Source organism: Parafrankia elaeagni (assembly GCF_000374165.1).
GTDB classification, from domain to species: Bacteria; Actinomycetota; Actinomycetes; order Frankiales; family Frankiaceae; genus Parafrankia; species Parafrankia elaeagni.
The window spans coordinates 57,672-108,254 of the sequence record NZ_KB893721.1; the positions used below are offsets into that span (position 1 = coordinate 57,672).

General features: G+C 71.5%; 41 protein-coding genes and 4 pseudogenes (1 of these 45 cut by a window edge). 22 read left to right on the plus strand and 23 right to left on the minus strand.

Going from position 1 to position 50,583, the window contains the following annotated elements:
* Positions 1-1,273, minus strand: the 5' portion of a protein-coding gene (locus B207_RS0113960; RefSeq protein ID WP_018637167.1) for a class I adenylate-forming enzyme family protein. Its footprint begins 236 nt before the window's first position; the window shows 1,273 of its 1,509 coding nt (coding positions 1-1,273); it begins with the start codon at positions 1,271-1,273; its stop codon lies beyond the left edge, outside the window.
* Between the two features lie 361 nt (positions 1,274-1,634).
* On the opposite strand from B207_RS0113960, the gene B207_RS0113965 reads away from it, so the two are divergent.
* From B207_RS0113965 to B207_RS0113975, 3 genes are read left to right on the plus strand one after another with little or no spacing between them, the layout of a single operon-like run.
* Positions 1,635-2,861 (plus strand): ABC transporter substrate-binding protein, encoded by a 1,227-nt coding sequence (locus B207_RS0113965; RefSeq protein ID WP_018637168.1) that lies wholly within the window; start codon positions 1,635-1,637, stop codon positions 2,859-2,861.
* A 36-nt stretch (positions 2,862-2,897) separates the two neighbouring features.
* Positions 2,898-4,115 carry a cytochrome P450 gene (locus B207_RS0113970; RefSeq protein ID WP_018637169.1) on the plus strand — a complete coding sequence of 406 codons (1,218 nt, stop codon included), beginning with the start codon at positions 2,898-2,900 and terminating at the stop codon, positions 4,113-4,115.
* A gap of 18 nt (positions 4,116-4,133) precedes the next feature.
* Positions 4,134-5,246, plus strand: coding sequence for a phosphotransferase (locus B207_RS0113975; RefSeq protein ID WP_018637170.1), 1,113 nt, complete (start codon positions 4,134-4,136; stop codon positions 5,244-5,246).
* Positions 5,247-5,276: 30 nt separating this feature from the next.
* Here the strand turns inward: B207_RS0113975 and B207_RS0113980 are convergent, their stop codons facing one another.
* From B207_RS0113980 to B207_RS0113990, 3 genes are read right to left on the minus strand one after another with little or no spacing between them, the layout of a single operon-like run.
* Positions 5,277-6,443, minus strand: coding sequence for an acyl-CoA dehydrogenase family protein (locus tag B207_RS0113980; RefSeq protein ID WP_018637171.1), 1,167 nt, complete (start codon positions 6,441-6,443; stop codon positions 5,277-5,279).
* A gap of 5 nt (positions 6,444-6,448) precedes the next feature.
* Positions 6,449-7,561: an acyl-CoA dehydrogenase gene (locus B207_RS0113985; RefSeq protein ID WP_018637172.1), complete on the minus strand. Its 1,113-nt coding sequence runs from the start codon at positions 7,559-7,561 to the stop codon at positions 6,449-6,451.
* A 9-nt stretch (positions 7,562-7,570) separates the two neighbouring features.
* Entirely contained in the window at positions 7,571-8,755 is a 1,185-nt protein-coding gene (locus B207_RS0113990) for an amidohydrolase family protein (RefSeq protein ID WP_018637173.1), read from the minus strand.
* A 317-nt stretch (positions 8,756-9,072) separates the two neighbouring features.
* Here B207_RS0113990 and B207_RS33870 point away from each other — a divergent pair, with 317 nt between their 5' ends.
* Positions 9,073-9,666: a hypothetical protein gene (locus B207_RS33870; protein WP_035740632.1), complete on the plus strand. Its 594-nt coding sequence runs from the start codon at positions 9,073-9,075 to the stop codon at positions 9,664-9,666.
* A gap of 49 nt (positions 9,667-9,715) precedes the next feature.
* Here B207_RS33870 and B207_RS0114000 read toward each other — a convergent pair whose 3' ends face one another.
* On the minus strand, positions 9,716-10,219 hold the full coding sequence (locus B207_RS0114000; RefSeq protein WP_084692141.1) for a CGNR zinc finger domain-containing protein: 504 nt from the start codon (positions 10,217-10,219) through the stop codon (positions 9,716-9,718).
* A gap of 84 nt (positions 10,220-10,303) precedes the next feature.
* Between B207_RS0114000 and B207_RS0114005 the strand changes: the two genes are divergently transcribed.
* Both B207_RS0114005 and B207_RS33875 read left to right on the plus strand, forming a co-directional pair.
* Positions 10,304-11,131 carry an iron-containing redox enzyme family protein gene (locus tag B207_RS0114005; RefSeq protein WP_018637176.1) on the plus strand — a complete coding sequence of 276 codons (828 nt, stop codon included), beginning with the start codon at positions 10,304-10,306 and terminating at the stop codon, positions 11,129-11,131.
* Positions 11,088-12,089, plus strand: coding sequence for an EamA family transporter (locus B207_RS33875; protein ID WP_018637177.1), 1,002 nt, complete (start codon positions 11,088-11,090; stop codon positions 12,087-12,089). Before B207_RS0114005 ends, B207_RS33875 begins: the two co-directional genes overlap by 44 nt.
* 44 nt (positions 12,090-12,133) lie before the next feature.
* Here B207_RS33875 and B207_RS0114015 read toward each other — a convergent pair whose 3' ends face one another.
* The 3 genes from B207_RS0114015 to B207_RS0114025 are packed head-to-tail and all read right to left on the minus strand — an operon-like array spanning position 12,134 to position 16,239.
* Positions 12,134-13,588: an aldehyde dehydrogenase gene (locus tag B207_RS0114015; RefSeq protein WP_026311044.1), complete on the minus strand. Its 1,455-nt coding sequence runs from the start codon at positions 13,586-13,588 to the stop codon at positions 12,134-12,136.
* Positions 13,589-13,593: 5 nt separating this feature from the next.
* Positions 13,594-15,135: an AMP-binding protein gene (locus tag B207_RS0114020; protein ID WP_018637179.1), complete on the minus strand. Its 1,542-nt coding sequence runs from the start codon at positions 15,133-15,135 to the stop codon at positions 13,594-13,596.
* A 3-nt stretch (positions 15,136-15,138) separates the two neighbouring features.
* Positions 15,139-16,239: an NAD(P)-dependent alcohol dehydrogenase gene (locus B207_RS0114025; RefSeq protein WP_018637180.1), complete on the minus strand. Its 1,101-nt coding sequence runs from the start codon at positions 16,237-16,239 to the stop codon at positions 15,139-15,141.
* Between the two features lie 332 nt (positions 16,240-16,571).
* On the opposite strand from B207_RS0114025, the gene B207_RS0114030 reads away from it, so the two are divergent.
* A complete protein-coding gene (locus tag B207_RS0114030) occupies positions 16,572-17,771 on the plus strand; it encodes an acyl-CoA dehydrogenase family protein (protein ID WP_018637181.1) in 1,200 nt (399 codons plus the stop codon).
* Complete coding sequence (locus B207_RS0114035) at positions 17,768-19,015, plus strand: acyl-CoA dehydrogenase family protein (RefSeq protein WP_018637182.1); 1,248 nt, start codon at positions 17,768-17,770, stop codon at positions 19,013-19,015. Before B207_RS0114030 ends, B207_RS0114035 begins: the two co-directional genes overlap by 4 nt.
* A gap of 1,200 nt (positions 19,016-20,215) precedes the next feature.
* Here B207_RS0114035 and B207_RS0114045 read toward each other — a convergent pair.
* The 6 genes and pseudogenes from B207_RS0114045 to B207_RS0114070 all read right to left on the minus strand — a co-directional run bounded on the left by B207_RS0114045 (position 20,216) and on the right by B207_RS0114070 (position 27,190).
* The gene (locus B207_RS0114045) at positions 20,216-21,301 is read right to left on the minus strand and encodes a TIGR03857 family LLM class F420-dependent oxidoreductase (RefSeq protein WP_018637184.1); all 1,086 of its coding nucleotides are present in this window, start codon (positions 21,299-21,301) and stop codon (positions 20,216-20,218) included.
* Positions 21,302-21,313: 12 nt separating this feature from the next.
* The gene (locus B207_RS0114050) at positions 21,314-22,144 is read right to left on the minus strand and encodes an amidohydrolase family protein (RefSeq protein WP_018637185.1); all 831 of its coding nucleotides are present in this window, start codon (positions 22,142-22,144) and stop codon (positions 21,314-21,316) included.
* Positions 22,144-23,804: pseudogene (locus B207_RS42570) on the minus strand (class I adenylate-forming enzyme family protein). Before B207_RS42570 ends, B207_RS0114050 begins: the two are co-directional and overlap by 1 nt.
* A gap of 88 nt (positions 23,805-23,892) precedes the next feature.
* Positions 23,893-25,563, minus strand: a complete 1,671-nt coding sequence (locus B207_RS0114060; RefSeq protein ID WP_018637186.1) for a class I adenylate-forming enzyme family protein — start codon at positions 25,561-25,563, stop codon at positions 23,893-23,895.
* On the minus strand, positions 25,560-26,336 hold the full coding sequence (locus tag B207_RS0114065; protein WP_018637187.1) for a hotdog family protein: 777 nt from the start codon (positions 26,334-26,336) through the stop codon (positions 25,560-25,562). Before B207_RS0114065 ends, B207_RS0114060 begins: the two co-directional genes overlap by 4 nt.
* The gene (locus B207_RS0114070; RefSeq protein WP_018637188.1) at positions 26,333-27,190 is read right to left on the minus strand and encodes an enoyl-CoA hydratase/isomerase family protein; all 858 of its coding nucleotides are present in this window, start codon (positions 27,188-27,190) and stop codon (positions 26,333-26,335) included. Before B207_RS0114070 ends, B207_RS0114065 begins: the two co-directional genes overlap by 4 nt.
* Before the next feature lie 426 nt (positions 27,191-27,616).
* On the opposite strand from B207_RS0114070, the gene B207_RS0114075 reads away from it, so the two are divergent.
* The 3 genes and pseudogenes from B207_RS0114075 to B207_RS42840 form a co-directional block, all read left to right on the plus strand.
* The gene (locus B207_RS0114075; protein WP_018637189.1) at positions 27,617-28,378 is read left to right on the plus strand and encodes an SDR family NAD(P)-dependent oxidoreductase; all 762 of its coding nucleotides are present in this window, start codon (positions 27,617-27,619) and stop codon (positions 28,376-28,378) included.
* A gap of 7 nt (positions 28,379-28,385) precedes the next feature.
* Positions 28,386-29,135, plus strand: a complete 750-nt coding sequence (locus tag B207_RS0114080) for an enoyl-CoA hydratase-related protein (RefSeq protein WP_018637191.1) — start codon at positions 28,386-28,388, stop codon at positions 29,133-29,135.
* A gap of 236 nt (positions 29,136-29,371) precedes the next feature.
* Positions 29,372-29,704: pseudogene (locus B207_RS42840) on the plus strand (carotenoid biosynthesis protein); the annotation flags it as partial.
* 59 nt (positions 29,705-29,763) lie between these two features.
* Here B207_RS42840 and B207_RS42845 read toward each other — a convergent pair.
* Positions 29,764-30,228 (minus strand): annotated as a pseudogene (locus B207_RS42845) (flavin-containing monooxygenase); the annotation flags it as partial.
* Positions 30,229-30,390: 162 nt separating this feature from the next.
* On the minus strand, positions 30,391-31,563 hold the full coding sequence (locus B207_RS0114095; protein WP_018637193.1) for a thiolase family protein: 1,173 nt from the start codon (positions 31,561-31,563) through the stop codon (positions 30,391-30,393).
* Positions 31,564-31,681: 118 nt separating this feature from the next.
* Here B207_RS0114095 and B207_RS0114100 point away from each other — a divergent pair, with 118 nt between their 5' ends.
* Positions 31,682-32,458, plus strand: coding sequence for a FadR/GntR family transcriptional regulator (locus B207_RS0114100; RefSeq protein WP_018637194.1), 777 nt, complete (start codon positions 31,682-31,684; stop codon positions 32,456-32,458).
* 102 nt (positions 32,459-32,560) lie between these two features.
* Here the strand turns inward: B207_RS0114100 and B207_RS0114105 are convergent, their stop codons facing one another.
* On the minus strand, positions 32,561-33,415 hold the full coding sequence (locus B207_RS0114105) for an enoyl-CoA hydratase (protein WP_018637195.1): 855 nt from the start codon (positions 33,413-33,415) through the stop codon (positions 32,561-32,563).
* A 316-nt stretch (positions 33,416-33,731) separates the two neighbouring features.
* On the opposite strand from B207_RS0114105, the gene B207_RS0114110 reads away from it, so the two are divergent.
* The 4 genes from B207_RS0114110 to B207_RS0114125 are packed head-to-tail and all read left to right on the plus strand — an operon-like array spanning position 33,732 to position 38,401.
* Positions 33,732-34,940 (plus strand): amidohydrolase family protein, encoded by a 1,209-nt coding sequence (locus B207_RS0114110; RefSeq protein ID WP_018637196.1) that lies wholly within the window; start codon positions 33,732-33,734, stop codon positions 34,938-34,940.
* 52 nt (positions 34,941-34,992) lie between these two features.
* The gene (locus B207_RS0114115) at positions 34,993-36,012 is read left to right on the plus strand and encodes an acyl-CoA dehydrogenase (RefSeq protein WP_018637197.1); all 1,020 of its coding nucleotides are present in this window, start codon (positions 34,993-34,995) and stop codon (positions 36,010-36,012) included.
* A gap of 59 nt (positions 36,013-36,071) precedes the next feature.
* Positions 36,072-36,875, plus strand: coding sequence for an enoyl-CoA hydratase/isomerase family protein (locus B207_RS0114120; protein WP_018637198.1), 804 nt, complete (start codon positions 36,072-36,074; stop codon positions 36,873-36,875).
* The gene (locus B207_RS0114125) at positions 36,872-38,401 is read left to right on the plus strand and encodes a class I adenylate-forming enzyme family protein (RefSeq protein ID WP_018637199.1); all 1,530 of its coding nucleotides are present in this window, start codon (positions 36,872-36,874) and stop codon (positions 38,399-38,401) included. Before B207_RS0114120 ends, B207_RS0114125 begins: the two co-directional genes overlap by 4 nt.
* Positions 38,402-38,453: 52 nt before the next feature.
* Here B207_RS0114125 and B207_RS0114130 read toward each other — a convergent pair whose 3' ends face one another.
* Positions 38,454-39,287 (minus strand): RNA-guided endonuclease InsQ/TnpB family protein, encoded by an 834-nt coding sequence (locus tag B207_RS0114130; protein WP_026311047.1) that lies wholly within the window; start codon positions 39,285-39,287, stop codon positions 38,454-38,456.
* The gene (gene tnpA / locus B207_RS0114135; RefSeq protein ID WP_018637201.1) at positions 39,284-39,703 is read right to left on the minus strand and encodes an IS200/IS605 family transposase; all 420 of its coding nucleotides are present in this window, start codon (positions 39,701-39,703) and stop codon (positions 39,284-39,286) included. Before tnpA ends, B207_RS0114130 begins: the two co-directional genes overlap by 4 nt.
* A 95-nt stretch (positions 39,704-39,798) precedes the next feature.
* On the opposite strand from tnpA, the gene B207_RS0114140 reads away from it, so the two are divergent.
* Both B207_RS0114140 and B207_RS38315 read left to right on the plus strand, forming a co-directional pair.
* On the plus strand, positions 39,799-40,989 hold the full coding sequence (locus B207_RS0114140; protein ID WP_018637202.1) for an acyl-CoA dehydrogenase family protein: 1,191 nt from the start codon (positions 39,799-39,801) through the stop codon (positions 40,987-40,989).
* A 46-nt stretch (positions 40,990-41,035) separates the two neighbouring features.
* Positions 41,036-41,182, plus strand: coding sequence for an SDR family oxidoreductase (locus tag B207_RS38315; protein WP_018637203.1), 147 nt, complete (start codon positions 41,036-41,038; stop codon positions 41,180-41,182).
* A gap of 63 nt (positions 41,183-41,245) precedes the next feature.
* Here B207_RS38315 and B207_RS0114150 read toward each other — a convergent pair whose 3' ends face one another.
* Positions 41,246-42,046: an enoyl-CoA hydratase/isomerase family protein gene (locus B207_RS0114150; protein ID WP_018637204.1), complete on the minus strand. Its 801-nt coding sequence runs from the start codon at positions 42,044-42,046 to the stop codon at positions 41,246-41,248.
* Positions 42,047-42,239: 193 nt separating this feature from the next.
* Here B207_RS0114150 and B207_RS0114155 point away from each other — a divergent pair, with 193 nt between their 5' ends.
* Positions 42,240-43,121 carry an enoyl-CoA hydratase/isomerase family protein gene (locus B207_RS0114155; RefSeq protein WP_018637205.1) on the plus strand — a complete coding sequence of 294 codons (882 nt, stop codon included), beginning with the start codon at positions 42,240-42,242 and terminating at the stop codon, positions 43,119-43,121.
* A 137-nt stretch (positions 43,122-43,258) separates the two neighbouring features.
* Here the strand turns inward: B207_RS0114155 and B207_RS0114160 are convergent, their stop codons facing one another.
* Positions 43,259-44,629, minus strand: a complete 1,371-nt coding sequence (locus B207_RS0114160; RefSeq protein WP_026311048.1) for an alpha/beta fold hydrolase — start codon at positions 44,627-44,629, stop codon at positions 43,259-43,261.
* A 215-nt stretch (positions 44,630-44,844) separates the two neighbouring features.
* Between B207_RS0114160 and B207_RS0114165 the strand changes: the two genes are divergently transcribed.
* Both B207_RS0114165 and B207_RS0114170 read left to right on the plus strand, forming a co-directional pair.
* Positions 44,845-45,195 carry a hypothetical protein gene (locus B207_RS0114165; RefSeq protein WP_018637207.1) on the plus strand — a complete coding sequence of 117 codons (351 nt, stop codon included), beginning with the start codon at positions 44,845-44,847 and terminating at the stop codon, positions 45,193-45,195.
* Positions 45,196-45,218: 23 nt separating this feature from the next.
* Positions 45,219-46,742: an MFS transporter gene (locus B207_RS0114170; RefSeq protein ID WP_018637208.1), complete on the plus strand. Its 1,524-nt coding sequence runs from the start codon at positions 45,219-45,221 to the stop codon at positions 46,740-46,742.
* Between the two features lie 284 nt (positions 46,743-47,026).
* On the opposite strand, the gene B207_RS0114175 is transcribed toward B207_RS0114170, so the two are convergent.
* Positions 47,027-48,286, minus strand: coding sequence for an ABC transporter substrate-binding protein (locus B207_RS0114175; RefSeq protein WP_018637209.1), 1,260 nt, complete (start codon positions 48,284-48,286; stop codon positions 47,027-47,029).
* A 975-nt stretch (positions 48,287-49,261) separates the two neighbouring features.
* Here B207_RS0114175 and B207_RS38325 point away from each other — a divergent pair.
* Positions 49,262-49,510: pseudogene (locus B207_RS38325) on the plus strand (response regulator); the annotation flags it as partial.
* A gap of 4 nt (positions 49,511-49,514) precedes the next feature.
* On the opposite strand, the gene B207_RS36915 reads toward B207_RS38325, so the two are convergent.
* On the minus strand, positions 49,515-50,327 hold the full coding sequence (locus B207_RS36915) for a transposase family protein (RefSeq protein ID WP_018635919.1): 813 nt from the start codon (positions 50,325-50,327) through the stop codon (positions 49,515-49,517).
* Positions 50,328-50,583 lie beyond the last annotated feature (256 nt).

Below are 50,583 nucleotides of genomic sequence, written 5' to 3' on the forward strand. Positions count from 1 at the left end.
GCACGCCGACGACCGCGACGTCGCGCACCGCCGGGTGCCGGGCCAGCACCCCCTCCACCTCCGCCGCCGAGATGGTCTCCGCGTTGCGGATGACGACCTCCTTGCGGCGGCCCCGCACCCGCACCCGACCCTGCTCGTCGACATCGCCGAGGTCACCCGTCCGCAGCCAGCCGTCGGCGTCGAAGGCCTCGGCGTCGAGCCCGGCGTCCGCGTAGCCGAGGAAGCACTGGGGGCCCTTCAGCCGCAGTTCGCCGTCGACGACCCGTACCCGGACGCCGGCAGCCGGCCGGCCGACCGTGGTGCCGGGCTCGGCGTCGGTCGACCTCTCGCTGGTGGCCACCGGGAACTCGGTGAGACCCCAGGAGCCCACGACTCCGGGCACCCCGAGGACCTGCGCGACCTCCCGGTTCACGGGCTCCGGTGTCGCCGCGCCGCCGCCCACGCAGGCGCGCAGCGCCGGGAAGAGAGGATCTCCTCCGTGGCGGCGCTGCGCCGCCAGATAGGCGTGGAAGAAGGGCGTCGCGGAGCCGAGGACCGTCGGCCGGTGGGCGGCCATCCGCTCCGGTGTCACAGCCGGGTCGAACACGTCGAACAGAACCAGCGTCCCGCCGGTCCGCAGCGCCGCCGCGAGCATCGAGACCCCGCCGATGTGGGCGATCGGCCAGGCGATCGGGTACACGTCCCCGGCGCCGAAACCGAGCCCGTCGACGACACCGGCCGACGAGGCGATCACCGAGGCGTCGGAGTGCCGGACGCCCTTCGGGTCGGCGGTGGTGCCGGAGGAGTAGTAGATCCACCGGCACTCGTCAGCCCGGGCGGGGGCGGGGGGCAGGCTCGCGGGGTCGCCCGCCGGCAGCCAAAGCGCCGGCCCGGGCGGGCCGTCGAGGTCCAGTGCCAGTACCTCGGGCCCGAGCGACCTGGCCATCGCGCCGTGACCGAAGCCGTGCCACGACTCGGACACGATGACCAGGCGCGCCGAGACCTGCCGCACGATGAACCCGACCTCCCGGTGGCGGAACACGGGAATCACCGGGTTCTGGACCACCCCGAGCCGCGCGCAGGCCGCCATGACCACCGCCGCCTCGAGCGTCGTGGGCAGCTGCCAGCACACGACGTCGCCCGGGCCCACCCCACGCCCGCGCAGGCCCGCCGCCGTGCGGACGGCCGCGTCGCGCAGGGCTGCCGTGGTCAGCGACCGGCCGTGGTCGTCCGCCAGCACGACGGCGTCCGGCGCGCGCCGGGCGGCGTCGTCGAGCAGGCCCCAGAACGTCACGTCGCGGTCCTCCCCTGCACCCGTCCGGTGCGTGCGTGGGCACGCCGGCGGCCACCGGCCGTCGCCGGTGGCACCTCCTGGCCATCGTCTCGCCTGGAGGCTAGAAAAGTCTAGATGTATTACCTAGACTCCGCGATCAGGTACCAGGAAGCCGGATGCGCCTGCCGACGGCCGGCGCATCCTCCGGGATCTCCGGTGGCACCGGAGCCGGGCGAGCGCGGCCGCTCTCTCCCGATCCGCCGGCGCTGATGACCGGCGACGTCTCAGCGCGGCCATCCGGCCGCCCATCACGCAGGGACAGATCATGGAACTGAGCACGCGGACAGGCAGCTTATGGACCCGCTCTCGCAGGCGCGGGCTGGTGGCGACGGCACTCACCGCGCTGGCACTCGCCGGCGCGGCGTGCGGCGGAGGCGACTCCGACCCGGGCCCGACGGACGATGGCGGCATCGACCGCTCGCTGCTCGGCCCGAGCCGGCCGGCCGGCGGCGCGCCGGTCAAGGTCGGCTTCATCAGCGACGGCAGCACACCGGCCTTCGACAACACGATCCAGATCGACGCCGCCGTCGCGATGACGAAGTACCTCAACGAGCACGCCGGGGGCATCGGCGGACGTCCGATCGAGCTGGTGACCTGCGAGACCGCGGCCGACCCCAGCCGGGCGGCGGACTGCGCGACCGACTTCGTCCAGGCCGACGTGACGATCACGGTCGCGGGCGAGTCGACGGCCATGGGAACGGCGTGGAAGCCACTGCACGACGCCGGTATCCCGATCTTCGTCTACGCCACCACCGAGCAGGCGGCCATTCTCGACCGGGACTCCACGTTCGCGCTGGCGGACCAGATCGCGGGCCTGGCGGGGATGCCGATCACCGTGGCCAGGGAGAACAATCTGCCGAAGGTGACCGTCGTCGGCGTCGACGTGCCCGTGGTCACCGGGTTCTACGACGCCATCGGCGACCAGGTCTTCGGCGATGCCGGTCTGGAGCTGGAGGTGGTCGCCATCCCGCCCGACCAGGCGGACCTCAGCCCGCAGATGATCCGGATCGCGGGCGGCGGGCCGACCGAGGTGCACATCATCGGCGGCGACGCCTTCTGTATCGCGGCGTTCAACGGGCTGCGGGCGGCAAGCTTCGACGGGCCGGTCAGCGTCGTCAACCAGTGCGTCTCCGACAGCTCGAAGTCCGCCCTCGGCGACGCGCTCGAAGGCGTGTACGCGTCGGCACCGTTCGCGATCGACGACCACGAGAACCCGGACCTGCGCCGGTGGCGCGCGATCGTGGACGCCTACGACGAGAACGACATCGACATGAGCAACTCGATGGGCTCCACTATCTTCGTCACGATGACGGCGCTGAGCCGGGCGCTCGACGGCTTCACCGGGGAGGTCACCCCCGCCCGCATCATCGAGAAGATCCGCTCCGCGCCGGAGCTGCCGTTGCCGGCCGCGCCGGGCCTGACCTTCCACTGTGACGGCCAGGCCAACCCGCTCGTGCCGGCCGCCTGCACCCGAGGCGGGCTGATGACGACCCTCGACGCGGAGGGCAGCCCGACACTGCCCTACAAGCCGTTCGGCGACGAGGGCTGAGAACCGGCCCCGTCCATGCCACCGGAAGGACTGAACGTGGATCTCGACGAGGCGGGCAGCGTCTTCACCGACCCGACGGCGTACGCGGACGAGAAGCGGTTCCACGCCGCGACGGCGCTGCTGCGCCGCCACTCACCCGTGCACCGGGTCACCTCGGACGGCTTCGCGCCGTTCTGGGCGGTCACCCGGTACGAGGACGTCATGGCGATCTCCCGGGACGCGCAGGTGTGGCACAACGCGCCGCGGACAGCCGTCAGCCAGGACCCGAGCGCGCCCGCCCCACCGGTGCGCACGCTGGTGCAGATGGACGCGCCGGACCACCCGGTCTACCGGGGCGTCAGTGCCGACTGGTTCAAGCCGGCCGGTGTCCGGCGGCTGTCCGACCGCATCGCCCAGCTCGCGAAACGTTTCGTCGACCACATGGCGGACCTCGGCGGCGAATGCGACTTCGTCACGGACGTCGCCGCGCACTATCCGCTGTACGTCATCCTCTCCCTCCTCGGGCTGCCCGAGGAGGACTTCCCCCGGATGCTGACACTCACCCAGGAGCTGTTCGGCACCGACGACGTGGACCTCGCCCGCAACCCGGGCGACACCGCCGCCCTGGAGACCCTGCTGGACTTCTTCCAGTACTTCCAGACAGTGATCGCGAACCGCCGCGCGACGCCGAGCGACGACCTGGGCTCGGTGATCGCCAACGCCGCGGTCGACGGCGAGCAGATCGGCGAACTGGAGGCGGTCGGGTACTACGTCCTGATCGCCACCGCCGGGCACGACACGACGAGCGCGGCGATCTCGGGCGGGCTGCACGCGCTGCTCGAGCACCCGGACCAGTGGCGGCGACTGTCCGACGATCCGGGCCTGGTACCCACCGCGGTCGAGGAGATGATCCGCTGGGTCTCCCCCGTCAAGCACTTCATGCGGACCGCGGCCGAGGACACCGTCGTGCGCGGCGTCCCGATCGCGGCCGGCGAGGCGGTGCTGCTGTCCTACCCGTCGGCCAACCGGGACGAGGACGTCTTCGCCGACCCCGGCGCGTTCGACGTGGCCCGGACCCCGAACAAGCACGTCGGCTTCGGCTTCGGCGCCCACTACTGCCTCGGCACCCACCTCGCCCGGCTGGAGGGCCGTGCCCTCTACAACGAGCTGGTGCCACGCCTGCGCGAGGTCGAACTGGCCGGTGTACCCGAGTACATGCGGACCCTGTTCGTCGGCGGGCCCAAGCGTCTCCCCATCCGCTACACGATTTCCTGAGTACTCCGGAGGCCAGGCATGACCGAGTCGGCGGGCAGAACGCTGGAGTGGATCGTCGACGACCCCGGCGAGGTCACTCCCGAGTGGATGACCGACGCCCTGCGCCGCGGTGGCACCGACGCCGAGGTCGTCGGGCTGCGCCACCAACCCGTCGGAGGCGGCCAGCTCAGTTCCAGCCACCGTTTTCACCTGGATGTCCGGCCCGGCGGCACCGACCCGGCTCCCTCGTCGGTGGTACTCAAGCTGGCCGCCGGCTCCCCCGAGGGCCGGGGCCAGATCGTCCCCGGCTACCGCAGCGAGGTGGGCTACTACACCAGGTTCGCCCCGGGCGCCCGGATCCGGGTCCCCCGGTGCTGGAGCGCCGCGATCACCGCCGACGGCAGGACCTTCACGCTGGTGCTCGAGGACGCGCACCCGGCGCTGCCGGGCCTGCAGGTGGACGGCTGCGGCATCCCCGAGGCCGAGGCCGCGTTACGCAACCTCGCCGGCCTGCACGGCCCGTTCTGGAACACCGACGGGCTCGCCGACGGCGCCGACTGGCTGCGCCGGACGGACGAGGCCGGTTTCGGCTTCCTCGGCGAGGTCCTCGCCGCGGCCATGGTGCCGTTCCTCGACCGGTTCCGGGACCGGTTCCGGGACCGGCTCCCCCCGGCCGACGCGGACACGCTGCGCCGGACGGTCGACCACTTCGCCCGGTGGGGCCGGCAGGTCTGCACCCGCCACACCCTCATCCACGGCGACTACCGGCTCGACAACCTGCTGTTCGCCGGGTCCCACGAGGTGATGGCGGTCGACTGGCAGTCGCTCGAGATCGGCTTCGCCGGCCGCGACGTCGCCTACTTCCTGTCCACCGCACTGCCGCCCGCGGTCCGGCGGGCTCAGGAGAACACCCTGGTTCGCGCCTATCACGAGCGGCTCGTCCAGATGGGGGTCGACGACTACCCGCTTGAGGAGTGCTTCCGGGACTACCGGCTCGGAACCCCGCAGGCACCGCTGCTCACCGTGCTCGGCTGCGTCTACGCGACCAACGAGCCCACCGAGAGCTCCGACCGGATGTTCCTCTCGATGATCACGAATGCGTGCAGCGCCATCCGCGACCTCGGCACCCTGGAGCTGCTCGGCAGCCGATGATCAGAGTTGCTTCCCGACGCCAGCGCCCGGTCAGCCCGACGGGTGCTGGCTGCGGGGCAGACGGCAGGCCTGCTCGGCGATGATGTTGCGCTGGATCTCGCTGGTGCCCGCGTAGATCGCCGTGCCGAGCGAGAAGCGCAGGGCGTGCTCGATGCGGCCGTCGGCGAGCGCCGTGGGGTCGAGCCGGCTGCGCAGCGCGTCCGGCCCGACCAGCTCGGTCAGGTCCTCCGCCGCGTTGACCAGGGACTCGGTGCTGAACAGCTTCGACATCGGGCCCTCGGCCACCGGGACCTGGCCGGCGGCACTCATCCAGGTGGTCCGCAGCTCCAGCAGCTGGGCGACCTCGAGCGCCGTCGCCCAGCGACCGAGGCGCGCCTGCACGTCGGGCTCGTGCAGCCGACCGCCGGCGCGCGCCCAGCCCTCCACCGCCCCGAGCAGGCGGTCCAGGTGCGGGCTGAACGCCGCGGAGTGCTCGTCCTGGAGCGCGAGCATCAGCGCCCGCCACCCGCCGTCGACCTCGCCGATGCGCCAGCGGTCCTCGACCACCACCTCGCTGAGGAACACGATGTTCGTCCGCTCCCCGGAGAGGGTGTACACGGCCTGCACTTCGATGCCGGGCTGGTCGAGGCGCACCAGGAACATGGTGAGGCCGGCGTGCCGCGGGCCGTCCGGACGAGTGCCGGTGCGGGTGAGCAGGAAGATGTAGTCGGTGACGTGGCCGTTGGTCGTGAACATCTTCTGGCCGTCCACGATCCAGCGGTCGCCGTCGCGGCGGGCCCGGGTCCGCACACCGGCGACGTCGGAACCCGCCTCCGGTTCGGTCATGCCCAGCGCGATGGTGAGCTCCCCGCGCAGGAACCGCGGGAGGATCTCGGCCCGCAGCTGTTCCGAGCCGACCACCCGGATGACGTTCGCGACCATCTCCGTGGTCGCCACCGCGTAGACCGGCGCCTCGGCCCTGGTCAGCTCCTCCTCCAGGACGTGGACCTCGTACGGGTTCAGCCGCCGGTGGCCGTCATCCCGTTCCCAGCCCGGGCCGACCCATCCGCGCTCGGCCAGCCGCCGGGCGAAGGCCGCGTCGTGCGACACGCCGCTGCGGTACACCCGGTCGTCGAGCTCGGGAGTCAGCTCCTGTGCGAGGAACTCCCGGACCTCGGCGCGGAACGCCGCCACGGACTCGTCCAGTTCGAAATCCATTCTTCTCAGACCTCCGTGTCGCCGCCGTACCTGGCCCGGGCCGCCCGCCGGTAGGCGTCCCGCGGCTCGCCCCACACCCGCGCCCAGCCCCTCGCCCGCCGGTAGTACAGCTGCAGGTCGTACTCGAGCATGCAGCCGTAACCACCGTGGAAGTGGACGGCGTCGTAGGTCACCTGCCGGGCGGTCTCCGCCGCGAACGCGAAGGCCATCGCGGCCAGCTCGCGGGCGCGGCGCGATCCCCGCACCGGCTCCGCGGCCGCCCGCGCCGCCAGCAGCCGGGCGCCGTCCAGTGCCGTCGCGCCGTTCGCCAGCGGATGCGCCACCGCCTGGTTGGCGCCGATCGGCACGCCCCACGCCTGCCGCTCCCGCGCGTACTCGCAGGTGGCCCGGTGCGCCGCCGCGGCCGTCCCGACGAGCGCACCGGCAGTCAGCACCAGCCAGTCGTCGAGCGCCGTCTCGAAGGCGGCAACCGCGGCCGGGCCGCGGGCGAGCTCCACCGCACCGGTGTCGAGGACGACGTCCGCCAGCGGGGCACTGGCGAGGTTGGCGACGGGACGGCGCGTACCGTCGTGCAGCGGCGCGAGCAGCAACCGCTCGCCGTCGAGCACGACGGCGTCGTCGGCGACCGCGGCCCCGGGTACGAGCGACGCCGTGCCACCGTGTGCGGGACGCACGGCCAGCGTCACCAGCCGCTCACCGCGGAGCGCGGCCAGCAGCGCGGTCCGCGCCGCGGCGGCGCCCGCGGCGGCGCCCGCACCGGCGCCCGCACCGGCGCCCGCACCGGCGCCCGGACCCGTGCCCGCGCCGGTGTCCGGACCACCGCCCAGGGCCGCCAGCAGGGCGGCCGCGACCTGCGTCTCGACGACGGGCGCCGGGGCGGCCGCGGCTCCGACCGGCTCGGCGACCAGGACGAGGTCGAGAAGCGCCGCCCCCCAGCCGCCGTGCTTCTCCGGGACGGCCATCTCGAGCACTCCGACGTCGCGCAGCGCCGCCCAGAGAACCCGGTCGAAGCCCATCGGCTCGGCAGCCCGCACCCGTTCCGGCGAGGCGTGTTTCGCGAGCAGCTCGGTGAACGAGTCGACGAGCGCCCGCTGCTCCTCGCTGGGTGCCAGGTTCACCGCGGGCCCTCAGAGTGCCGCGGGGCCGAGGAGCTCGAGCGCGTTGTCCCGCATGATCCTGCGCACCTCGGCCTCGTTGAAGCCGTCGAGCTCCTTGAGGAAGTCCAGCGGCTGTTCGAGCCCTTCGCCGTGCGGCCAGTCGGAGCCGAACAGCACCCGCTCCACACCGATGAGCTCGGCCAGCGCCGGCAGGTCCTCCTCGTAGTAGGGGGCCACCCAGACACTGCGGCGAATCGCCTCGAGCGGCTCCTCCGGGAAGTCCCACGGGGTCTGGTTCGCCTGCTTCTGAAGCCGCCTGACCAGCAGCGACACCCAGTCGGAGCCGTTCTCGATACTCGCGACGCGCAGGGTCGGGTGGCGGTGCAGGACCCCGTCGACGACGAGGGAGGCGACGGTGTCGTGGATGGCACGGTCGGAGACGAGAATCTTGCTCAGCGTGCTGACCTTGCCGTAGCCCTCGAAGTTGGCGGTCCCTCCCCACCTGGCGGTGAAGGCGTTGTAGCCGCTGTCCCCGAGATGGAAGGCCACCGGGATCGAGGCCTGCGCCAGCCTGGCCCAGACCGGGTCGTGCGCGCGGTCGCCCAGTGACCGCGACGTGCCGTGCCGGCCCGGCACCGGTGCGGGCCGGATGTGCACGATGCGGGCGCCCCGTTCGACGAGGCTGTCGAGCTCGGCCAGCGCCGCCTCCGGATCGGCCAGCGACAGCATCGGCGCGGACACGAGACGGCCCTGGTGGACGAAGCCCCAGTCCTCCTCGAGCCACCGGTTGAACGCCGACAGGCTCGCCATCGTCGCGTCCACGTCGTGCTTCAGCGCCTCCTCGACGCCACAGCCCAGGGTCGGGAACAGCAGGACGGCGTCGAGGCCCTGGCTCTCGGCCACCGCGGCGCGCTCGTCCCGGCCCTGGTACTCGACCTTGAGCGGCTCGACCTTCATCAGCGTCCTCGGGTCGACGCCGTCGGGCACCTGGCCGCGGAACAGCGGGTCGAGACAGCCGGGCACCACGATCGGGTTGAACGTCGGGTTCGGGATGAACCGGTTGACCCGCCCGCCGATGAGGATGTGCGTCCGCCTGCCCTCGGTGACGACCCGCACTCCCCGGTTCCTGAACCGGGGGTCGAGGTGCCGGGTGAACGCGTCGATCGACTCGTAGTAGTGGTTGTCGGCGTCGATCGCTCCGAAGTCGAGCTCCATCGCGCGTCCTCTCCGTCTCCGGTTCGCCCCCGCGGACCCCTCGGTCACCCGAAGTCTAGGCGATAACATCTAAACTTTTCCAGTCGCGGCCCGAGCCGTCCGGCTTGCCAGGACAGACGCACCATCCCCGCCGAACCTCCGCCCCGCTCGGACAGCCCGGTGGCGGCCAGCCGTCATCGGCCCCGTCGCGGCCTGGGCCGCCCGGCCCGCGCCTACCCGCCCACACCATTACCTTGGCATTAACATCTAGATATCTTGCGTACCCGCGACCATGTGCCGGGCTCCGCCGGCAGTCGCGAGGGGACCGGGAGGTCACTGTGCTCCGAGTGATCCAGTGGGGGACGGGAAACGTGGGCCGCCATGCCGTCGCGGCGGTGCGTGGGCATCCCGACCTCAGGCTGGTGGGCACGCTGGTGTACATCTACCCGCGCAGTGCCGGCGACCGTGTCGTCGAGCGGCTCGAGGCCGCCTGCGTGGAGGGCGGCACGTCCTTCCACGGCACCGGCATCGAGCCCGGCTGGGCCGCCGAGGTGCTGCCGCTCGCCATGTCCCCGCTGTTCCGGCGGATCGACTCGCTGCTCGTCCAGGAGCTGCTCGACTACTCCACCTACGACAGCGCGGACATGCTCTTCGAGATCATGGGCTTCGGGCGGGCGCCCGGCGCCGCCGTGCCGATGTCCGACCCGGTGCTGGCCGGAAGCGTCTTCCGGGCACCGATCATGATGGTCGCCGACGGCCTCGGGGCCACCGGGGAGGACGAGGCCGACCAGGGTTGCCTCGGCACGGCGATGCACGCCGTGCACGCGATCGGGCCGGTCTGCCGGGCCGAGCCCGGGATACGCACCTTCCTCGACCTTCCGATGATCAACGGTCGGCACGTCTTCGGGGCGGAACAGGCCTGCTCCAGATAACACGACTCACCCCGCCTGACCGGACGTCGTGGCCAGCCGCCGCGTCCTGTCACCTCGCGGTTGCCGTGGCGCGGTGGCGTGCCACGGCAGCCGTGTTCGCGCACCTGGCGGAGCAGTAGCTGCGGCGGCCGTTGCGCGACACGTCGACGAACGTCACCTCGCACCCCTCGCGTTCGCAGCGCCCGAGCCGGTCCGCACCGTCGCCGCAGATCACCTGGGCCAGCCCCGAACTCGTGATCGCCCTGATCCGCGCGACCACGCCGGAGTCGGGCATTCGGTAATGCAGGTGCGGACGCCCGTCGTGCGCGGAGATGTACGGCGATCCGGTCGATTCCGCCAACAGGTCGTTGACCAGGCCATAGAGCCGGTTGCCCGCCGACAGGCCGAAACATGCGTTCAGCCGGTCGGCCCAGCGCAGCAGGTCGGCCCGCGCGGCATCGTTGTCGATCTCCGCCTCGGCCACCGCATGGCGCCGCAGAACCGCCCGCACCAGGTGCGCGGGCGCATTCCTCTCCAGATTTGCCAGGTCAGCCGCCAGGTGAGCCCCGTGCATACTGTAATGGTTGAATTGCACCTTGCCATTCCAGCACTCTCGGAGGCAGCACGCAATGCGCCGACCGTCGGAGGAGCTGAGCCCGTGACAGTGATACACGCGGCGACTGGGAGCAACCTGAAGGACGCAGTCGAGAGGATGGCGATCTCGGTCTTCCAGCACAAGGCACTGCGGAACGACTTCTACGACCGGTGGACGACTCGGTCGCTGCCAGCGGAAGAGGTCAGGGTGTTCGCCATCGAATACCTGAGCAGAACCATCAGGACGAGCGAGATGGTCGCGCTCTCCGCCGTGAACACGGTAGACCGGACCGCACGTGTAGAATGCGTTGAGAATCTATTTTCTGAATATGGGGGAGGAAATCCCGAGAAGGTCCATCTGACCCTTCTCGAAAATTTCCTCACGGATCTCCTCGGACGGGTTTCGGGGCGTCCTGTGACGATCGACGAACTTTACCGGGAGCCACCGCTCACCAGCACTCGCTCCTTCAGTTCCGGGCAGCGCGAGCTCTTCACCTCGGGTGACCAGCGGGTCGTCCAGGGTGCCCTGCTGGCACAGGAGTGGCTGGCGTACTCGATGATGGTCAGGCTGTACGAGGGCGTTCGCAACTACAAGAGCTACTACAGCTCCGAAGAGGAGTTCCACGAGCGCTGCGAGTATTTTTACGTCCACATCGGGGAGGCGGAGAAGGAGCACCGGATCCAGGCCGTCGAGTCCGCCTCCCAGGTATGCGCCGACCTCACGGACCTTGCCCGGGTCCAGGTCGGGTTCGACGGCTTCCTCGACCTGACCGTGGAGTACTGGCGGGGTGTGGTGGCCCGGATGCGCGAGGCGGGCGCCCCGGCGAGGGGTCTGGAGACCCGCGCCCATGCGGCCGCGGTTCCCGCTGCTCGGGTCCGCTGGCGACGCTGACCTGCGGGGCCCGGCCGGCGGTCCGGACCGCGACCCGGACCGGCGCCAGGCCGGCGCCCGCCGCCGGTGGGTACCCGCGGGCCTCGTTCTCGCCCAGGTCCTGAGCCTGCAGTGCGGCGCCGCGGCAGCCAAGAACCTGTTCCCCGCCGCCGGCACCACCGCGACCGTGCTGATGCGCCTGTGGTTCGCCGCGCTGATCCTGCTGGCCCTGGCGCGACCGAACCTTCGCGGGGCCTGCGCCAGGGGCATTCGTCCGGTGGCCGCGCTGGGCTGCGTGATCGCGGCCATGAACATGGCGTACTTCCAGGCGGTGGCGCGCCTTCCCCTCGGTGTCGCGGCCGTACTGGAGCTACTCGGCCCGCTCACCGTGGCGACCGTGCTGTCACGGAGCCGGACAGACGTTCTCGCGGCGGCGCTGGCCTTCGGCGGAATCACGCTGATCGCCTTTCCCGGCGGAGCGGGGGTCACCGCGGCCGGTCTGGCGCTGGGTCTGCTCGCAGCCGTGCTACGCGCCTCCTATGTGCTGCTGAGCGGACACGTCGGACGCGCGACGGCGGACCTGTCAGGTCTCGCCGTCGCGCTCCTCGTCGGCGCATTCGTCTTCACGCCCTTCGCCCTGGTCTTCGGGGGCGTCGACCGCCTCGGCCACCCGAGGAACCTCGCCCTGGGCCTACTGGTCGCGGTCCTCTCCTCGGCACTGCCCTACACGCTCGACCTCCACACGCTGCGAAGAACCAGCGCCAGAGTGTTCGGTGTGCTGATCTGCCTGGGCCCCGCGGTCGGCGGAATCGTCGGCTACATCCTGCTGGGGGAACAGCTGAGCCCACGGCAGATGATCGCGGTTCTGCTCATCACCACGGCTGCTTTTCTGGTCTCCCGCCAGAAGGGCGCGGTTCCAGGTCGAGCGGCTCCCGGCCCTGTGAAACACGAAGAAGGAAGCGACCGCATCCTGGCGTGACGCCGGGACGAACACCCGAGGAGCTGTGCACCCGACGGGCAGGGTCAACTTTCGAAGGGCAGCACGACCGTGCGGGTCTCGGTGTAGGCCTCGACGCCTTCGGGGCCCATCTCACGGCCGATCCCGGACTGTCTGAACCCGCCGAACGGGCTGCGCGGCTCGACGATCGCGATCGAGTTGACCGTGCAGGTGCCGGTCCGGATCCGGCTGGCCAGCGCGACGCCGCGGGCGACGTCGGCGGTCCACACCGAGCCCGACAGGCCGTACTCGGAGTCGTTGGCGATGGCCGCCGCCTCGTCCTCGCCCTCGTACCGGATCACCGTCACCACCGGACCGAAGATCTCCTCCCGGGCGATCCGGCTGGCGTTGTCGACGTCGGCGAACAGCGTCGGCTCGACGTAGAAACCACTGTCGAGACCGACCGGGCGGCCGCCGCCGACGACGAGCCGGGCGGCACCGGCCCGGCCGTCGGCGATGTAGCCCTCGACCCGGTCGCGCTGGCGGGCCGAGACGAGCGGGCCGACGTCGGTGCCGGGGTCACGCGGGTCGCCGACGACCAGCGTGCGCACCTGCTCGGCCAGTGCGTCGACGACCTCGTCGTAGCGCGCGGCCGGGGCCAGGATGCGGCTCTGTGCGGCGCAGACCTGGCCGTTGTTCTGCAGCGCGGAATCGAGGAGCTGGGGGACGACGGTCGCCAGGTCTGCGTCGTCGAGAATGATCCCGGCCGACTTGCCGCCGAGCTCCAGCGTGCACCGTTTCACCAGCCCGCCGCAGGTGGCGCCGACCGTCCGACCGGCCGCGCTGCTCCCGGTGAAGGACACCTTGTCGACGCCCGGGTGGGCGACCAGGTACCGACCGAGGTCGGCGCCGCCGGGCAGCACGCTCACGACACCCGCCGGAATCCCGGCGTCGAGCAGCACCTCGGCGAGCAGGAACGAGCTCAGCGGCGCCTCCGGTGCCGGCTTCAGCACGATCGGGGCACCGGCGGCCAGCGCCGCGCCGAGCTTCATGCACGCGATGAAGATCGGCACGTTCCACGGCACGATCCCGGCCGACACCCCGACCGGCACCTTCTGCACCAGGCAGGGACCCATCACCCCGGCCCGCTCCGCGGAGAAGGCGAACCGCTCGGCGACGTCGGCGAAGCCGTCCAGGATGAGCGCGGGGCTGATGGCCTGACCGAAGATCGAGAACTTCGCCGGCGCGCCCATCTCGTCGGTGACCAGCGCGGCCAGCTCCTCCGCGCGGGCCTGCAGCCCACCGGACACCTTGCGGATCAGGCTGGCGCGTTCGGCGCCGGTGGTCGCCGCCCAGTCGCCGTCCGCCAGGACGGCCCGCGCCGCGGCGACGGCCGCGTCGGCGTCGGCCGGGCCGGCCGCCGGAACGGTGGCCACGAGGCGCTGGTCGTGCGGCGAGCGGACCTCGATCCGGTCGGCCGAGATGGGCCTGCGCCAGCGGCCGCCGACGAGCAGCTGGTCGCGTTCGATCACATTGGTCACACCGGTCACGAGGTTGCCTCCGGGGGCAGCAGGCGCCGCGCGACCTTGCCGGTCAGCAGGCGCGGCAGCTCGGCCAGGAACACGACCGAGCGGGGACACTTGTAGTGGGCGACGCGGTCCCGCGCGAACGCGATGAGCTCCGCCGCCAGCGCCTCGGCGGCGTCGGCGTCGGCGGGGGGCACGGCCGGCTGGACGACCGCGCGCACCGACTCGCCCATCTCCGCGTCCGGCACGCCGATCACGACGACGTCCGTGACGGCGGGGTGGAGAATCAGCACGTCCTCGACCTCGCGCGGGTAGACGTTCACCCCACCAGAGATGATCATGTTGGACACCCGGTCGGTGAGGTAGAGGTAGCCGTCCTCATCCACCCAGCCGACCTCGCCGAACGTGCCCCACCCGCGCTCGTCGAACGCGCCGGCCGTCTTCTCCGGGTCTCCGTGGTACGCGAACGGCCGGGCCACCTCGAAGTACACCCGGCCCTCGGTGCGCGGCGGCACCTCGTGGCCGTCCTCGTCGACGATGTGCACCGGTGCCAGCAGCGACCTGCCGACCGAGCCCGGATGGGCGAGCCACTCCTCCGGGCCGATGGCGCAGAAGCCGACGCCCTCACTGCCGGAGTAGTACTCGTGCACGATCGGCCCGAGCCAGTCCAGGACGGCCCGCTTGACCTCGGGCGGGCAGGGCGCCGCGGCGTGTACGAGCGTCCGCAGGCTGGAGAGGTCGAAGCGGGCCCGGTCCGCCTCGGGCAGCTTCAGCAGCCGGACGAGGTGCGTCGGGACCACCTGGACCAACGTCACCCGGTGCCGCTCGACGAGCCGGAGGAACTCCAGCGCGTCGAACCGCTCGGTGGCGATCACCGTGCCGCCGAGCCGGTGCACAGCGGTGGCCCAGGCCAGCGGCGCGGCGTGGTAGAGCGGCGCCGGGCTCAGGTACCGCGTCGATTCATCGCCGCCGTACAGGAACCTCACCATCCCGGTGAAGGAGTCGGCCGCGCCGATCGGGCCCCCGGCACTCGCCGGCGTGATCCCCTTCGGCCGGCCGGTGGTGCCCGACGAGTAGAACATCCAGTTGCCCTCGCACTCGTCGTCGACCGGCGACGCCGGCTGGGCGCCGATCACCTCCTCGTACGCGTCGAACCCGTCGACCGGCCCGCCCACGGCGAGCCGCACCTTCAGCGCCGGGGCGTCGACCCCGGCAGCCACGGCAGCCACGTCGGCGCGGGGCGCGGACACGACCAGCGCGGCGGCACCGCAGTCGGCGACGATGTACCCGGCTTCGGCGGCGGACAGGTGCCAGTTGATCGGCGTCACCAGGAGGCCGGCCCGCAGCGCGGCCCAGACCACCTCGAAGTACTCCGTCCGGTTCTCCATCAGGACGGCGACGTGGCTGCCGACGCCGAGCCCGGACGACCGCAGCGCGTGCGCCACCTGGTTCGATCGCCGTTCCAGCTCCCCGTACGACAGGACCCGGTCGCCGATGATCACGGCCGGCCGGTCCGGCGCGGACGCCGCGAACCGGCTCGGGTGGTCGATGTCCATGTCCATCGGTCAGATCCGCCCTGACGGGAGCAGGACGGGCTTGACGACCCTGCCGGACAGCGAGGCCTTCTCCGCCGTGTTGATCGCCTCGAGCGGGAAGGTCTCGATCAGCCGGTCGAACGGGAAGCGGCCGGCCCGCCACAGTTCGATGAGCCGCGGGATCATGACCTGCGGGTCGGCGCCGCCCTCGAGGATGCTCGAGATCCGCCGGCCGAGGAGATCCACCGGGCCGAAGGTGATCGGTTCGGTCTGGAGGCCCACCAGCCCGGCGTGCCCACCCGTCCGCAGCGCGGCGACGGCGGTCCCGATGACCGCGACGTTTCCGGTGGTGTCGAAGGTGAACCGGGCCCCACCACCGGTGAGGTCCTGGATCCGGGAGACGAGGTCCGTGCCGGCTCCGTCCAGCACGTGAGTGGCACCGAGCTCGGTGGCGAGCGCCAGCCGGTGCGGGTGCAGGTCGACCGCGATGATCGGGCCGGCGCCGGCCACCCGCGCCGCCATGATCGCCGACAGGCCCACCGCACCGGCGCCGAACACGGCGATGCTGTCCCCCGCCCCGACGTCCAGGTCGACGAGCACCGAACCGGCACCGGTGAGGATGCCGCAGCCCAGCGGGCCCAGCTTCGCCAGCGGCAGGTCCCGGTCCACCACGACGACGCCGCGCTGGGCGGCGACGCAGTGGGTCGCGAACGAGGACTGACCGAACCAGCGCGAGGCGATCTCGGCCCCGGCGGCGTCGCGGACACCGGTGGTGCCGTCCAGGCGGCGGCCGAAGAAGTTACGGAACAGGAACAGGTCGCAGTAGGGCGGGGCGCCGCGGCGGCAGCCCGGGCACTCCCCGCAGGAGTCGAACGAGAGCACCACGTGATCACCGACCAGCACCCGTTCCACGCCTTCGCCGACGGCCTCGACCACGCCGGCGCCCTCGTGCCCGGTGATGATCGGCGGCGGTGCCGGCACGCCCTCGCGTCTCGGCACGACGTCGGTATGGCACATGCCGGCGCCCACCACGCGGACCAGGACCTCGCCGGGTCCGGGTGGATCGAGCTCGACCTCCTCGAGCGCGTAGGGCCCGTCCGCCTGCCGGAGCACAGCCGCAGTCGCCTTCATCCCGCGCTCTCCAGTTCCCGTCGTCCGAGTTCCCGCCCGTCCGCCCACCGGTGGGTGTCCGGCACGCGGGCCGTTCACCCGGAACCCTAAGATATAGATCTAGATATTTCAATATCGACCGAAAGCCCGTGGACGCCAGCCCGGCGGGGTGAGCGCACCACCGGACGGCCAGGCCGGCGACGCCACTCGACCCGGGTTACATATAGACCTTTTACCCTCTGTGGGCGTAGGCTGCGCTCCCTGGACACCCAGCGGCCCCACCGCCCGTCGGCCCCGCGGAGCAGCACCCGCACGGCGACGGCACCGACCTCGGGCACCGCCCCAGGAGGACGATGTTCACCCAGACCGCGGACCAGGACCTGCTCGGGAACACGACGGCGCAGTACCTGGAGGCGACCTATCCCCCGGCCCGCGTGCGCGAGCTCGCACGGCAGGACGAGACGTTCGACGGCACCCTGTGGAAGCAGGGTGCCGAGTTCGGTTGGACGACGCCCCTCGTCCCGGAGCACGCCGGCGGCGGTTCCGTCAGCGGCAACGGGTTGGCCGACCTGCTGGCGGTCGCCTTCCAGTTCGGCCGGCACGCCGCGCCGGGCCCGCTGATCGGGACGAACGTCGTCGCGGCGGCGCTCGGCCGGTGGGGCTCGGCGCAGCTGCACGGCGGCCCGCTCGCGGAGCTGCTCGACGGGGGCGCCACCGCCGCCTGGGGGCACTCGCCGCGGACCGGGCGGCGGGCTGGCGCACAGGTCCGGGCCGAACGCTCGGGCGACCGGTTCATCCTGGACGGCACCGTGCCCTGCGTCGAACGGGGAGGGCCGAACGGCTACCTCCTCGTCGCCGCCGGACCGGACGACACCACCACCACCACCGGCGGCGGCAGCGACGGCGACGGCGACGGCGACGGCGCGCGGTCGCACTTCCTCGTGCCGCTCGGCGCCCCCGGCGTGGAGACGGCGCCCCTCGACGGCGTCGACCTGACCCGCCGCTACCAGACGGTGACGCTGCGGGCGGTGACGGTGCCGGCATCCGCCCGGGTCGGTGAGCCGGGCACCGCCGACGAGCACGACGCCGCGCTGCTCGACCTCAGCGCCGTGCTGCAGGCCGGTGAGATCGTCGGGGCGACGCACCGCGCGTTCGAGCTGACCCTGCGCTGGGCGGAGGACCGTTACTCGTTCGGCCGCCCGCTCGGGTCGTACCAGGAGATCAAGCACCGGGTGGCCGACCTGCGCACCCAGCTGGAGGCGAGCGCGGCGGTCACCGAGCGCGCGGCCCGTCTGGTCGGCACCGGCCGCGCGGACGCCCGCACGTGGGCCACCACGGCCAAGGCCTACGTCGGACGGGTCGGGCCCGAGGCGATCCAGGACTGCATCCAGCTGCACGGCGGGATCGGCGTCACCTACGAGCACGACCTGCACCTCTACCTGCGCCGGGCGCTGGTGGACGCCCAGCTGTTCGGCACGCCGGCCTACTTCACCGAACGGCTCGTGCGCCTGGTCGAGGCCGCCGTGGACGACGACGGAGGACGAGCATCATGATCACAGTCGAGGAGTTCGCCGCGCGCGCCCGGACCTGGCTCGCCGAGAACATGCCGCCTGCCGATCCAGCCACCGCCGACTTCTTCCTCACCGCGACCCAGCGACCCGAGGCCGAGGAGCTGGCCCGCGTCGCCACCTGCCGCGAGCTGCAGCGCCGGCTGTTCGACGGCGGCTTCGCCGGCATCTGTGTGCCGGTGGAGTACGGCGGGCAGGGCCTGACACCGGCGCACCAGACCGCCTTCAACCGGGAGATCCGCGGCTACGACTACCCGGCGGAGATCCAGGCGTCGACGTTCATCCCGTGCCTGGCCGTGCTGCTGGAGTTCGGCACCTCCGAGCAGAAGCTGCGCCACATCCCGGCGATGCTGCGCGGCGAGGAGATCTGGGTCCAGCTCCTGTCGGAGCCGGGCGGCGGGTCGGACGCCGCCGGCGCGGTCACCACCGCGACCCGCGACGGCGACCGGTGGATCCTCAACGGCTCGAAGATCTGGACCACCTCCGCCTGGTACGGCGACTGGGCGCTGTGCCTGGCCCGCACGAACTGGGACGTCGGCAAGCACGCCGGGCTGACCGTGTTCAGCCTGCCGGCCGGCGCCCCGGGCGTCGACACCCACCGGATCGAGCTGGTCAACGGCTCGCGGGAGTTCTGCCAGGAGTTCCTGACCGACGTCGTCGTGCCCGACCACGACCGCGTCGGTGACGTCGACGGCGGCTGGGGCGTCGTCACCCGCTGGCTGCACCACGAGCGGACCATCTCCGGGGGCTCGCCCTACGTCACCGGCAGCGGCAACCGGCCGAACGACGGCCCCTACGAGCCCCGGGTGCTGGTCGAGGCCGCCCGGCGCCTCGGCACGATCGACGACAGCCGCACCCGGGACATCATCGGCGAGGGGCAGATCCTCGCCCTCGTCACCCGCGCCCTCGTCGAGTCGGTCTCCCGCAAGATGGCCGCCGGTGCCCTCCCCCACCACGCCGCCGCCATGTGCCGGCTGTTCAGCGGCACCGCGACCAGCCGCCGCGCGGCGCTGGCGACGGAGCTGTGCGGTGACACCGGAGTGGTCTGGGCACCGGGCGACGAGGTCTCCGCCCAGGTCGCGCGCGGCTACCTGGTCCGCCAGGCGGCCTGTATCGGCGGCGGCACGACCGAGATGGCCCGCAACGTGATCAGCGAACGCCTGCTCGGCATGCCCCGCGAGGCACGTGCCGACACCGGCCCCTTCCGGGACGTCCCCCGCGGGCCGTAGGCGGGCGGCGCCCCCTGACGTATCAGCGTCGCCCGGTCGCGAGCATCGCCTCGTACCCGCTCCCCCGTCTGACCTCGTCAGGCAGACCGATCGCGGCCTGCTTCCCGTGGCTCGCACCCGGTCAGCATCCGGCGAATCTGACACTGTGTCCGCTCTCTCGCCGCGGGGTCGTGTGTTGCGTTCGCGCGCATAAAGACCTCACCGTGTCCGTGCTCGCCGAACCCTTGACGGATCAAGCCCGTGAGGGTTCGCAACCCCTCGCAGACAGTGGACCCGAAGAGACACAACCCGCCCCTCAGTCCTCGGATGGGACCTCTCCGCACCCGGCGGGAACGACAGAAGTCCTGGTCAACGGCTTGATGGACCCTGGGGCATCACCGGCGGCGGTGTCGCACGACCACCCAGACCTGCCCCGCCATCCCACCGATGTCCACCTTCGCAGCCGTAACCGCCGAGTACAGCCGCGGATGGACCACCGAGCCCCAGTCGGCCCGCCCGACCCCTCGCGGGACCATTTCTGACAGCACTGTCATCTCAGCCGGCGACGACGCCCGGTCGGCTGCGGACCACGCATCGCCCCACCCGCAGCACGCCCCACCCGCAGTACGTCCCGCGACCTTTGCCCGCCTACGCAGCCCGGCGGGCGTGTGCGAGCGACCCGGCCCGGCGGCGGACAGCCCTCGGCCGACAGGACGTCGTTGCCGATGGAGGTGACAGCACCGTCTGAAACAGTCCCACCATCGGTCGGACGGGCCGGTGGACGTCGGGGCGGCCGGTCCGGGACGCCGCCCGGCGGTGGCGGCGTGGTGAGTGGACGTCGGTGGGCGGACGACGGCCGGCCAGGGTGGCCTGACGAGCCCGCAGCCCGTGGGGCGACGAGCTCGTCAGGCCGTTGACCAGGGCTTCTATCGCCCCCGCCGGTGGCGAGGAGGTCCCACGCCACGACTGGGGGCAGGTTGTATCTCTTCGGGTCCACTGTCTGCGAGGGCTTGCGGAATCCTCGTCACGTCGGTTCGTCAAGGGCCCGACCGGGACGGACACAGGGAGGTCTTTATGCGCGCGAACGGAACACGTCACCTCGCGGCGGGGAACCGGACACGGCGTCAGATCCGCCGGACACGAGCTCCCGGAAGCTGGGTCGCGATCGAGTGCCGGGGCGACTGCGTTGTCGCGCACAGCGCGGACGGGTCCGCTCCGCCTTCAGGCCAGCCGGCCCGGGTTGGCCGGCTGGCCGGTCACCGACAGCGGCCGGATCTTCCGGTAGGCCTCCACCACCGGGGCGACCTCGGTGGGTGAGACGCCGTGCAGGATCACGCCGGTGGCGCCCAGGCCGAACTGGCGGACGACGGCCGCCGCGCTCTCCTCGGCCGTCCCGGTCGCGCTCGCCGCGAGCCACTCGTCCGGGAGCAGGGTGGCGAGGTGCTCCAGCTGCCGGTCGTCGGCCTTCGCGTCGAACGCGCCGCGGAAGCCCTGGATGAGCTCGTCGGCCCGGAACCGGGCGAGCACCGCCGGGTCCCAGTCGTTGACCCGCACCAGGATGTCGCCGTAGCCGAGCAGGTAGGTGGCCAGCCGGCCCACCGTCCGGCGCAGCCGGTCCTGCGGTGCGACGTGGTCGCCGACGGTGGCGAGCACCGACCAGATCCGAATGCCGTCCGGGTCCCGGCCAGCCGCCCGGGCGCCGCGGCGGACCGCCTCGACCGAGTCCGTCAGCGCGCGGTCGGAGAAGTACGTGTGCAGCACGACCGCGTCCATGCAGCGGCCGGCGAGCTCAAGGCTCTTCGGGCCGAGCGCGGCCAGCAGGAGCGGCACGTCCTCGTCGAAGTCCGGGTCCTGGTGCAGGTACGGGTACTTTCCGGCGGGCCCGTCGTGGCCGAGGACCAGTTCGCCGTGCCAGAGCCGGCGCAGCAGCCCGGCCATGTCCTCGAGCTGGGCGCTGGTGACCGGGTTCAGCCCGACCGCGGTCCAGAACCGGTCGAAGCCGCGCCCGAGCCCGAGCGCGAACCGCCCGCCGGTGAGCCGGTGCATGGTCGTCGCGAACGTCGCGGTGACCAGCGGGTGGCGGGTGTGGTGGTTGGTGGCCGCCGTCGCGATCCCGAGCGTCTCGGTGAGCGCGCCGGCGGCGCCGCACAGGGTCGCCGCGTCCTTCGTCGAGAAACGCTCGGAGACGAAGGCCGCGCCCAGGCCCAGCTCCTCCCCCGCCCGGACCTCGGCGATCAGATCGCGCGGCGTGCCGGAGTGTCCGGGCAGGGTGTAGAAGCCGAGCTCGGTGAGTTGGTTGGTCGTCACGCCGTAGTCTCCCTACTGGCCCGGCTTGCGTGGCACGAAGAAGAAGGACTGGGCGTTGTCGTGGAGCCAGGCCTGGCGGACGTCGTCGGCCAGGTCGAGGTTGGCGACCTCCCCTGTACAGCGGGACATGGACAGGACCGGGTGGTCCGAGGCGAAGATGATCCGGTCACGGCCACGGGTGGACAGGTAGTGCAGCAACGACGCCGGCAGCCGTTTCGGGGACCACGCCGACGTCATCAGCCGCAGGTTGCGATACTTGATCATCATTCGAATCGCGGTGTCCCACCACGGGTCGGCACCGTGGATCATGCACAGCCGCAGCTCCGGGAACCGGATGCAGACCCGGTCGAGATGGATCGGGTTCTGCGGCTCCGCGGGGATGGGCGGCCCTGGGATGCCCGTGTTGACGCACAGCGGCAGGTCGAGCTCGCAGCACTTGGTGTACAGCGGGTAGTAGACCGCGTCGCTGGGCGGGTACATTCCGTCCCCCCAGAAGCTCGGCCCGACCGTGGCGTAGGCGACCGGGTGGTCCCGGACGAACGACTCCAGCGCGCGCAGCGCGCGCATGGGACGCAGCAGGTCGAAACCGCCGATCCCGAGCGCGAAGCGGTCCGGGCGCTCCTCGGCGTAGCGCCGGGCCCGGTCGTCCTTCCGCCCCACCCTGGAGATCAGGATCGCCCGCTCGACGCCGGCCGCGTCCATCGCGTCGACCAGCTCGGGAAGTTCCGGGCTGCGCAGGAAGTCCGCGCCGCCTTTGAAGTAGTCCTCCTTCACCCGGATCATCCAGTCGGGCGGCGCGGTGTCCCCCATGTCCACGTTGACCAGGCAATCGATGGCTTTCACTATGACCTCGTCTTCCGGAAGCCGGGGGTGCCCTCCGCGGCGAGGAGGCGGCGGAGCGCGTCGATGTCGACCTTTCCGCTGGCCAGCCGCGGCACCCGGTGGGGGTCGCTGACCAGCAGCCAGCGAGTGGGGATCTTGAAGCTGCTCAGGTGGGCCCGGGCCTGTCTGGTCAGTTCGTCCAACTCGTCCAGGTCGTCCAGGTCGTCCAGGTCGTCGAACGAGCGGGCGACGACGACCGCCGCGACCTCCCGCGCGCCCCCGGCACCCGGTCCGGCTTCGGCTTCGGCGCCGCCGTCGGGAGCAGCAGCGGCGATGTCGGTGACGTAGGCGTCGGTGACGCCGGGCAGCGCGCGCAGGACCGCCTCGACCTCCATCGGGTAGACCGTCGCGCCGCGGATCTTGACCATGTCGTCGAGGCGGCCTCGGTACCAGAGGTAGCCGTCGGCGTCGAGCAGGCCGCGGTCGGCGGTGGGGTAGAACCCGTCGGCGTCGAAGACGTCCGCACGGTGCCGGCCGGCGATGCCGCGCATGACGTTCGGCCCGCGCAGCCGGATCTCACCCTCGGTGCCCGGGGGGGGAGGGCGGCGCCGGTCTCGGGGTCGGCGATGCGCGCCTCGACACCGGTGAACGGCCGGCCGCAGCTACCGTGCTTGTCGGCGGGCAGGTCGGTGTCGAGCGGCGAACCGCAGTAGGGCCCGAACGTCTCGGTCATCCCGAACAGGTTGGCCCGGGCGCCCGGCGCCGGCCGCGTCGCCGGCGGCAGCACCGCGCCGAGGCTCGCCGGCCGCAACGCCGACAGGTCGGTGGCGGCGAACGCCGGATGCGCGGCGAGGCGCGCCGCCTGGTCGGGCCAGCCGCGGAACAGCGTCACCCGCTCGCGTTCGAGGAACCGCAGCGTGCGGGCCGGTTCCGGTACGGCCTCGGTGAGCAGGGTGGCGCCGGCGACGAGCACCGAGAGCAGCCCGCCACCGAACCCGCCGGTCCAGAAGAACGGCATCGGGATGTAGAGCCGTTCGCCCCGCCCGATGCGGCGGCTGTCCAGGCTCGACGCGACGGCCCGCAGCCCGCCGCCGTGCGTGTGGAGCACTCCCTTCGGGGCGCCGCGGCTGCCCGAGGTGAACAGCACGACCAGGTCGTCGGCCGGCCGGACGGCACGGCCGAGCGCCTCGACGACCGGGGCCGGTGCGGCGCCCGTGGGCAGTTCGTCCGAGGACCAGATCCAGCGCAGTGACGGGACGTCCGGGTGCGGGCGTCCGCGTCGAACCTGTTCGGTCAGGGCGGGCGCCACCGAGGCCAGCTCGTCGAGATGGTCACGGCCACGCAGCCGCGGCACCACGACCAGGTGGGTGACGGCGGCGACGCGCAGCTGGGCGAGCAGCTCCGGTGGCCGCAGCAGGGTGCTCAGCGGGACGAGCACCGCCCCGACCCGCATCACCGCCGCCGCGGCGGTCGCCCACCCGATGCCGTTGGGCATCACCAGGCCGACCCTGCTGCCCTTCGTGACGCCGGCGGCGACCAGCCGCCCGGCCAGGGCCTGGCTGGCGTCGTCGAGCCCGGCGTAGGTGATCTCGTCGTCGTCGCTGACGAACGCCTGGACGCCGCCGTCGAGACGCCGCCGGAGCGCGAGCAGCGCCGGAACGGTCAGCTCGCCCGGCAGCACCGGCAGCACCGGCTCGCCGGACGGGACGAGGTCGGACGGGACGAGGTCGGACGGGACGAGGTCGGACGGGACGGGGTCGGGCGGAGTCTCATCCGGCGGCACGGAGCAGCTCCCTGAGCGCGGCGGCGTCGATCTTGCCGCTGGACATCGTCGGCACCTCGTCGTCGGCGATCGGCACGATGCGCCGGGGAACCTTGTAGGCGGACAGCCGTTCGGCCAGCTGGCGGCGCAGCCCGGCGGGGTCGACCGTCCGCCCCGGGGGCACCCGGACCGCCGCGGCGACGATCTGCCCGCGGTCCGCGTCCGGCAGGCCGACGACGTACGCGGTCAGCCCGGCGACGTCCCGGATGGCGGCCTCGACCTCGACCGGCGAGACGTTGGCACCGGCCGTCTTGATGACGTCGCCACCGCGGCCCCTGAAGTAGAAGAACCCCTCGTCGTCGACGACGAACAGGTCACCGGAGTGGTACCAGCCGTCGGCGTCGAACGCCTCGTGCCGTTCCCGCCCGTAGTAGCCCTCCATCAGGAACGGGCCCCGCAGCCACAGCTCCCCCACCTCACCCGCGCCGAGCACCCGCCCGTCCTCGGGGTCGACGACCCGGGCCTCGAACCCCGGCGCCGGACGCCCGAACGAGCCGCGCCGGTGTTCGGGCTGGTCGCCCTCGTCCTCGCTGACCAGGCACACGCTGCCGGTCTCGGTCATGCCCAGCATCTGGTGACGCAGGCCCGGGTCCGCCGGCCGGACGTCGCTCGGCATGATCGCGTAGAGGTTCCCGCGGCGGATCGACGAGAGGTCGCGGCGGGCGAACGTCGGGTCGGCGGGCAGGCCCGCCACCGACTGGGCATAGCCGTTGACCATCGTCGGACGCTCGCGCTCGAGCACGTCGAGCACGCCCGCGGCGCTCGCCGCGTTGGAGCACACCAGCCGGCCGCCGGCCAGCAGCGTGCCGAGCAGGGCGTAGGCGAACCCGCCGATCCAGAAGAACGGCGAGTTCGAGAACAGCACGTCGTCGTCGGTGTAGCGGCGGATCTCGTTCAGGTTCGCGAGGTGGCGGATCAGGGCGCCGTGGGTGTGGATCACACCCTTCGGCGCGCTTGTCGACCCGGACGTGTGCACGATCACGAGCCGGTCGCTCGCGTGCACCGCGTCCTCGGCGGCGCGGGCGAGGTCCTCGCCCACCTCGGCGCCCCAGCTCAGCAGGGCGGGCACCGACCAGGCGGGGCCAGCGCCGCCCCCGACGCCGGCGGCCGTGCCCGGCCCGAGCCCGGCATCCGCCGGCGCACCGACGAAGACGTGCCGAAGTACCGGCATGGACGGGGCGAGCAGAGGCGGTGCCGTGGCCGCGGCGAGCTCGGGGACCGCGTCCCGCAGCGCCGCCAGATAGTCATGGGAGCGATGGGACCGTGCGCTCAGCAGCACCCCGATGTCGGCGCTGCGCAGCAGGGTCCGCAGCTCGGCGCCGGTGGAGAAGGTGCTCAGCGGCACGCTCACCGCGCCGATCCGCGCCGCGGCGAGCCAGCCGACGACGAACTCGCTCCCGTTCGGGTGCAGGAGACCGACGTGGGTGCCCTTGCCGGCCCCCAGCGACAGCAGGCTACGGGCGAGCGCCCGCGACCGCCGGTCGGCCTCGGCGTAGGTGAGCACGTCCTCGTCGCAGGTGAGCAGGACCCGCGGGCCGTACCGGTCGGCCTGCGCACGCAGCAGGGCCGGGACGGTCAGGGGTGTCCCGTCCCCGGCGTCGACGGTCGTGGCGATCATGACTGTGCCCGGCGTGGTGAGGCCCAGCGTGGTGAGACGGCCGGTAGCCGGGCCCGGTCGCCCTTGACCGCGTCCAGCTCCGCCTCGCACAGCACGACGTCACCGGCCGGGTTGCCGCCCACCTGGCCGCCCACCTGGCCGGCCAGCAGCCGGCCGGTGGTCCTGATCCGCGGCCCGTCGGCCGACCGGGCCAGCACGAAGCGCAGATCGGTGCGCAGCGGGGTGGGCCGCCGGTAGCGCAGCGCGAGCCCCGCCGTCTTCCCGGCCAGGCCGAGGTCGCAGTTGTGGTGCTGGATCACCGCGTCGAAGAACAGGGCGAGAAAGCCCCCGTGTACCAGGCCCGGCGGGCCCTCGTAGGCGATCGGGAAGTTGACCGTGCCCTCCGCGTGGTCGCCGTCGACGGCGATCTCGTAGTCGGGAAAGCAGGGGTTGAAGGCGCCGATGTGGCGGGAGTGGTCCAGGTAGGCACGGCCGGCGCCGTCCACCGCCGCGCCGACGCGGGGCACCGGATCGGCCGGAACAGACCGGCCCAGCCGCCGCTGTGCCACATCGAGGGCGGCGAGCAGGTCGTCGACCGCGGGGTCGGGATGCTCGAGTGTGAGCAGGAGACTGATGACCTGCCGTAATCGGTCCGCCGCCACGACGGTCTGCGGGAGCGGCTCGACGCCGAACGTCCAGGGCGGGGCGGGTGCCGGCGCCGCCGGGATCGCCGGGATCGCCGGGGCAGCCGGGGCAGCCGGAGCAGCCGGAGCAGCCGGGGTCAGGTCGGTCACCGAAGCCTCCACGGCCGCCCTGCTGTCGGACTCCCGTTCGGCGTGCCACCCCCGCCGCCCGCGCCACCCCTGCCGCCCACGCTGTCCGTGACCGGCTCGCCGGCGTCCGCCTCCGCCTGGGCCATCCCGACAGGGTTGCCGAGCCGGGTGTAGATGAGCGACTGCTCCATCGCCGCGCGGTACGGCCGGTCCAGCGACTCCCAGATCGCGCGCACGGTTCCCTGGGTGGCGGCCGACGGTTTGCGCGCGATCCCCGCCGCGATCTCGTGTGCCCGCTCCCAGAGCCGCGGACGATCCACGACCTCGGTCACCAGGCCGATGCGCAGGGCGGTCTGGGCCGAGACCCGCTCGTCGTTGCCCGACAGCGCGATCCGCAGCGTCTCCGCCAGCCCGATCTTCCGCATCAGCCCGATCGGTTCCACCGCGCACACCCGGCCGTGGGTGACATGCGAGTCGAAGAACGTGGCGTCCGACGAGCAGATCACGACGTCGGCCTCGTTCAGGAAGTAGAACGCGCCGGCGGTGCAGATACCCTGCACCGCACACACCACGGGCTTCCAGCACTTCTGCCACTTCGGGCTGAGCAGCTCGCCCGGGTCCTCGTGGTTCCACACGTCCTCGGGCTGGCCGTAGGGCTTCTTCACGTCCAGCCCGGCGCAGAACGCCCGGTCACCCGCGGCCCGCAGCACCACCGCGTGCACCTGCGGGTCCAGTTTCACCCGCTGCCACACATCGCGGATCTCGCCGCACATCCGCCGGTCGAAGGCGTTCAGCACCTCGGGCCGGTCCAGGGTGATCGTCGCGACCCGGTCGGGGCCCGTCTCATACCGGATGGTCGAGTAGGTCGACGTCATCTGTGCTGCCACTGGGCCCCCTGTCGGTGTACCGCAGCGATGGTAGCGCGCAGACCACAAAATATATAGATATATGAAGAGACGGGCACGCGCCCGATCGGCGGCTTTCCCTCCGACCCTCAGCCCCCAGAACACGTTTGTCCACCGGTCCGACCCTCGCCAGGACCTACGACCCACACGCACGCCACCGGACGGGCCGTCCCGCCGCGCGACGCCGACTCCGGAGCCTCCCCGACTCCGGAGCCTCCCCGACTCCGGACTGGGCGACCGGCTGCCACGGCGGACGGGTCCGGGCGATCTCCTGCCCGGACCCGTCCGGGCCGCCTCCCGACCGGCGGGAACCACCGCAACCACCAGTGGTATATATCTATAGATTTAGGCTAGGCTTCGGCCGAGTTGTCCCGATGGGCACAGGGAGGAAACAGGGTGGAGCTGAAGGGGTTGCGGGCGGTCGTCGTGGGCGGCGCGTCCGGAATGGCCAGGGCAACAGCCGAGCTGATCACGACCCGTGGTGGGCGGGCGGCGATCCTGGACCAGGAAAGCAGCGACGGCGCGGCGGTCGCCAAGGAGCTGAAGGGCAGTTTCCACGTCTGCGACGTCACCGACTTCGCGGGGATGGAAGGCGTTCTCGAGACCGCGGTGGCCACGCTGGACGGCATCGACGTCGTCGTGAACACCGCCGGTGGGGCGACTCCCGGGCGCACACTGGGCAAGGACGGCCCGCTGCCGATCGAGGCGTTCCAGAAGGTCATCGATCTCAACCTGACGGGCACCTTCAACGTGGCCCGCCTCGCCGCATGGCACATGAGCCGCAACACTCCGAACGCCGACGGCGAACGAGGCGTGATCATCAACACCGCGTCGATCGCCGCGTTCGAGGGGCAGGTCGGGCAGATCGCCTACACCGCGTCGAAGGGCGGGGTGGCTGCCATGAGCCTGACGATGGCCCGCGAGCTCGGTTCGCTGGGAATCCGGGTCAACGCCATCGCACCGAGCCTGTTCCACACCGGTCTGACCCAGGGCATTCCCGAGGAGTACGAGAAGGTCCTCACCAAGGACGCCGCCTTCCCGAGACGGATGGGGCGTCCCGAGGAGTACGCGCGCCTCGCCCAGGGCATCATCGAGAACCCGATGCTCAACGGCTCCACCATCCGCCTCGACGGCGGCCAGCGCTTCGCCCCGAAGTAGGCCGGCGATGAGCATTCTGACCGAGCTCGTCGACGGCTCGCTCGTCGTCACCATCAACCGCCCCGAGGCCCGCAACGCCCTCAACGGCGAGGTGGGCCAGGGCCTCGCCGACGCGCTCACCCGCGCGGACGGCGACGACGGAGTACGCAGCGTCGTCCTCACCGGCGCCGGCGACCGTACCTTCTGCGCCGGCCTCGACCTGAAAGCGCTCTCCAGGGGTGAGAACCTCGCACCCGTCATGCAGGCCCTCGACGGCCTGCGTGACTTCCGGAAGCCTCTGCTGGCCGCGGTGAACGGCAGCTGCCTCGGCGGCGGCTTCGAGATCATGATGCACTGTGACCTGGTCATCGCCGCGGCCGGTACGAACTTCGGCCTCCCGGAGGTCAGACGCGGTCTGCTCGCCGCGGGCGGGGGCACCCGGCTGCCGCTGCGGCTGCCGATCGCCCGCGCGCTCGAGCTGGCGCTCACCGGCGACCCCATCCCCGCGGAGCAGGCCCTGGACTGGGGCCTCGTCAACCGGGTGGTGCCCCGGGACGAACTGCTGCCGGCCACCCTGGAGCTCGCCGGCCGCGTCAACGCCAACGCCCCACTCGCGCTGCAGGCCACGAAACGCCTCCTGCGCGGCGAGCTCGGGGACGACGCGGCGGCGATGAAGACGGCGCTGGCCTCGATGGCGGATCTCATGGCCTCGGAGGACGCCCAGGAGGGCGGCCGGGCCTTCGCCGAGAAGCGGCCGCCGGTGTGGAAGGGACGCTGAGCCAACGGCGCCGCGCGCGGGGCGTGGCGGGAGCCACCGCCAGCACAGCAGTGAGAACACATCCGGACCAGGGGCGCGGCGCCGACAAAGGCCGGGCCGGAACATCGGCCCGCTACGTTCTCTGCTGGGTCCTCGCGGGCTTGTGGGTGGTTGTTTCCGCGGTGTCGTGGGTGCCGGCGGTCCCGACACCCTCCCCCGTCCTGGACGCCCTCGCGCCGCTCGCCCTGCTGGGATTCGTGGTCGCCCACGCCTCGCTCGCCGTCGGATGGCAGGGCCTCGCCGTCTACGTCGCGACGAGCTACGTCGTCGCCCTCGCGTTCGAGGCCACGAGCATCGCCGTCGGCTTCCCGTTCGGCTACTACATTCACCACACCGAAGGTCCGCGACTCTTCGACGTTCCCGTCGTCGTCCCCCTGGGCTATGTCGTCTACGGCTGGATCGCCTGGACTCTCGCGGGACTCATCACCCGGGCCGGCCCGCAGGCCGGATCCCGCGCGCACCGCGTCGTCACCCCCGTCGTGGCGCCCTTCGTCCTCGCCGGCTGGGACTTCGGTTATGACGCGATCGGGTCGACCGTCCGCGATCTGTACACCTACCGGGACCCGAGCGGCTTCATGGGCGTTCCGCTGGGGGCCGAGAGGATCCCGGTCGCGGCGACGACGAACGGGGCGACGAACAGCTCGCCGGCGGCGGTCTCCACCAGCCACGAGGCGTCATCCTCGTCGAACGTCATCGCGACGGCCCTGGTGTCGAACCGGATGCCGCGGCGCAGGTCGAGCCGGTCGGCGACGAAGTTCAGGTAGGCCTCGATCTCCGGCTGCCCGGGCAGGAGCTCCGTCCAGCTCCACTCCTGCTGGAGCTCGGCGGAGAAGCTGTAGGAGTACTCGACGCTCTCGATGTCGCAGCGGGCGCCCGGGTAGCGGTTGAACAGCCAGGTCCCACCGACCCTGTCGGCCGCCTCGAGGACCAGCACCCGCAGCCCCTGCTCGCGGAGCCGGTGGAGCGAGTACAGCCCGGAGAAGCCCGCGCCCACCACGATCGCGTCATACCGCCGAGCTTCGGAACTCCACGGCAGAAGAGCCCGCGTCCGCATCGTCGTCCCGTCGCTCACTGTCACGCCCTCACCGACCTCCCGACGCACCCCGATAGATATAGATATTTCAGGTCGACCACCGGGGCGTCGAGGGCCGATCACCGAAGGCGCACCGCGCTGCGGACGGCGGACAGCGGATCGCGGGGTCGCGGGGTCGCGGGGTCAGAGCACTTCCACGACCATCGCCGCGCCCATGCCGCCGCCCGCGCACATCGACACGACGCCGAGCGCGTTCCCGCGCCGCCGCAGCTCGTGCACCATGGTCACGACCATGCGGGCGCCGGTGGCCGCGATCGGGTGGCCGAGGCTCGCCCCGCTGCCGTTCACGTTGACCGCCTCCGGGCTGATCCCCAGCTTGCGGATGGTGGCGACCGAGACCGAGCAGAACGCCTCGTTGACCTCGAAGAGGTCGATGTCGGCGAGGGTGAGCCCGGCCCGGTCGAGCGCCTTCGGGATGGCCAGTGACGGCCCGAGTCCGGTCAGCGCGGGAGCCACCCCGACCGACGCCCACGACCGGATCCGGGCCAGCGGGGCGAGCCCGTGCGCGGCCGCGTACTCACCGCTGGTCAGCGTGACCGCGGCCGCCGCGTCGTTCAGGCCGGCCGCGTTCCCGGCGGTCACGGTCGCGTCCGGCAGCTCGGGGTGCAGTAACGGCAGCTGGGCGAGCCGCTCGACGGTGGTGCCGCGCCGGGGGAACTCGTCGGTGTCGAACACCGTGGTGGTGCCATCAGCCCGGGTCACCCGGACCGGCACGATCTGGTCGGCGAAGTAGCCCCCGTCGATCGAGGCGATCGCCTGGGCGTGGCTGTAGGCGGCCCACCCGTCGACATCGAGCCGGGTGAGGCCCAGCTCGCGGGCGGTGTTCTCGCCGACCGTGATCGCCATGTCGAAGGCGGGGGCGTCCGAGGTCTCCGGGTGCGACGCCGACACCCAGGTCACCGGCTTCCCGTCCGGCCCCTTCCGGGTGCTGGCCATCGCGTTGTTGCTCAGGCTCTCCGTGCCGCCGGCGATGACGACCCGGTCCATGCCTGCGCGGATGCTGCCCGCGGCGATCGCGACGGCGCTCAGTCCCCCGGCGCAGTGCTGGTTGGTCGCGACCCCGGCGATGTCGTCCAGGCCGAGCCGCACCGCGACGTTGCGGGCGATGACTCCGCCACCCTGATATGCCTCGGCGAGCACAAGGTTGTCGACCTCGCGCGCCGGCACACCGCTGCGTTCCAGCACGGCGGGCACCACGACCTCGGCGAGCCCGAAGGCGTCGAGTCCGACGAGTGTCCCCTTGCGGGCGCGGCCGATGGGCGTGCGTGCGGTCGAGACGATGACGGCCTCGGTCATGGCGGACTCCGTAAGTTGTCAGACGGCTCGGGCGGCGGCGCGGAAGACAGCGCGGGCCCGGCATCGCCGGGCGCGAACGAACAGCCTTCCTCGAAACATCTAGAGATATAATCGGCCCGTGGTCGAGCCAGGAGAGGCACGGGACGGGGTTCGGCGCACCGTCCGGGAGAAGCCTCAGCAGATCGCCGACGAGATCCGTCGGCTCATCGTCCAGGGGGATCTGACCGAGGGTGATTCGCTCGGGCGGGAGCCCGAGCTGGTCGAGCGGTTCGCCGTCTCCCGCCCGTCGATGCGGGAGGCACTGCGCATCCTCGAGGCGGAGGGTCTGATCTCGGTCCGACGGGGGGCGCTGGGCGGGGTCGTCGTGCACCGGCCGGACGAGCGGATGACCGCGCGTACGGCCGCACTCCTGCTCCAGGCGCGCGGCGTGCCGCTCATGGACGTCCACAACGCCCGCAGCATGATCGAGCCGGTGGCCGTCCGGCTGGTGGCCGGCTCGCGCGCCCGCCGGTCCGCGGCCGCCGAACTGCGCCGGCTCAGCGCCGACCAGCTGGAGGCCATCGAGGATCCCGAGGCGTTCGGGCGCGCCAACGCGCGCTTCCACGCCCGCCTCGTGGAGCTGGCCGGCAACCAGACGCTCAGCATCGTCGCCGAGATGCTCAGCGAGGTTCTCGCCCGGGCGGTCACCGCGGCCAGCCGGCCCGACCCGACCCGGGACGCCGAGGCCACACGCATGCGCGGCCTGCGCTCGCAGGCGCGTCTGGCGGCACTCGTCGAGGCGGGTGACGCCGCGGCGGCCGAGAAGCACTGGGCGGAGCACATGGCGGTGGTCGGCCAGGTGATGATCTCCCAACACGCGAAGACCGTGATCGATCTGATGCGACACGACTACTGAGCCCTCCACCATCCGAGCCCTCCACCATCGATCCGTCAGCCCGTCAGCCCGTCAGCCCCTCCAGGAACGCGACCGCCGGGCCGGCGCGGCCCGCATGATCGACTACTTGTCGATCCGGGCCTTCATCTCGTCCAGCAACATGAGGACCGGCAGCCCCGACTCGCTGAGCGCATGGCCGTGGCCGGTCTGGTGGATGTCGAACACGGACTGCACGGCCGCGTAGAAGCCCTGCACGTCGAGGGTCTGGTTGACCGCCCGCTTCGCCTGCCGCAACGCGAACGGGTGCATCCGGGCGATCTGCCCGGCCAGCTCCCGGGCGGCCGGGCGCAGCCCGTCGAGCGGCACCACCCGGTTGACCATCCCGGCCCGCTCGGCCTCGTGGGCGTCCATCTTCCGGCCGGTGAACAGCAGTTCCTTGGCCTTACGGGCGCCCAGCTCCCAGGTGTGGCCGTGGTACTCGACCCCGCCGATGCCCATGTTGACCACCGGGTCGGAAAAGGTCGCGTTGTCCGCCGCGAGGATCAGGTCGCACGGCCAGCACAGCAGCAGGCCACCCGAGATGCACACGCCCTGCACCGCGGCGATGGATGGCTTCGGCACGTTGCGCCAGCGCAGCGAGTACTCCAGGAACCGCCTCGCCTCGATCTCGTAGATCCCGGCGAGGGTCCAGCTCGGCGGCCGACCGTTACCGCTGCCCCCGCCACGCGCGCCAGCAGCCGCACCGGCAGCCGCGTCGTCGGCGGGGCCGACGCTTCTGATGTCGTGCCCGGCGGAGAAGTGCCGGCCGTTGGCCTGCAGAATGATCACTCGGACGTCCGGGTCCTCGGCCGCCCGCCGCCAGGCCTCGTCGAGCTCGTCGAGCAGCTCGAGCGTCTGCGCGTTCGCCGCCCGCGGCCGGTTGAGCGTGATCGTCGCGATCCGCTCGGCCGCCTCGTACTCGATGAAGCTCTCGCTCACGAACGCGCTCCTCACTCGACTCCGGACCTGGTCGGCGGCCCTGGGGCGACCTCGTGGGCCGGCCCCCCGGATCCACATCTCGCGTCAACCAGCCAACCAAATATATCTAGATGTTATGGGTGACGCCACGGCATGACCAGCGGCACCCCGACACCCCGGCCGCCCGGCCGCCCGGCCCGCAGGGCCGACCACGGGGCTCCGGGGACCGCACCCGCAGGGTTGCGCCACCCGACCAGGCGGCCGTACCTTCATTATCTAGATATTTAGGAACCCACGCGCTGCTATCAGCTCCCACAGAGAGTGACAGGTTCGGATCATGACCCCGACCCTCGACTTCCCGGTGTTCGACGCCGACCACCACCTCTACGAGACGCAGGACGCGTTCACCCGGCACCTCCCGGCACAGCACCGGGACCTGTTCCGCTTCGTCGAGCTGAACGGCCGGAAGAAGCTCGTCGTCCGCAACCTCCTCACCGAGTTCATCCCGAACCCGACCTTCGATGTCGTCGCCCGCCCCGGCGCCCACATGGCCTTCTACGCCGGCGACAACCCGGAGGGGAAGTCGCTGCGCGAGCTCACCGGGAAGCCGATGCGCAGCATTCCCGCCTTCCGGGAGCCGAAGGCCCGGCTGACGGTGCTCGACGAGCAGGGCGTGCATGCCTGCCTGCTGTTCCCGACCCTCGCCAGCCTCGTCGAGGAACGGTTACGCGACGACCCGGCGCTGACCCAGGTGGCCATCCGCGCCTTCAACGAATGGCTCCACGACGACTGGGGCTACAACCACGCCGACCGCATCATCACGACGCCGATCGTCTCGCCCTGCGACGTGGACGGCGGCATCGCCGAGCTCGACCGGGTCCTGGGCCGCGGCGCCCGTGCCATCCTCGTGCGGCCCGCCCCCGTGGCCGGCCTGCGCGGCCCCCGCTCGCCCTTCCTCCCCGAGTTCGACCCGTTCTGGGCCCGTGTCCAGGAGGCCGGCGTCCTCGTCGCGCTGCACGCCTCCGACAGCGGCTACCAGGACTACCTCAACACCTGGGAAGGGGGCAGCGGAGAGTACGTCGCGTTCCGCCCCAGAACCTTCGCCCACGTCGCCGACGGCGGCCGCACCATTCAGGACACGCTCGCCTCCGCCATCTGCCATGGCATGCTCGACCGCTTCCCCCGAATACGGCTCATCAGCGTCGAGAACGGCGGCAGCTGGGTCGGGGTCCTCGCCCGCAACCTCGAGCTCGCCTGGAAGAAGATGCCCGGGGAGTTCCCCACCCACCCGCTCGACGTCCTCCGGCGCAACATCTGGATCAACCCGTTCTGGGAGGATTCCTTCGAGGGCCTGATCTCCCTCATGGGCCCCGACCGCGTCTGTTTCGGCTCCGACTATCCGCACCCCGAAGGCCTCGCCGAGCCGCTCTCCTTCACCCGGCAGCTCACAGGCCTTCCCCCTGCCGACATCGAGCGGATCATGTCGGCCAACATGTTCGAGCTTCTCGACCTCCCGCGGCCGGCTCCCACCGGCGCGACGGTGTGACGGTGTGGCAACTCCGACGTTCCCGGCAGCCGACGGCAGGTGATGGCGTTCCATGCAGTTCCGCCTCGACGAGGACCAGCTGGCGATGCGCGACGCCGTCCGGGCATTCTGCTCGGACAGGTTCGGCCACGGTGACATCGCGACCCGTGAGGGCAGCCCCAGCGGGCCCGGCCTGTGGACGGCGCTCGCCGAGCTCGGTGTGCTGGGCGTCCTCTCCGACGGGGCCGCCGCCGGCGTCGGCATCGTCGAGGCCACCCTCGCGTTCGAGCAGTTCGGCGAGCATCTCGCCGGTGGGCCGGTGCTGTGGTCGACCCTCGCCGCGCCGTTCGTCCCCGGCGCCGCCGAGGGGAAGGTCCGGGTCGCCGGTGTCGAGCTGACAGCTGGCGCCTCCGGCCCGGTGGTCGTCGAGCACGCCGCCGACTGCGACGTGCTCCTGGTGCTGCGCGACGACCGGCTGGAGGTGTGCCCGCGCGCCGCGCTTCCACCACCCGTGGACGGCACGCCCCTCGACCCGCTGACACCTGTCGCCGTGTTCGGCCACCTCCCCGCAGGCCGGGTGATCGGCGGGGCGGCGGACGCCCGGCGGCTGCGGCGCTCAGGGGAGATCCTCAGCGCCGCGATGCTGGTCGGCGTCGCCCAGGGAGCGCTCGACACCGCCCGCCGCCACGCGCTCGAACGGGTGCAGTTCGGTGTTCCCGTCGGCTCGTTCCAGGCCGTCAAGCACCTGCTCGCCGACATGTACGTGCGGGTGGAGCTCGCGCGGTCGGCGACCTACGCCGCCGCCGCCACCGCGGCCGACCCACGGGCCGGTGACGCGGAGCGCGCCGCGAACACCGCGAAGCTGCTGGCCGGCGAGGCCGGCATCGCCAACGGCCGCACAGCCGTGCAGGTCCTCGGCGGTATGGGCTTCACCTGGGACATGCTCCCGCACTACTTCCTGAAGCGGGCCTGGGTCCTCGAGAACGGGTTCGGCACCGCCGCCTGGCACGCCGCCCGGCTCGGTGCCGCGGTCGGCGAGGAGGTCGGCGAGGATGCCGGGGGCAAGGTCGGGAGCGACCTCGCCCTGTCGTGAGCGAGCGCCGGCACCGGCTCAGTCCCCCGCCGGCCGGTTGAGCGAGAGGTAGTAGTCCCATGGGATTCGAGACGATTCGCTACCAGGTCGAGGACCGGGTGGCCACGATCACCTTCGACCGGCCCGAGGCGCTCAACGCGCTGAGCCCGGCGATGGTCCGGGAGCTGCGGCAGGCGTACGCCGACGCCGAGGCCGACGACGGCGTCTGGATCCTGCTCGTGACCGGCAACGGCCGGGCGTTCTGCGCTGGTGCCGATGTCACCGAGATCCCCGACGACGGGCGGGTCGTCTACGACGAGCCGTATCTGTCGACGTTCCCGCAGTGGGAGGCTCCGCAGGAGGGCACGCCCCCGTTCCGGACCATGACCAAGCCGATCCTCACCGCGGTGAACGGCCTGTGCTGCGGTGCCGGGCTCGACCTCGTCACCACCGGCGACATCGTCATCGCCTCCGACCGGGCCGAGTTCTTCGACCCGCACGTCAGCATCGGTCTGGTCTCCGGCCGGGAGGTGGTGCGCCTCGCCCGCGCCCTGCCGATCAACATCGCCATGCGGATGGCGCTGATGGGCCGGCACGAGCGGATGAGCGCACAGCGCGCCTACGACCTGGGCCTGGTCTCCGAGGTCGTCGCGCACGACCGGCTGCTCGAGCGGGCCCGGGAGATCGCGCACACCGTCAACCGCAACGCACCGCTGGCCGTGCGCGGCACCCGCCTCGCCATCCGCCGGGGCCGCGACCTTCCACTGTACGAGGCCGAGGTGATGGCCGAGGCGTTCCGGGAGCGGGTGGTCCGCACCGAGGATGCCAAGGAGGGCCCGCGTGCCTTCGTCGAGAAACGCCAGCCGGACTGGAAGTGCGAATGACCCACCACGGGACGGCCGAGCTGCCCGCGCTCAGCGAACGCATCGGGAAGGTGCTGGCCCTCGACCCGTCGGCGCCCGCCGTCGAGTTCGAGCGCCACTGGCACACCTGGGGCGAGCTGGCCGCGGCGGCCGACGCGGTCGCGCCGCTGGTACGGCCGGGCGAACGCGTCGCCCTGCTGCTGCGCAACCGGCCGCCGCAGCTCGGCCTGCTCCTCGGCCTGCTCCGGGCCGGTGCCTGCGTGGTCGCCGTCAACCCCGGGCGCGGAGCCGAGCGGGTCCGCGCCGACCTCGGCTCCCTCGCCGTCGCGACCGTCGCCGGCGGACGGGCCGATCTGGCCGCCCTGGCGCCGCGGGCGCGCCGGCTCGGCAGCGACGAGCTCGGAGTCGTCACCGGCAGCGGGTCGCCTCCGGGCACCGGCGGCGGGTCGGCTCCGGGCACCGCCGACCCGCGCCCCGGGGTCGCCGTCGAGATGCTCACCAGCGGGACGACCGGACCGCCCAAGCGGGTCCCGCTGGCCTACGAGACCTTCCGGCGGGTGCTCGCCGGGGCCCGGCACTACGAACGCAGCCCCGACTCCGGCCTTCGGCTGCGCCGGGGCGTGGTCATCGTGAACGCGCCGCTGGTGCACCTCGGCGGGCTGTTCCGGATCCTGCAGTGCGTCAACGACGGCCGCGCGTTCTGCCTGCTCGAACGCTTCCGCGTCGAGGAGTGGGCGGACGCCGTGCGCCGCCACCGGCCCTCGACCGTCAGCCTGGTCCCGGCCGCGCTGCGGATGGTCCTCGACTCCGACCTCGGTCCCACCGACCTGTCCGGTGTGCGGTCGGTGATCTCGGGTACCGCCCCGCTGGCGCCCGAGGACGCCGACGCCTTCCAGGCGAGGTTCGGCGTGCCGGTGCTGACCTCGTACGCGGCGACCGAGTTCGGCGGCGGCGTCGCCGGCTGGAACCTCGCCGACCACGAGCGGTACTGGACGGCGAAGCACGGCAGCGTCGGGCGGGCCCACGCCGGCTGCGCGCTGCGCGTGGTCGACCCGGACACCGGCGCACCTCGGGAGCCGGACGAACCGGGCCTGCTGGAGGTCCGGGCGGCGCAGCTCGGCGACGACAGCGGCTGGACCCGCACCACCGACCTCGCCCGCCTCGACACCGACGGCTTTCTGTGGATTCTCGGCCGGGCCGACCAGGCGATCATCCGCGGGGGCTTCAAGATCCTGCCGGACGACGTGCGCACCGCCCTGGAACGCGACCCGCGCGTGCGCGGCGCCGCCGTGGTCGGCCACCCCGACGCCCGCCTCGGGGCCGTTCCGGTGGCCGCGGTCGAGCCGCGCCCCGGGGTCACGGTGAGCGCCGAGGATCTCCTGGCGGCGGCAGCCGGCGTCCTGGCTCGCTACGAGCTGCCGACTCGGCTGCGGGTCGTCGAGGCGCTGCCGCGGACGCCCTCGGGCAAGGTCGATCTGGCCGCCGTGCGCGAACTGTTCACCCAGTCACCCAGCAGCACTGAACTGAGCAGCCCGGAGCACCCCTGAACAGCCGGAGGAGCACGGTGTGACTACTCCGACGGCTGAAGCCGCCGGCTTCTCAGGCCGCTTGGGTGGCCTGACGGGCCAGTCCGGCCCGGAGGATGTTGACGGCCGCGTTCACGTCAGCGTGTGCTGTGTACTCACACGCCACACAGAGGAACACCCCCCATCTCGCGCCCAGAATCGACGTGTTCAGTCCCGTCTCGGCGGCCTGCCCGTTGGGCAGGAACGCCCCCGGCCGGTCGGGGTCGGGTCTCGGGGCGGCCCTGCGGGTCATGTTCCCGACCCGCAGGGCTTCCACGGCGATCAGGTCGTGCTCGCGGACCAGCCCGAGGGCGGTCTTGTGGGCGAGGTCGAGCCGCTGCCGGCGCACCGTGCCGTGCAGCGCGGCGACCCGCGCCACCGCCTTCCGTCTCCGCGCCGACCCCCGCTTCTTCCGCGCCAGCCTCCGCTGCGCGCGGGCAAGCCGGTCGGCCACCGCGGCGAGGTAGCGGGGGTTGCCGATGTGCCGGCCGTCGGAGGTAGTCGCCAGCGATGCCACCTCCAGGTCCACCCCGACCACCGCGCCGGTGACCGGCAGCGGCGCGGCGGGCACGTCGTCACAGGAGAGGACCACATACCAGCGGCAGCCCTCCCGCTTGACGCTGATCGTCTTGACGGTGCCGAGTACCGGCCGGTGCTGGTTGACCTTGACATGGCCGACGCCGCGGATCTCTTTGAGCTGAGCGGACTGGCCGCCATAGCGAACCGTTGTCCGGGACGGGTGCCGGTAGGCGTCACGGCGTTCCTGAAGCGCCGCGTTGTACAGCGCCCGGTGGCTGTTGAGCATCGCCGTGAACGCGGCTGCCTGCCTGACAGTCGGGCGGAGCTGGAACTTGAACGTCCGTCTCACGGCCGCTCCCTGCGCCATGGACGCTCGTACCGGGTGTCGATGTACCGGCGCACCATGTCGGCGGAGACCACGCCGACAGTGACGACGAAGTACGACCACGACCACAGGGTCGACAGCCGGGACCGCAGGTGCGGGAACTCGGCGCGTAGGACCCGGCTGGTGCATCCCTTGAACTGGTTGGCGACGTATGACGGGGAGTGCTTCGGATGAGCCCTGACGAACAGACGCACGTGATCCGGCATGACCTCCAGCGCGACGACGCCCCAGCCGTGTTCGGTGCATTTCTGTCGGATCAGCTCGTCGCGCCGGTCGCGGACCGGGCCGGTGAGCACGGGACGGCGGTACTTCGGGCACCACACGACGCGATATCCGAGGTCGTGGACGCCGCCCGCGCCCACCGTCACCTGCCGCACCATGATCCGATTATGCCGGTGCCGCGCATCCATCAGGGTTGCGGTCTGTACCCGGTTCCCCTCACGCCTGAAGGCGTCAGTCCCCTCGGGAGTCTCTGATGGACCTGACCTACAGCGAGGAGGACGAAACGTTCCGCGCCGAGCTTCGCTGCTGGCTCGAGGTGGCGGTGCCCGACCACGGCCCGCCCCCACCCCCCGGTGACTGGCCGGCCCGACGCGCCTACGACACCGCCTGGCAGCGCAGGCTGTACGACGCCGGGTACGCCGGCCTGCACTGGCCCAGCCGGTTCGGCGGCCGTGGCCTGCCGGTCACCCAGCAACTCGTCTACCTGGAGGAGTACGCCCGCGCCGGCGCCCCGTACATCAGCGTCAACTTCGTCGGGATGATGCACGCCGGCCCGACGCTGATCGCCGAGGGTACCGACGAGCAGCGGGCCTACCACCTGCCGCGCATCCTGCGCGGCGAACACGTCTGGTGCCAGGGTTTCTCCGAGCCGCAGGCCGGCTCCGACCTCGCCTCGCTGCGCACCAGCGCGGTCCGTGACGGCGACGACTACGTCGTCAACGGCCAGAAGATCTGGAGCACCCGGGCGCACGTGGCCGACTACGGCGAGCTGCTGGTCCGCACCGACCCCGACGCCCGCAGGCACCGCGGCATCAGCTGGCTCATCCTCGACATGCGCTCCCCCGGCGTCGAGGTCCGCCCGATGCGCACCATCGACGGCGAGAGCCACTTCTGCGAGGTGTTCCTCACCGACGTCCGGGTGCCCGTCACCAGTCTCGTCGGCGCGGAGAACGACGGGTGGCGGGTGACGAACGTGACCCTGCGCTTCGAGCGCGGCACCGCCTTCGCCCAGCACATCATCACCCTGCGCTCCCAGCTCCGGGACCTGGTCAGGGTGGCCAGGCTGGTACCGGGGCCGGGCGGCGGCACCGCCTGGGACGACCCGGCGCTGCGCTCGCACGTCGGCCGGCTGGAGGCGAACGCCGACGGTCTGTGGCGGATGGCCCAGCGGGGGATCACCGAGACGGAGGCCACCGGACTGCCCGCGCCCACCGGCTCGGCCGTCAAGCTGCGGTTCAGCGAGCTCAGCCAGGAGCTGAGCGAGCTCGCGGTCCGCGTACTCGGCCGCGCCGCGACGGGTGGCGTGCGGGCCGGCGGGGTGGACGGTGTCGAGACCGCCCGGGCCTATCTCTGGTCACTGCAGTACAGCATCGCGGCCGGCACCTCGCAGATCCAGCGCAATCTCATCGCCGAGCGGATCCTCGGGATGCCCCGCCCGGCCTGACCTCCCACGCGCTGTCGAGGACGACCCACCACCGGAGGCCTCACCCGTGGTCGAGGAGTGGCACATGGACGTGGCCCTGCGCCGGCCGGGCACACCGGGCGAGGTCGGCGACCTGTTCGCCTTCCTCCTGTCACCCCGCACGGGCTATCTCACCGGCGCCGTCATCAACATCGACGGCGGTACCCAGTTCTGATCCGCCGCCCCGAATCCCTCTGCCGCCGGCCCCTGTCCGCCGACCCCTGTCGGTACCGCGGCCCTACCGCCCGCCGAAGTCCGGAGGGCGCCGTTCCCTGAAGGCCACGAGCCCCTCCCTGAAGTCAGCGGTGCGCGACGTCAGCTCGAGCGCGAACGCCTCGTCCTGCATCGCCTCCGCCAGCCCCAGCTCCAGCCCGCGGTTGACCAGGCGCTTGGTGAGCCCGACCGCGACCGTGGCGGCCTGCCCGAGCGTCTCGACCAGCTCCACGGCCGCGCTGTCCAGCTCGGCGTCAGGCACAGCCCGGTAGATGAGCCCCCACTCGGCGGCCTGGGCCCCTGACAGCCGCCGGCCGAGCAGCATCAGCTCCTTGGCCCGGGCGATGCCGACCAGCCGGGGCAGCAGCCAGGTCGCGCCACTGTCCGGGCTGAAGCCCCGGGTCAGGAACGGCTCCCAGAACCGGCTGCTCTCGGCGGCGACAGTGAAGTCGGCCGCGAGCGCGAGCTGGAACCCGAGGCCGGCGGCGTGGCCGCGGACGACGGCGACGACGGGCAGCTGCACCTCGGTGATGAGCTGGATGAGCCGGTGCGCCTGCAGCGCGGTGCGCCGCTGCACGCTGCCGGGGCGCGGCCGGGCGCCGCCGGCGGTGTTCGAGGCCACCCAGTCGGCGCCGGAGCAGAAGTCCGGGCCGCGGCTCTCGATCACGACCACCCGGAGCGCGTCGTCGGTGGCCGCATCCTCGAGGGCACCGACGATCCGGCGCACCGCCGCGGCGTCGAGGGCGTTGCGGCGTTCCGGCCGGTCGAGGCCGATGCGCAGCACGCCGCCGTCCCGGTCGAGGCCGACCCCTGCCTCCGTCGTCACCGACGACCCCCTCTTCTCGCCTGCGCCCGCGATGGTCTGGCCCCTGCAGCGGTCAGACCCGGGCGCCCCCGAAGGGGACTCGCCGAGGGTGACATGCATCGGTACGATGCTAACTCCCAGCCTGGAAATATCTAGAGATATAGGATGGCGTCGCTGGATGGCGGGACTGTTCGATCAGCGAGAGGGAGAGCCCATGAGCGACGGTCGTGTGCTGCTGGAACGCGACGAGGGGACAGGGATCGCCCGCCTCACGCTCGACAACCCCAGCCGCCGGAACGCGTACGACCCCGCGATGCGGGAACAGCTCGGCACCTACCTCGACGAGCTCGCGGTCGATGACGCGATCAAGGTCGTCCACCTGCGCGGCACCAGCGGCGTCTTCAGCACCGGCGCCGACATGGCCAACGCCTACGCCTGGTACGGCGACGCCGCGAAGGACTCCACCCGCCGACGTCCCAGCCAACGCCGGCGGCTGTCCGTCGACCGCAGATCGTTCAGCTTCTACCACAACTTTCTCGGCTACCCGAAAGCCACGATCGCCGAGGTACAGGGCTTCGCGCTCGGCGGCGGCTTCGAACTCGCACTCATGGCCGACATCGCGATCGTCGCCGGTGACACCCGGATCGGGATGCCCGCGACACGGTTCCTGGGCCCGGCCCTCGGCTCACTGCACATGTTCTTCTACCGGCTCGGCCCCGTCCTGGCACGCCGCCTGCTCCTCACCGGCGACATGATCCCCGCCAGTGACCTCGCCCACCTCTCGATCTTCACCGAGATCCTCGACAACGGCGACGACGTACACACCCGCGCCGACTGGTGGGCCCGCAAGCTCGCCCGCATGCCCGCCGACGGCATCGTCATCGCCAAGGAGGCCTTCCGCCTCGTCGAGCAGCTACAGGCCTACCAGGGCGAGGAGGTCGCCAGCTACCTCTTCCACGCCTACGGCACCAATCTCCAGTTCCAGGACGACGAGTTCAACTTCGTCAGGACCCGCGCCGAACACGGCACGAAACGTGCCTTCCAGCTCCGCGACGAACACTTCGACCTCCCCAGCCCGGGAACGACGACCGGCTGACGGGCAACTGGCACGGCCGCCCCCGGCGGCACCGCGGGCCCGGCACGGCGGGCCCGTGCCGGACGACGGCGCGCCGGACGACAGCGTCGCGGGCACCTAAACATTTAGAGGGAAGGCGCCGACCGGGGGCGACGGTGCTAGCTGTAGTCGTTGAAGAGGACCGAGACCCGGTGCTCCGACGACGGGAACGCCGGCACGGCGATGACGTCGCGGTGGCCGTCGGTGTCGCGCTGCACGGATTCCAGGGTGATCGCCGTGTCGCCGGCCGGCAGGAAGACGTCCATGCCGGTCATGAAGACCACCGAGAAGAAGGCCGGTACCGGCGCGGTGAGATCTGTCCTGCGGTCCGTTCCGACGTCGGTGAGGAAGATGCCGATGGGCCGCTTCTGCCGGGGCGTGTTCGCGGGGTTCAGCAGGTTCGTCCCGTCGACGAGCAGCTGGTCGCTGCCTGATCCCTGGTCACCCCACCATTCCCGGTATCGGCTGATGGTGATGTTGGTGTGGGCCGGTGCCGTCTCCATCCGCGCGCCGAGACCTTCACCGGGGCGGCTGGTGAGCAGTCGGATGAGCCTGTCGCTGCGCTGGAACGGCTGGAAGTAGAAGTGGTGGGTCGCCGCCCCCGGGCGCAGGACGGCGAACTCGTAGGATGCGCCGGCGCGGGCGGCGATCGGCCCGAAGGCGCCCTCGCCGCCGAGGGCGGTCGCGGCGACCGGGCTGCCGGGCCGACGCTTCCCGGTCGCGACCTCGACCTCGTAGACCTCCAGCCGGCCTTCACTCAGGCCGACGTTCGTCGGGAACAGCACTGCCCGGCCCGACAGCTGGATCATGCCGTCGGCAGTTGGTCGGATCTCGGTGGTGGCCGGCTTCCTGCCGGTGAAGAACTCGAACTCGGCCTCGAAGGTACGCGGTGACGTCACCGACTCGGTGTGCCCGAGTTCCGCGAACTGGACGTTGTTCGCCCCGACGATCCGGCGGGCCGGATCACCCTCGGCCCAGACCGCGAGTGTGGGCACCCCGCCGGGCGGCGCCTGGGCCGTGCGGCCATCCAGGTTGACGTAGTGCGCGACGCGCGCGGCCCGCTCCGGGCGACTGGTGAGGTAGTCCTGGCTGATCATGGTTCCCATCGAGTGCCCGACCAGCTCCACCTTGGCCGCGCCGGTCGCTGTGAGCAGGGCGTCGATGCGCGCGTCGATCCGGGTATGTACCTGCTCGGCCGTCTCCACCGTGAAGGTGGAATCCCAGTCGATCGCGTCGATGTGGCCGACCGGATAGCCGTTCGCGGCGAACCGGCGGGCCGGTGTCTCGAACTGCGCCCCCGAGCCGGCCCCGCCGTGCACGAACAGGATCGGCAGGCGAGACGGATCGGCTGGCGGTTCTACCGGAGTGGCGGTCGGGACGGACGCCGGCGGCGCGGAGGAATCCGAACACGCGGCCGTTGCAGCCCCGGTCACCGCCATGGCCAGGAATGCACCGCATAACGCGAGGTACGACCTTCGAGCGCTGGGCATCGATTCTCCTCCACTGCTGGACGGGAGGGCACTTCGACGCCGATCCGGCCCACCCACGCGGACACACGCGAGGCCGAAACGTACAGTGCCCGGTTTCCGGCGGGCAACCACAATGACACGGTCGGGCATACCAGGCGACTCATACGCTCCGACCCTCCATCACCTTGGGCCCGCCTTCACTCACAGCCCCGAAGGGTCTTTCCAAAAGGCTCGCCATGGAATCGGGCGCGAAAAGTGTTCTCGACGGCGCCGCCGCGGCCGGCAGCAAGGCAGGCACCAGGCACCAGGCACCAGGCATGGTGGCGGATCCGGGTGCGTTCCTGGCCGACCCCGTGGCGGCGATCGGCACACTACGATCCGTATGTGAGGCCGGCGTCGACCTCGCCGCCGAGGAGCCGATCGCGTGCATCGAGGTGTACGTGCATCTGCGACGCGAGAAGCTCGCTGCCCGCGACCTGCGGCCGGGTTCCCGACCGGGTGAGCGGGCCCGCGGGCCGAGTGTGACCAGTACCGCCCCGGTGAACACTGACGATTCGGAGATATGCATGATACATATAGTTGTGTAGTACAACGAAGTAGAGGAGGAAGCATGGCTTCCGGCGAGGACACCGACCGCTCCACTCCGGTCGCCACCAGCCGCGCGGGCGATGTGTCGCACGTCAACGCGATCGTCGCGGTCCTGGGTGCGGTGGGCGTCGTCGTCGCGATGATGCAGACCCTGATGGTGCCGCTGCTCCCCGTGCTGCCATCGCTGCTGCACACGAGCTCGGCCGACGCCTCATGGGCGATCACGGGCACCCTGCTCGCCGCTGCCGTCGCCAACCCGGTGTTCGGTCGTCTGGGCGACCTCTACGGCAAGCGAAGCATGATCTTCGTCTCCGGCTCCGTGCTCGCCGTCGGCTCCGTGGTCTGTGCCCTGAGCAACACGCTGGTGCCGCTGGTCGTGGGCCGGTCGATGCAGGGCCTCGGGCTGGCGATCATCCCGCTGGGCATCAGCATCATGCGTGACCTGCTCCCCGCGAAGCGGCTCATCCCGGCGATGGCGCTGATGAGCTCGTCGCTCGGAATCGGCAGCGCCCTGGGTCTGCCGATCGCGGCGGCCGTCGCCCAGCAGGCCGACTGGCACGTGCTGTTCTGGACGTCCGCTGTCGCCGTCGTGCTTCTGATGGCGCTGGTGTGGCGGGTCGTGCCCGAATCACCGGTCCGGGGCTCGGGCCGGTTCGACCTGCCCGGTGCGGCCCTGCTCTCCACGGGCCTCGTCACCCTGTTGCTCGCCGTGTCGAAGGGAGGCACCTGGGGTTGGTCGAGTGGCACCACCCTGGGACTGTTCGCAACGTCGGCCGCCACCCTCGCCGGGTGGGGCTGGTGGGAGACCCGCGCCCCGGCTCCGCTCGTCGACCTGCGCACCACGATCCGGCGTCCGGTGCTGCTGACGAACATCGCCTCCGTCACGCTGGGCTTCGCGATGTACGCGAACTCGTTGATCAACCCGCAGTTGCTTCAACTCCCGAAGGCCACCGGCCACGGCCTCGGCCAGTCGCTACTCGCCACCGGGCTGTGGATGGCACCCGTGGGGCTGGTGATGATGGTCGTGTCGCCGCTGGCCGGCCGCCTGATCACCGCGCGTGGCCCGAAGATCTCTCTCGTCACCGGCTCGGCCGTCGTCGCGGGTGGTTACTGCCTCGCCATCGGACTCACCGGCAGCCCGCTGGGAGTCCTTCTCGTCAGCTGCGTCATCTGTGCCGGCGTCGCGCTGGCCTACGCGGCCCTGCCGACACTGATCATGCAGGCCGTTCCGGCCTCGGAGGGCGCCTCGGCCAACGGCCTCAACACCCTGATGCGCGCCATCGGAACCTCGGCGGCGAGCGCGGTGATCGGCGTGGTACTGGCGAACATGACGATCCCCTACGGCCCGACGCAGGTGCCGTCCCTCGCAGGTCTGCACCTTGGCTATCTGATCGGCGCCGCGGCCGCCCTCGCCGCCGGCCTTGTCGCCCTCGGCATCCCCGGTCGGGCGGCACCGGCACCGGCACCGAACCTCACCGTTCCGGAACAGACCCGCTCCACGCCACAGGCCATCGCGCCGGCCGTGGCGATGGCCTCGAAGAACTGAGCCCCCGGCCCCGGCATCCCGCGATCAGGACCTCAGGAACACCCGCGGCCAAAGCGTCAGCCTTCGCCGAGCTGGAGAACACGCCCGGAGTTCCGGGGCTCGACCTGCCGGGGCTGGGCATCGCCTCACTCGCGCACCGCTTCGGCTGTCGGGGCGTCCGGGTCGACACCACGGGCGAACTCGAGAAGGAGCTCACCGTGGCTCTCATGACCGACACCCCACCGTCATTGTGGTCGAGACCCGGCCGCAGCACGCCGGCCTCTGACGCGCGCCGGTTCGCAGGGTCAGCCGTCGTGTCTGGTACCGCACCACTGCTCCTTCCCGTCGGGTCCGGGAACGACCTCGTAGGCAGTGCCCGTGGCATTCACCTTCGCGAAGGTGAGACAGGTCGCCGGCCGTCCGCGATTGGCGCTCAGGTCCACACCACCTGGCATGAGACCGGCCGCCGGGTAGTCGGTGACTGACCGAAGCCCACGGTGGAACGCTTCTCGTGTCGGGCACTCGCCCGCCATTTCCAGGCCACGTACCAGCATGTCGGCCGCCACGTAGGAGCTGAGAACGGTGATCTGGTCCGGGTCCGGGGTCTCGGCCGCGTAGCGGGCCATCGTTTCCCGGAAATTTCTCAGGTTGGGTGATGCGGAGTCCCATGAAATATGGTCGAAGAAGGCCGTCGCGCCGGCCAGATCCGTCCCCGCCTCGGCGAGCAGGCGCTTGTCGTAGGCGACCGCGGACAGAACCGTCCGGTAGGTGACGTTGGCGGCGCGGGAGGCCCGGAGCAGCTCGCGCAGCCCGTCGATCGGAGTCTGGACAACGAGCACGTCGGCCTGGCTCGCCGCGATCCTGGCCACCACCTGTTCCGGAGAGCTCTGGCCCACCGTGTACGGGATACGCGCCACCAGCGCCACACCCTGGCCGCTCATACTTGCGATCATCTGATCGCTGAGGGCCTGCGACGGTTCCGACAGGGACTCTTCCACCACAGCAACCCTGGTACCACCCTGGGCGGCTGCGAACTCACCCAGAGTGCTCACGGTGCCGTTGGTCGAGTACAGGTAGTCAGGCGCGAACATGGTGTCGTAGTCGTTCCAGGCCGTCTCGGAGGCAAGGCCGACAACAGGGACACCGGCACCTGCCAGATAGCGGGCCGAACCCGACGCGGCTGTCGTGAGCTGCGCGACGCCGAACACGCCGCTGCGCTCCACGATTCTGCGTGCTGCGACATCGTTCCTCGAAGGTTGACCAGCGTCGTCGGCCAGCACGATCTCCAACTCGCGGCCGTGCACGCCTCCGGATTCGTTCGCCAGGGCGACCCGGGCCTCGAAACCACTGCGGGCGGCACTGAAGACGGAGCTCAGCGGGCCGGTAGCCGGATAGATCAGACCTATTTTCACCCGGTCGACGCCGACGCCCGGCGTGGTGCAGGGCGAGGCGGCGGGGGCTGGCGCGCTGTCAGCACTGCACCCGGCGCCCGCCAACAACATCATCGCGGCGGCCGACGCCACCACGACGCGCCGCCGGCGACTCGCGGTCAGCATCTCGGTCATCCAGCTAAGGTCTCGGACGGCAGACGGCACAGGCACCCAGAAACCTGGACCGGCGACGGCCCAGCGTACCGGTGACCTGTTGACGGGCGATGCCGCAGGCCGGCATCGAGAACCTCGCAGGTTTTCTTCCGATACATGGCGTCAGTATCCTTACTGCTGGAGAAATCGATCAAGACGGTGCGACTCAAGCTGGGCCGAGCATTCACGGGCGACTCTCGGGCAGTCGACGGGAACGTCCCACGCCACGGCACATCTCGCGATATCCGACGACTGTCACCGCAGCAGGATGCGACAGAGACAGCAGCGGGCACATCGAAAGAACGACGCCTCGACATAGGAACACAGGCTTCGACAGCCGACATCTCGTCGACGAGATCGGTCGGTTGCCAATCAGTTTACCCGTGCCCCTCCCGAGGGTGCTACCGACGACGTGAAGCATATTAGGCGGTCGCCAAAGGCGATGCGAGAATTTCTAGCACAGGTTCACGGGCGCGGCAAGACACACCCATGGGGACGCATCGACGTCATCCACGTCTCGGAGCTTTTCCGTCGCGAAGCCTCTGGGCCCGCCTCCACGATCGTGGGTTACCGGCCAGCCGGCTGGCATATCCGGCGGAGACGCCGTGGGTGACCCGTGAACGACCCGCTCGGCCCCGCCCTGACCTGGCAGTCCTCTCGCAGCCCCGGCGCATGGTCAGGTACGGAACGTCCGGATTCAGGACCCAGGATGGCAACAACACATGGCGATTTTTCAGGATCAGGCCAGGCGACGCCCCCAGGCTCACCGAGCCGGGTGGGCAGTAGACCCAGGCGAGTTCGTTAGGCCGGAGGGGGGTGGCGGCCTGCGGGAGATCGCTCCTACGCGCCCGGGTCACGCCCTACACTGACGAGCTCCCGGGCAGCGATGCGGCACGTGTCGCGGTGACACGTGCCGCGGAGCGGTGACGGGAGCACCCTCGAACGACGGGAGAACGAATGCGGGTGTTACTTGTCGAGGACGACGTGCCACTCGCCGACGCGGTGACTCGGGCGCTGCGCCGGGAACGCTTTGCGGTCGATGTCGCCCACGACGGTGACACCGCGCTGGCGAAGATCTACGTCGTCGACTACGAGATCGTCGTCCTGGACCGCGGCCTCCCCGGCCTGCACGGCGATGCCGTGTGTGAACGTATCGTGCACGACCGACAACCGAGCCGCATTCTCATGCTCACCGCATCGGACAACGAAGTTATTCAGAAACTCTCTTGATCCTCTCGAAGCTCAGTATTCGTTCGGATTGCTGTTCGTTGATTTTCTGGAGGCCGACGGCAGCCTGGACGTCGGCATCGATGCGACCGAGTTCGCTGCGGTGGCGGGTGGTGAGGATCCGCCAGTTCTTCGTGTGGGCGACTCCCCATTCGGCGGCGACCCGGACGGACGCGAACGCGGTGTTGAGCTGCTTCTGCCAGCCGGGCAGGGGTGTTCCGGGCTTCTTTTTCAGCGGGGTGTGGAGGGTGGGTTCGCCTTCGTAGCCGAGGTCGGTCAGGCAGCCACCGGAACGGTGTACCACCCGTGTCCAGCCGGCTTCACGGAAGCAGTGCACATCATGCCAGCTTCCCGGGAAGGCACGGCTGGCTCCGAGGAGCCGCCCGTGCAGGTCGACGGCGAGTTGGACGTTGACGCCGTGGCGGCGGTGCTTGCCGGACAGAAGATCGTCGCGATGGTGCCAGGCGAACGTCGGGATCAGAGTCCCGTCGATCAGGCAGACCAGGCCCTTGACCTGCCGGGACAGGGCCTCGGTGGTGGTGCCGAGAGCGTCGGAGAGGAAGGTGACCATGATCTGGTGGTAGGTCCAGGCGGTACTGATCCCGATCCCGAAGTCCTCCGCGAGTTCCTGGTAGGTGGCGTTGCGCCGCAGCCGGCACAGGGCCAGCCGCAGAGCACCGACCAGATCGAGACCGCGGGGACGGCCCTGGGCACGATGCCAGTCGGGGAAGTGTCTCTCGGCCATCGCGACGACGACGTCGGCGGCTTTCAGGCTCAGCCCGGGAAGTCGATACACTGGGAGCACCCTCTTCGTGGTCGATGTGTTTTCTTTGGTAAGACTCACATGCCACGAAGGGGGCCTCTCATGCCGGTACCGGGCGCGAGCTCCAGAAATCCTGGACGGAACGCGTAAGGATTTCCGGTTCGTTGCCGCCAGGGGGTTTCTGTCCGGGTTGCCCGTTTCCTGTTCCGGCGGAATTTTGGGCAGGGTCTGATCGAACCAGCTGATTATCGCATGCGAAACCGACTATTCCGAGTTTCGGAAAAACTCC

Bases quoted from the DNA above. Each gene is read 5' to 3' on its own strand.
- B207_RS0113975 (WP_018637170.1), top strand. From the start codon at position 4,134: ATGACCGAGTCGGCGGGCAGAACGCTGGAGTGGATCGTCGACGACCCC.
- B207_RS0113980 (WP_018637171.1), bottom strand. From the start codon at position 6,443: ATGGATTTCGAACTGGACGAGTCCGTGGCGGCGTTCCGCGCCGAGGTC.
- B207_RS0113990 (WP_018637173.1), bottom strand. From the start codon at position 8,755: ATGGAGCTCGACTTCGGAGCGATCGACGCCGACAACCACTACTACGAG.
- B207_RS0114000 (WP_084692141.1), bottom strand. From the start codon at position 10,219: ATGCACGGGGCTCACCTGGCGGCTGACCTGGCAAATCTGGAGAGGAAT.
- B207_RS33875 (WP_018637177.1), top strand. From the start codon at position 11,088: ATGCGGCCGCGGTTCCCGCTGCTCGGGTCCGCTGGCGACGCTGACCTG.
- B207_RS0114020 (WP_018637179.1), bottom strand. From the start codon at position 15,135: ATGGACATGGACATCGACCACCCGAGCCGGTTCGCGGCGTCCGCGCCG.
- B207_RS0114025 (WP_018637180.1), bottom strand. From the start codon at position 16,239: ATGAAGGCGACTGCGGCTGTGCTCCGGCAGGCGGACGGGCCCTACGCG.
- B207_RS0114030 (WP_018637181.1), top strand. From the start codon at position 16,572: ATGTTCACCCAGACCGCGGACCAGGACCTGCTCGGGAACACGACGGCG.
- B207_RS0114035 (WP_018637182.1), top strand. From the start codon at position 17,768: ATGATCACAGTCGAGGAGTTCGCCGCGCGCGCCCGGACCTGGCTCGCC.
- B207_RS0114060 (WP_018637186.1), bottom strand. From the start codon at position 25,563: ATGATCGCCACGACCGTCGACGCCGGGGACGGGACACCCCTGACCGTC.
- B207_RS0114070 (WP_018637188.1), bottom strand. From the start codon at position 27,190: ATGACGTCGACCTACTCGACCATCCGGTATGAGACGGGCCCCGACCGG.
- B207_RS0114080 (WP_018637191.1), top strand. From the start codon at position 28,386: ATGAGCATTCTGACCGAGCTCGTCGACGGCTCGCTCGTCGTCACCATC.
- B207_RS0114095 (WP_018637193.1), bottom strand. From the start codon at position 31,563: ATGACCGAGGCCGTCATCGTCTCGACCGCACGCACGCCCATCGGCCGC.
- B207_RS0114110 (WP_018637196.1), top strand. From the start codon at position 33,732: ATGACCCCGACCCTCGACTTCCCGGTGTTCGACGCCGACCACCACCTC.
- B207_RS0114115 (WP_018637197.1), top strand. From the start codon at position 34,993: ATGCAGTTCCGCCTCGACGAGGACCAGCTGGCGATGCGCGACGCCGTC.
- B207_RS0114120 (WP_018637198.1), top strand. From the start codon at position 36,072: ATGGGATTCGAGACGATTCGCTACCAGGTCGAGGACCGGGTGGCCACG.
- B207_RS0114125 (WP_018637199.1), top strand. From the start codon at position 36,872: ATGACCCACCACGGGACGGCCGAGCTGCCCGCGCTCAGCGAACGCATC.
- tnpA (WP_018637201.1), bottom strand. From the start codon at position 39,703: ATGGTGCGGCAGGTGACGGTGGGCGCGGGCGGCGTCCACGACCTCGGA.
- B207_RS0114140 (WP_018637202.1), top strand. From the start codon at position 39,799: ATGGACCTGACCTACAGCGAGGAGGACGAAACGTTCCGCGCCGAGCTT.
- B207_RS0114155 (WP_018637205.1), top strand. From the start codon at position 42,240: ATGAGCGACGGTCGTGTGCTGCTGGAACGCGACGAGGGGACAGGGATC.
- B207_RS0114160 (WP_026311048.1), bottom strand. From the start codon at position 44,629: ATGCCCAGCGCTCGAAGGTCGTACCTCGCGTTATGCGGTGCATTCCTG.
- B207_RS0114165 (WP_018637207.1), top strand. From the start codon at position 44,845: ATGGAATCGGGCGCGAAAAGTGTTCTCGACGGCGCCGCCGCGGCCGGC.
- B207_RS0114170 (WP_018637208.1), top strand. From the start codon at position 45,219: ATGGCTTCCGGCGAGGACACCGACCGCTCCACTCCGGTCGCCACCAGC.
- B207_RS0114175 (WP_018637209.1), bottom strand. From the start codon at position 48,286: ATGACCGAGATGCTGACCGCGAGTCGCCGGCGGCGCGTCGTGGTGGCG.